This is a genomic window from Saccharibacillus sp. O23, from assembly GCF_002205895.1.
Lineage (GTDB): Bacteria > Bacillota > Bacilli > Paenibacillales > Paenibacillaceae > Saccharibacillus.
In genome coordinates this window covers 1-57369 of record NZ_NJDE01000021.1, presented here as the reverse complement: position 1 = coordinate 57369, position 57369 = coordinate 1, and the positions used below count along the sequence as shown (strand labels likewise).

At 56.6% G+C, this 57369-nt stretch carries 56 protein-coding genes and 1 riboswitch (1 of these 57 only partly in view); of the genes, 45 read left to right on the top strand and 11 right to left on the bottom strand.

Annotation, left to right across the window (positions count from 1 at the left end):
* Positions 1–145 carry the 3' end of a hypothetical protein gene (locus CDO73_RS21140; RefSeq protein ID WP_088490515.1) on the top strand. It extends 383 nt beyond the left edge of the window, so the window shows 145 of its 528 coding nt (coding positions 384–528); the start codon falls outside the window, past its left edge; its stop codon occupies positions 143–145.
* A gap of 124 nt (positions 146–269) precedes the next feature.
* Positions 270–1214 carry a lipoate--protein ligase family protein gene (locus CDO73_RS21135; RefSeq protein WP_256972796.1) on the top strand — a complete coding sequence of 315 codons (945 nt, stop codon included), beginning with the start codon at positions 270–272 and terminating at the stop codon, positions 1212–1214.
* Positions 1215–1353: 139 nt separating this feature from the next.
* Here CDO73_RS21135 and CDO73_RS21130 read toward each other — a convergent pair whose 3' ends face one another.
* Entirely contained in the window at positions 1354–2415 is a 1062-nt protein-coding gene (locus tag CDO73_RS21130) for an alpha/beta hydrolase (protein WP_088490514.1), read from the bottom strand.
* A gap of 392 nt (positions 2416–2807) precedes the next feature.
* Between CDO73_RS21130 and CDO73_RS21125 the strand changes: the two genes are divergently transcribed.
* Together CDO73_RS21125 and CDO73_RS21120 are read left to right on the top strand one after the other, a co-directional pair.
* A complete protein-coding gene (locus CDO73_RS21125) occupies positions 2808–3551 on the top strand; it encodes an IclR family transcriptional regulator (RefSeq protein ID WP_088490513.1) in 744 nt (247 codons plus the stop codon).
* Positions 3552–3603: 52 nt separating this feature from the next.
* On the top strand, positions 3604–4386 hold the full coding sequence (locus tag CDO73_RS21120; protein WP_088490512.1) for a hypothetical protein: 783 nt from the start codon (positions 3604–3606) through the stop codon (positions 4384–4386).
* 50 nt (positions 4387–4436) lie between these two features.
* On the opposite strand, the gene CDO73_RS21115 is transcribed toward CDO73_RS21120, so the two are convergent.
* Positions 4437–5333, bottom strand: a complete 897-nt coding sequence (locus tag CDO73_RS21115; RefSeq protein WP_088490511.1) for a LysR family transcriptional regulator — start codon at positions 5331–5333, stop codon at positions 4437–4439.
* 181 nt (positions 5334–5514) lie between these two features.
* Here CDO73_RS21115 and CDO73_RS21110 point away from each other — a divergent pair, with 181 nt between their 5' ends.
* The 5 genes from CDO73_RS21110 (at position 5515) to CDO73_RS21090 (ending at position 11245) form a co-directional block, all read left to right on the top strand.
* On the top strand, positions 5515–6642 hold the full coding sequence (locus CDO73_RS21110; RefSeq protein WP_088490510.1) for an extracellular solute-binding protein: 1128 nt from the start codon (positions 5515–5517) through the stop codon (positions 6640–6642).
* A 9-nt stretch (positions 6643–6651) separates the two neighbouring features.
* Positions 6652–8337: an ABC transporter permease gene (locus tag CDO73_RS21105; RefSeq protein WP_088490509.1), complete on the top strand. Its 1686-nt coding sequence runs from the start codon at positions 6652–6654 to the stop codon at positions 8335–8337.
* The gene (locus CDO73_RS21100) at positions 8334–9554 is read left to right on the top strand and encodes an ABC transporter ATP-binding protein (RefSeq protein ID WP_088490508.1); all 1221 of its coding nucleotides are present in this window, start codon (positions 8334–8336) and stop codon (positions 9552–9554) included. The genes CDO73_RS21105 and CDO73_RS21100 overlap by 4 nt, the downstream gene beginning before the upstream one ends.
* A 50-nt stretch (positions 9555–9604) precedes the next feature.
* On the top strand, positions 9605–10351 hold the full coding sequence (locus CDO73_RS21095) for a metallophosphoesterase (protein WP_088490507.1): 747 nt from the start codon (positions 9605–9607) through the stop codon (positions 10349–10351).
* A 381-nt stretch (positions 10352–10732) separates the two neighbouring features.
* The gene (locus tag CDO73_RS21090) at positions 10733–11245 is read left to right on the top strand and encodes a GNAT family N-acetyltransferase (protein WP_088490506.1); all 513 of its coding nucleotides are present in this window, start codon (positions 10733–10735) and stop codon (positions 11243–11245) included.
* Between the two features lie 237 nt (positions 11246–11482).
* Here CDO73_RS21090 and CDO73_RS21085 read toward each other — a convergent pair whose 3' ends face one another.
* Both CDO73_RS21085 and acnA read right to left on the bottom strand, forming a co-directional pair.
* Positions 11483–11935, bottom strand: a complete 453-nt coding sequence (locus tag CDO73_RS21085; protein ID WP_373446996.1) for a GNAT family N-acetyltransferase — start codon at positions 11933–11935, stop codon at positions 11483–11485.
* Between the two features lie 324 nt (positions 11936–12259).
* Positions 12260–14995, bottom strand: a complete 2736-nt coding sequence (acnA, locus tag CDO73_RS21075) for an aconitate hydratase AcnA (RefSeq protein ID WP_088490503.1) — start codon at positions 14993–14995, stop codon at positions 12260–12262.
* A 318-nt stretch (positions 14996–15313) separates the two neighbouring features.
* Between acnA and CDO73_RS21070 the strand changes: the two genes are divergently transcribed.
* The 6 genes from CDO73_RS21070 (at position 15314) to CDO73_RS21045 (ending at position 22986) form a co-directional block, all read left to right on the top strand.
* Complete coding sequence (locus tag CDO73_RS21070; RefSeq protein ID WP_088490502.1) at positions 15314–16402, top strand: D-alanine--D-alanine ligase; 1089 nt, start codon at positions 15314–15316, stop codon at positions 16400–16402.
* 44 nt (positions 16403–16446) lie between these two features.
* The gene (locus tag CDO73_RS21065; RefSeq protein WP_088490501.1) at positions 16447–16758 is read left to right on the top strand and encodes a hypothetical protein; all 312 of its coding nucleotides are present in this window, start codon (positions 16447–16449) and stop codon (positions 16756–16758) included.
* A gap of 144 nt (positions 16759–16902) precedes the next feature.
* The gene (locus tag CDO73_RS21060; RefSeq protein WP_088490500.1) at positions 16903–17763 is read left to right on the top strand and encodes an inositol monophosphatase family protein; all 861 of its coding nucleotides are present in this window, start codon (positions 16903–16905) and stop codon (positions 17761–17763) included.
* 55 nt (positions 17764–17818) lie between these two features.
* Positions 17819–18103, top strand: coding sequence for a hypothetical protein (locus CDO73_RS21055; RefSeq protein WP_088490499.1), 285 nt, complete (start codon positions 17819–17821; stop codon positions 18101–18103).
* A 131-nt stretch (positions 18104–18234) separates the two neighbouring features.
* Positions 18235–19470, top strand: a complete 1236-nt coding sequence (locus tag CDO73_RS21050) for a GDSL-type esterase/lipase family protein (protein WP_088490498.1) — start codon at positions 18235–18237, stop codon at positions 19468–19470.
* 225 nt (positions 19471–19695) lie between these two features.
* The gene (locus CDO73_RS21045) at positions 19696–22986 is read left to right on the top strand and encodes a PAS domain S-box protein (protein WP_088490497.1); all 3291 of its coding nucleotides are present in this window, start codon (positions 19696–19698) and stop codon (positions 22984–22986) included.
* Positions 22987–23038: 52 nt separating this feature from the next.
* Here the strand turns inward: CDO73_RS21045 and CDO73_RS21040 are convergent, their stop codons facing one another.
* The 4 genes from CDO73_RS21040 to CDO73_RS21025 all read right to left on the bottom strand — a co-directional run bounded on the left by CDO73_RS21040 (position 23039) and on the right by CDO73_RS21025 (position 27648).
* Positions 23039–23935, bottom strand: a complete 897-nt coding sequence (locus CDO73_RS21040) for a tetratricopeptide repeat protein (protein ID WP_088490496.1) — start codon at positions 23933–23935, stop codon at positions 23039–23041.
* Positions 23936–23994: 59 nt separating this feature from the next.
* Entirely contained in the window at positions 23995–24942 is a 948-nt protein-coding gene (locus CDO73_RS21035; RefSeq protein ID WP_088490495.1) for an ATP-binding protein, read from the bottom strand.
* Positions 24943–25078: 136 nt separating this feature from the next.
* On the bottom strand, positions 25079–26395 hold the full coding sequence (locus tag CDO73_RS21030) for a glutamate-1-semialdehyde 2,1-aminomutase (RefSeq protein ID WP_088490494.1): 1317 nt from the start codon (positions 26393–26395) through the stop codon (positions 25079–25081).
* A gap of 143 nt (positions 26396–26538) precedes the next feature.
* Positions 26539–27648, bottom strand: a complete 1110-nt coding sequence (locus CDO73_RS21025) for an LCP family protein (RefSeq protein ID WP_088490493.1) — start codon at positions 27646–27648, stop codon at positions 26539–26541.
* Positions 27649–27982: 334 nt separating this feature from the next.
* On the opposite strand from CDO73_RS21025, the gene CDO73_RS21020 reads away from it, so the two are divergent.
* The 5 genes from CDO73_RS21020 (at position 27983) to CDO73_RS21000 (ending at position 32182) form a co-directional block, all read left to right on the top strand.
* Positions 27983–29035: an ABC transporter ATP-binding protein gene (locus CDO73_RS21020; RefSeq protein WP_088490492.1), complete on the top strand. Its 1053-nt coding sequence runs from the start codon at positions 27983–27985 to the stop codon at positions 29033–29035.
* On the top strand, positions 29028–29822 hold the full coding sequence (locus CDO73_RS21015; protein ID WP_088490491.1) for an ABC transporter permease: 795 nt from the start codon (positions 29028–29030) through the stop codon (positions 29820–29822). Before CDO73_RS21020 ends, CDO73_RS21015 begins: the two co-directional genes overlap by 8 nt.
* Positions 29823–29826: 4 nt before the next feature.
* On the top strand, positions 29827–30612 hold the full coding sequence (locus CDO73_RS21010; RefSeq protein WP_088490490.1) for an ABC transporter permease: 786 nt from the start codon (positions 29827–29829) through the stop codon (positions 30610–30612).
* Between the two features lie 663 nt (positions 30613–31275).
* Positions 31276–31734 carry a thioredoxin-dependent thiol peroxidase gene (gene bcp / locus CDO73_RS21005; protein ID WP_088490489.1) on the top strand — a complete coding sequence of 153 codons (459 nt, stop codon included), beginning with the start codon at positions 31276–31278 and terminating at the stop codon, positions 31732–31734.
* A gap of 220 nt (positions 31735–31954) precedes the next feature.
* Positions 31955–32182 carry a hypothetical protein gene (locus tag CDO73_RS21000; RefSeq protein ID WP_088490488.1) on the top strand — a complete coding sequence of 76 codons (228 nt, stop codon included), beginning with the start codon at positions 31955–31957 and terminating at the stop codon, positions 32180–32182.
* A 104-nt stretch (positions 32183–32286) separates the two neighbouring features.
* On the opposite strand, the gene CDO73_RS20995 is transcribed toward CDO73_RS21000, so the two are convergent.
* The gene (locus CDO73_RS20995) at positions 32287–33327 is read right to left on the bottom strand and encodes an oxidoreductase (protein ID WP_088490487.1); all 1041 of its coding nucleotides are present in this window, start codon (positions 33325–33327) and stop codon (positions 32287–32289) included.
* 157 nt (positions 33328–33484) lie between these two features.
* Here CDO73_RS20995 and CDO73_RS20990 point away from each other — a divergent pair, with 157 nt between their 5' ends.
* On the top strand, positions 33485–33919 hold the full coding sequence (locus CDO73_RS20990; protein ID WP_088490486.1) for an Lrp/AsnC family transcriptional regulator: 435 nt from the start codon (positions 33485–33487) through the stop codon (positions 33917–33919).
* A gap of 102 nt (positions 33920–34021) precedes the next feature.
* On the opposite strand, the gene CDO73_RS20985 is transcribed toward CDO73_RS20990, so the two are convergent.
* Positions 34022–34819: a DedA family protein gene (locus CDO73_RS20985; RefSeq protein WP_088490485.1), complete on the bottom strand. Its 798-nt coding sequence runs from the start codon at positions 34817–34819 to the stop codon at positions 34022–34024.
* Positions 34820–35012: 193 nt separating this feature from the next.
* On the opposite strand from CDO73_RS20985, the gene guaA reads away from it, so the two are divergent.
* The 24 genes from guaA (at position 35013) to CDO73_RS20870 (ending at position 56973) form a co-directional block, all read left to right on the top strand.
* Entirely contained in the window at positions 35013–36551 is a 1539-nt protein-coding gene (guaA, locus tag CDO73_RS20980; protein WP_088490484.1) for a glutamine-hydrolyzing GMP synthase, read from the top strand.
* 88 nt (positions 36552–36639) lie between these two features.
* Positions 36640–37110: an SMI1/KNR4 family protein gene (locus CDO73_RS20975; RefSeq protein WP_088490483.1), complete on the top strand. Its 471-nt coding sequence runs from the start codon at positions 36640–36642 to the stop codon at positions 37108–37110.
* A 98-nt stretch (positions 37111–37208) separates the two neighbouring features.
* A complete protein-coding gene (locus tag CDO73_RS20970; RefSeq protein ID WP_088490482.1) occupies positions 37209–38420 on the top strand; it encodes a Bcr/CflA family multidrug efflux MFS transporter in 1212 nt (403 codons plus the stop codon).
* A 174-nt stretch (positions 38421–38594) separates the two neighbouring features.
* Positions 38595–39518, top strand: coding sequence for a polyprenyl synthetase family protein (locus CDO73_RS26545; protein ID WP_143536161.1), 924 nt, complete (start codon positions 38595–38597; stop codon positions 39516–39518).
* On the top strand, positions 39515–41524 hold the full coding sequence (locus tag CDO73_RS20960) for a sensor histidine kinase (RefSeq protein WP_179218777.1): 2010 nt from the start codon (positions 39515–39517) through the stop codon (positions 41522–41524). The genes CDO73_RS26545 and CDO73_RS20960 overlap by 4 nt, the downstream gene beginning before the upstream one ends.
* A gap of 4 nt (positions 41525–41528) precedes the next feature.
* Complete coding sequence (locus CDO73_RS20955; RefSeq protein WP_088490479.1) at positions 41529–42131, top strand: response regulator transcription factor; 603 nt, start codon at positions 41529–41531, stop codon at positions 42129–42131.
* 132 nt (positions 42132–42263) lie between these two features.
* Positions 42264–42443, top strand: coding sequence for a hypothetical protein (locus CDO73_RS20950; protein ID WP_088490478.1), 180 nt, complete (start codon positions 42264–42266; stop codon positions 42441–42443).
* 35 nt (positions 42444–42478) lie between these two features.
* Positions 42479–43390 (top strand): site-2 protease family protein, encoded by a 912-nt coding sequence (locus tag CDO73_RS20945; RefSeq protein ID WP_088490477.1) that lies wholly within the window; start codon positions 42479–42481, stop codon positions 43388–43390.
* A gap of 13 nt (positions 43391–43403) precedes the next feature.
* On the top strand, positions 43404–45596 hold the full coding sequence (locus tag CDO73_RS20940) for a hypothetical protein (RefSeq protein ID WP_088490476.1): 2193 nt from the start codon (positions 43404–43406) through the stop codon (positions 45594–45596).
* A complete protein-coding gene (locus CDO73_RS20935; RefSeq protein WP_088490475.1) occupies positions 45586–46281 on the top strand; it encodes a lantibiotic dehydratase C-terminal domain-containing protein in 696 nt (231 codons plus the stop codon). Before CDO73_RS20940 ends, CDO73_RS20935 begins: the two co-directional genes overlap by 11 nt.
* The gene (locus CDO73_RS20930; RefSeq protein WP_088490474.1) at positions 46253–47479 is read left to right on the top strand and encodes a YcaO-like family protein; all 1227 of its coding nucleotides are present in this window, start codon (positions 46253–46255) and stop codon (positions 47477–47479) included. The genes CDO73_RS20935 and CDO73_RS20930 overlap by 29 nt, the downstream gene beginning before the upstream one ends.
* Positions 47480–47508: 29 nt before the next feature.
* Entirely contained in the window at positions 47509–48087 is a 579-nt protein-coding gene (locus CDO73_RS20925) for a hypothetical protein (protein ID WP_088490473.1), read from the top strand.
* A 4-nt stretch (positions 48088–48091) separates the two neighbouring features.
* Positions 48092–49594, top strand: a complete 1503-nt coding sequence (locus tag CDO73_RS20920) for a nitroreductase family protein (RefSeq protein WP_088490472.1) — start codon at positions 48092–48094, stop codon at positions 49592–49594.
* Between the two features lie 2 nt (positions 49595–49596).
* Positions 49597–50229, top strand: coding sequence for a hypothetical protein (locus tag CDO73_RS20915; protein ID WP_088490471.1), 633 nt, complete (start codon positions 49597–49599; stop codon positions 50227–50229).
* Between the two features lie 13 nt (positions 50230–50242).
* Entirely contained in the window at positions 50243–50965 is a 723-nt protein-coding gene (locus CDO73_RS20910; RefSeq protein WP_088490470.1) for an ATP-binding cassette domain-containing protein, read from the top strand.
* A 1-nt stretch (position 50966) separates the two neighbouring features.
* On the top strand, positions 50967–51737 hold the full coding sequence (locus CDO73_RS20905; RefSeq protein WP_088490469.1) for an ABC transporter permease: 771 nt from the start codon (positions 50967–50969) through the stop codon (positions 51735–51737).
* A gap of 188 nt (positions 51738–51925) precedes the next feature.
* On the top strand, positions 51926–52105 hold the full coding sequence (locus CDO73_RS20900) for a thiocillin family RiPP (protein ID WP_088490468.1): 180 nt from the start codon (positions 51926–51928) through the stop codon (positions 52103–52105).
* Between the two features lie 71 nt (positions 52106–52176).
* Positions 52177–52356: a thiocillin family RiPP gene (locus CDO73_RS20895; protein ID WP_088490467.1), complete on the top strand. Its 180-nt coding sequence runs from the start codon at positions 52177–52179 to the stop codon at positions 52354–52356.
* A gap of 63 nt (positions 52357–52419) precedes the next feature.
* On the top strand, positions 52420–52611 hold the full coding sequence (locus tag CDO73_RS20890) for a thiocillin family RiPP (protein WP_088490466.1): 192 nt from the start codon (positions 52420–52422) through the stop codon (positions 52609–52611).
* Between the two features lie 43 nt (positions 52612–52654).
* Positions 52655–52831, top strand: a complete 177-nt coding sequence (locus tag CDO73_RS26855; protein ID WP_179218776.1) for a hypothetical protein — start codon at positions 52655–52657, stop codon at positions 52829–52831.
* 179 nt (positions 52832–53010) lie between these two features.
* Positions 53011–53622 carry a DUF1349 domain-containing protein gene (locus CDO73_RS20885; protein ID WP_088490465.1) on the top strand — a complete coding sequence of 204 codons (612 nt, stop codon included), beginning with the start codon at positions 53011–53013 and terminating at the stop codon, positions 53620–53622.
* Complete coding sequence (locus tag CDO73_RS20880; RefSeq protein ID WP_088490464.1) at positions 53622–54656, top strand: leucine-rich repeat domain-containing protein; 1035 nt, start codon at positions 53622–53624, stop codon at positions 54654–54656. Before CDO73_RS20885 ends, CDO73_RS20880 begins: the two co-directional genes overlap by 1 nt.
* 45 nt (positions 54657–54701) lie before the next feature.
* Positions 54702–55073 (top strand): MmcQ/YjbR family DNA-binding protein, encoded by a 372-nt coding sequence (locus CDO73_RS20875; RefSeq protein WP_088490463.1) that lies wholly within the window; start codon positions 54702–54704, stop codon positions 55071–55073.
* 269 nt (positions 55074–55342) lie between these two features.
* Positions 55343–55443: riboswitch (purine riboswitch) on the top strand.
* Between the two features lie 138 nt (positions 55444–55581).
* Positions 55582–56973, top strand: coding sequence for an NCS2 family permease (locus tag CDO73_RS20870; RefSeq protein ID WP_088490462.1), 1392 nt, complete (start codon positions 55582–55584; stop codon positions 56971–56973).
* Between the two features lie 207 nt (positions 56974–57180).
* Here CDO73_RS20870 and CDO73_RS26985 read toward each other — a convergent pair.
* The coding region (locus CDO73_RS26985) for a hypothetical protein (RefSeq protein ID WP_218821635.1) at positions 57181–57369 on the bottom strand (189 nt) is incomplete at its 5' end.

Sequence of the window (57369 nt, the reverse complement as noted above, 5' to 3'; positions counted from 1 at the left end):
CTCGATCAACGACGGGCGGATCGCGGACTTTTTCCAAGTGGAGCACGGGGGGAAGACTTACGTCGTCTCTTTCACTTATCTGGACAAAGCCAAAGCGCTGCCGCTGTTGATCGATATGGCGAAGAGTCTTCGCGCCGCGGAATGAAGCCGGAATTTCGACAGGATGAAACGATTTTTCGTCCTGTCTTTTTCGAATAAACAGTCGGGCGTTTCGCGTTCGGTCGAATGCGGAGCATAGGCTGCACAAATCGGCAAAGGGGCGGTAGCGAATGGCAAAGAACGGATCGGAGCGTCCGGGCACGGGCGAATCGGAACACCGGCATGACGACGGAGCGAACGGTGTCGGAGGACGAACGGCGGCCGATCGGCGGGAAGACCGGGATAACGCGCCGGGACGCGAAAAAGAAGCGCTATGGCCTTCCGGCATCCGCATCTGGGCGCCGCCGCTGGAGAGCATGCCGGAAGACGTGATGTTTCCGCTGGCTTGGGAAGAGATGATGTGCCGGCGGGTAGGCGAAGGAGAAGCGCCGATCATGCATATCTGGCGGCATCCTTACGCGCTGACGATCGGCATGAGAGACCGCAGGCTTCCGCGCGCTCCGCAGGCGATGGACAAGTTGAGGCGCGAAGGCTGTTCGGTCGCGGTGCGGGTATCGGGCGGGGCGGCCGTGCCGCTCGACGAAGGCGTGGTCAACGTCTCGATCATTCTGCCGAATCCGGACCGCAAGCTGGAGCTGCACGGAGACTTCGAACGCATGGTCTCGCTGATCGCCGGAGCGGCTTCGCCGTGGACGAGCGAAGCGAGAGCGGGCGAGATCGCCGGGGCTTTCTGTCCGGGCGATTACGACGTCAGCGTGAACGGCCGCAAGTTCTGCGGAATCGCGCAGCGGCGTCAGACCAAAGCGTATATCTTGACCGCTTTCGTGATCGCGGAAGGCAGCGGCGAAGAGCGGCGGCGCCTGGCGCGCGAATTCTACGACGAAGCCTCCGGCACGCTGCGGCCCGGCGAAGCCTACCCCGACGTGCGCGAAGGATCGATGGCGAGCTTGGACGAGCTGGCCGGCGTACCGTCGGCCGAAGCGTACATTTCTTCGCTGATGGATCGGATGATCGAACAAGCCGGAGCCGAAGTTCTGACGCAAGGCCCCGAGCTTCCGTTCGACGAGTTGGATCGTTTGTCCGATTCGCTCAAAGCCCGTTACGACCGGGATTAGCCGCAAGAGAAAAGCCGTTCCGAACTCCGCTCGAGCGGGTTTCGGAACGGCTTTTTCTGTTCGTGCGCAGAGAGCGCACCAAGAGCCGGATCAGAGAAACGGACCGCGAGGCGGATAGCCCCGCAGCCGTTCGGAACGCTTAAGGCGACGGCAGCGTGGCGCCTTCGCCCGATTCGCCTTGTTTGATCTCTTCTTGTTTCGCCAAACGGATATCGCCCAAGAAATTGGATACGCGGCGGAGATATTCGCGCGGGTGTTCGCGGAAGATCAGCTCGTGGTGCGAACCTTCGACGATCCAAGAGCGCGAGTTCGGATTGGTCTGATTGGCCGCCAACTGCTCGGCGATCTCGTACGGCGCTTTGGTATCCTCGGTGCCGTGGATAAAGAAGATCGGGATCGGGTAGTCTTCTTTTTCGACTTTCTGGTACGGAATCTGATTGAGGCTCGTTCCGTTCAGGATCGGGAACAGCATCTGGAGGATCTCCAGCGACGGATGGCGAGGCAGCGGGATGTTCTGCCGGATATTGTGGTACAGCGTGTCCGGTTGGAGCAGGAACGCGCTGTCCAAGATCATGGCATCGATGTCGTCGCTGACCAGCGCCGCTTGCAGCGCCGTGCCTCCGCCCATCGAGAAGCCCCAGACGACGACCTGCTCGGCGCCTTTTTGCTTGGCGTAATGGACGGCTCCCAGAAGCTGCTGCGTCTCTTTCTTGCCGCCCGTGGCGACTTCTTTGCTGCCGTGGGAAGCGAAGCCGTAATCGAACATGATCACGTTAAAGTTCAGCCGATGCGCGTAATTCGCGATATCGTACATCGGGATCCAGACCTCTTCGCGATTGGCTCCGTAGCCGTGACTGAGCACGATCGTTTTCTTCGAATCCGCATCTTCGGCCGGGATATACCAGCCCTGCATGGTGCGGCTTCCGTCAGCTGCGGGAAACGTGACGTCCTGATATTCCACGCCGATCGCCTGCTTCGGGTTCGAATACAGCGGCGCGACGGTAGGATTGGACAGTACCCAGGCGATATAAGCGTGCAGCGCGACAAAACAGAAAATCATAAAGAAAAGAATCGACAAAAACAAAGCCACGGCTATGTTACGCAACCGGCGACGGCCCGGCGAGATTTCCTTGACGTGGTCGTCCGCCTGCGGCGTTTCTTGCTGCCGGGACGGAGCGACGCTTTCGGAAACGGGATTCATCGCGGTCTCTCCTTGTTCTGTTATAGTCTAAACTCGAATTGTGTTGAAAAATGACGCTGTTTTATTTTATGGTATGCTCCCGAAGAAGCGAAGTCAAACCTGTTTCTTATATCGGCCGATCCGGTCGATCTGTGTACTTCGCGCGTGTTCGGCATGATGCGTTGTCCGTCCTGGACGGACTTTGCGTTTCGGTCGGCTTAAGCGAAGAAACTCTTTTTATTCACGGAAAGTTTCATAAAAATTATTTATGTTTCATTATATGAAACGTAAATATGCTATATTAGAAGCAGAAGAAACGATCCGCGAAGCGGCATCTCTTATATGTGTAACATGTCCGCTGCCGATTGAAACCCCAAAATGCCCATAGAGAACCGGAGAGAAGGTAGACGTGTATGGAAGACGGCAAATTAACGGTAAGGGCCGTCGAGCGTGCGCTCGATATATTGATGTGTTTTACCCGAAGCAACAGCTTGAGCCTGACGGAGATCGCGGGGCAGGTCGGCCTGCATAAGAGCACCGTGCACCGCTTGATGACGACGCTCGAAGAAAAAGGCTTCGTCAGTCGGGACGCGTCCACGGAGAAATACCGTCTCGGCATCAAAATCTGGGAGCTGTCCGCGCACTTGTCGAACACCGACGATCCGGCGCTGCTGCTGCTGCCGTCGATGGAGCGGCTGCGCGACGAGCTGGACGAGACGGTCAGCCTCTACGTGCGCGACGGGCGGGAACGCCTGCGGATTCAAGCCGTGCAGAGCACGCAGGCGATCCGCCGCGTCGCGCCGGTCGGCGCCCGGCTTCCGCTGTACGTCGGCGCTTCGAGCAAAGTGCTCGTCGCTTTCGCGAGCGAGCGGGAGCAGGAGTACATTCTGAGCGATCCGGTGTGGCCGGACACGTTCGGACGGACGGCGTTCCGCGATCAGCTGCGCGCCATCCGGGCCGCGGGTTACGCGATCAGCGTCGAAGAACGCGAGCAGGGCGCGACGTCCGTCGCGGCTCCCGTGTTCGATCGGCAGGGGAACTTGGCCGCGGCTCTGTCGGTGTCCGGCCCGCTCGCCCGACTGCCGGTGGAGAAGCTGGAGAGCTACGCGCCGCTGTTGATGGAACGGGCGCGGGAGATGAGTTTGATGATTCGGTAGATGCCTTATGTATGATTTTTGCTTAACAATGACGAATACAAAAGAGGCTGCGATGTTATTTTATTTGTTCAATGAGATTTACAACGGATTTTTAGCTTTGGAGGCTGTAGTAAAATTTTATATCTCTTTAGCTGTAGCTTTATTTTTCTTTCTTTATAAAACCTTCCTGAGTATGTATACAGAAGATGAAAAGCTTCGTCAAAATAATGATCTAAAATCCAAAGAAGTGGTATCCAAATTAGCCGCTGCAATGGCAGTGTACAAGTATAGTATTAAAGATACCGCTGCACAAGATAAAGTCGTCATGAGCATGGGAGATGCATTTCCTTATCTGGATTTTAAAATACGAGCAAAAATCCAAAAATATTACGTAAATAGAACCCCTTCTTCGCTGGACACGCTACAGAAGATTATTATGGTGGAAGCAGAAAAATTCGCGTCTCAAAATGAGAAACAAACAAGAATTGAACAGATTATGTATTTCGCTTCAAGAGTTATCAGGCCGCTTTTCGCAATAGTAATCGTGCTTGCAGTTCTGTCTGTAGTTGCAATTGGTGAAGAGGGTGTTCTAACTTCTAAAAACAAAGAGGAACTGAGCCTATTCTTCGTGAAATTTTTAAGTTGGTTGTTTTCCGGAATGATGTTAACTCTAAGTTTAGATTTTATATTTTCTGGGTTGCATGATCTTCGAGGAGATAAATTTATATTTTGGACTGGCATTTCTATAATGGTATTGGTGCCGTTATTATTTTTTATTCTACCTACTTCAATTTATTTACTTGTACCAATGGTTCAAGGAGGGATTATGGTCTTCTTGATTATAAGGAAAAAGTGACTCTAAAAATGACGGAATCTAATTGAGATTCCGTTTTTTTATTGAAATCGTTATTTATTTTCTTCTATCCCCCCTTGTAAATATTTTATAAACGCCCGCACCGGCGCGGAATAGATCGGCTCGTCCCGATAGGCGAGGCAGATCCGTCTGCGGTTGACGTAACCGGGCAGCGGACGGCGGACGAGTTCGCCCGCTTCGGTCTCGCGCAGCACGCTGCGCAGCGGCAGGACGGCAACGCTGTCGTTGCAGCGCAGCGTTTCTTTGATCGTCTCGATCGCGCCGAGTTCCATCGCCGAAGAGAAGGTCAGGCCGATCGCGTCGGCCCAGTCTTCGGTCAGGCGTCGGGATGTGGAGCCGGGTTCGTGCAGCAGGAAGGTCTCGCGGGCAAGACGTTCGGCGGACAGGTCGTTTTCGCGGACGAGCGGATGGCCGGGATTCATCACCAGCTGCAATTCGTCTTCGATCAGCGGCACGATCGTCAGGCCTTTCTCTTCGCCGTCCGGCAGCGAGACGACGGCCGCGTCGATCTCGTAGCCGCGCAGCATGGCGAGCGTGCCGCCCGCCTGCTTCACGGTAAGTTGAAGTTCGATATCGGGGTTCTGCCTGCGGAATTCGGCCAGATAAGGCGGCATGAAATACGTGGCCGGCGTGTAGCTGGCTCCCAGCCGCAGCCGCGCTTTCTCGAGGCCCGAGCGGGAACGCATCTGCCGCGAAGCTTCGTCCATCAGGGTCACGATGCGGCGGGCATACGGCAGCAGCTCTTCGGCCGCGCCCGTCGGGCGGAGCGTGCGCGCCTGTTTGCGGAACAATTCCACGCCCAGCTCCTCTTCCAGTTTATGCAGATGAAAGCTGACGGTGGGCTGCTTCAGCTCCAGCCGCTGCGCGGCCGCGCTTAACGTGCCGACCCGGCAGACCTCCAGAAATACTTTTAACTGCTGCACGTTCATGCCTGTCCCTCCCGCGTTCCGATTGACTGTCGAGCGTAGTATAGATTTTATCTTGGTCAAAAACAATATATATAGATAGATTTAATAAAACTCCCCGTTACCCTTTACGGCTTTCTTACAATGCGCTGATAAAGTGAAGTCAGAAACCAAACCAGACGGATACAGGGAGGCTCACTCATTCATGAAACTTTGGAAAACGAAATCGACGGCGGCGCTCGGGCTGCTGCTTCTGACGTTCACGACGGCCTGCGGAAACGGCAGCGGTCAACCGACGGCGCAGGCTTCGACGGACAGCGCGGCATCGAACAAAACGACTGCGACGGCGGCTTCGACGGAGACCGCTTCGACCGAAACGGCAGCCGACGCGAAACCTGCGGCAGGCGAAGAGATCACCGTCTACCTGAACGATTTCGACGCCGTCATCGGCGACATGTTCGAGAAAAAGACGGGCTACAAGCTGAACGTGGTCGTCGGCAACGGTGCGGAGATCATGTCGAGAGTGGAAGCGGAGAAAGGCAATCCGCAGTGGGACGTGCTGTGGATCGACTCGATGCCGTCCGTCAACGGTCTGGATCGCCAAGGCCAACTGCTGCAAGGCTGGACGCCGGACAACGCGGGCAAGCTCAAAGACCAATTCGAAGCGCAGGTGCCGGAAGACAAAGCGTATTATCCGACAGGCGCTCACGCGGCAGGGGTATTGGTCTACAACACCAAAGAAATCGCCGAAGCCGACGCCCCGAAATCGTGGGCGGACCTGACGAAAGACGTCTACAAAGACCGGATCGGCACGGCGGACCCGGCGATCGCCGCTCCGGCTTATCCGTTCGTTTCGTGGTTTTTCGAAAATAAAGGCATGGAAAGCGGCGAGCAGTATTTCGGCGATCTGATGAAAAACGGCATGCGCGTCTACCCGAAAAATCCGCAGGTCGCCCAAGCGCTGACTTCCGGCGAAGTGGACGTGGCGATGCTTCAGGAAACGAACGCCTACTCGCTGGTGAACGACGGCGAACCGGTGAAGATCGTCTGGCCGGCAGAAGGCGCGCCGGGTTCGGTGCGCGTGGCGGCGATTCAGAAAGACACGAAGCACGCGGCCGTCGCCAAAGAATTCGTCAATTTCCTGCTCGATCCGCAGGTGCAGCAGCAGTTGATCGACGAAGGGGACGAGAGCTACTTCGAACCTTCCGCGGAAGGCGCGAAAACGAAACCGGACCGCGAGCCGAACGCCAAACTCAACATCGCCGACGCCGCTTGGGCCAGCGAGCACGAAGCGGAGATCAAACAATGGTTCGCCGACCAGGCGATCCAGTAAGGGCAGCTTATGCTTCGACTGAATAGCAACCGGCTCGGCTGGGCGGTCACGATCGCTCTGGCCGTGCTGGTCCTGTTCCCGCTGGCGGCGGTCATCGTTCAGGTGCTGCTGCCCGGGATTTTCTTCGGCTCGTTGAATATCGGCGATCCCGGTCTGCTGCTGGATCTGTTCGAGCGTCCGCTGTGGCGCAAGTCTCTGGAAAATTCGCTGCTGCTCGGCGTCGGTACCGCCGTGCTGGGGACCCTGCTCGGCACGGTGCTGGCGATGGCGCGCATGCAGTGGAAGTTCCCCGGCGCAAGGCTGCTCGACGCCGCCGCTTGGGTACTGTTCATCATGCCGTCGTTCATTCTGGCGCAGGGCTGGATCATGTTCTCGACCGGCAGCGGCTTGGCGGCTTCGGTCTTGGGTTGGCATTGGGTATCGGGAGCGGTCTTTCAGCCGGCCGGCCTGATCGCGGTCATGACGCTGTGCAAATTTCCGCTGGCTTACCTGAGCGTCAAAGCGGCGATGGAATGGAAAGTCGAGATGCTGTCGGACGCGGCGAGATTATGCGGAGCGAGTCCGTTCAAAGTCTGGCGGACGGTGCAGGTCCCGCTGCTGCTGCCGGCGATCTTGTCGGGCATGGCGCTCGTCTTCATGGACGCGATCGGCGATTTCGGCCTGCCTTCGGCCGTCGCGGCCGTATACCGATTCCCGACGCTGCCGTATTCGATCTATTCCGCGATCTATACGTCGCCGATCCGTTTCGATATGGCCGGCGTGCTGTCGCTCTATCTGGTGCTGCTCATCGCGATCGCGATGCTGCTTCAGTTCTGGGTGCTGCGCCGCTCTCGTTACGACGTGCTGGGCGGCCGCGCGGTTCCGACCGAACCGAAGGCCGCCGGACGCCGCTTGACTTGGGCGCTTGGCGTCGGCAACGCGCTGCTGCTGCTGATCGTGATCGGCATTCCGATCGGATCGAGCGTCGTGATGTCGCTGCTCAAGCTTCAGACCGGAGGACTGACGGCTTCGAATCTGACGCTGGACAACTATGCGTCGCTGCTGTCCGAAAGCCATTCGCTGCTGCCGGGACTCGGCCGCTCGCTGCTGATCGCTTCTTGCGCCGCCGCGATCGGATTGATCGTGGGACTGGCCGCAAGCTTCGTGCTGTCGTATTCGCGTTTCCGGTTCAAAAGGGGAATCGAGACCGCTTCGCTGATCTCGTTCGCCGTTCCCGGCGTCGTGCTCGGCATCGGCTATATCTTCGTTTGGAATCAGCCGTGGTTGGAAAGTCTCGGCATCCGTTTGTACGGCAAACCCGGGATCCTCGTGTTGGCGGCGATCGCCGGCGCGATACCGGTCATCACCCGCGTAATGACCGGAGCGATGGCCAAAGTGCCGGAAAGCCTGCTCGACGCGGCCCAGATGCAGGGCGGATCGCTGATCAGCCGCATTCGGCATATTCTCGCGCCGCTGGTACGCGGAGCGCTGGTATCCGCCGGATTGGCCGCTTTCGGCGCATGCGTGTTCGATCTGGCCGTCAATTCGATCTTGTTTCCGCCGAATTTCGAGACGCTGCCGGTCGCGATCGACGACGCGTTCGAAGATCTGCGTTTCGGTTACGCGTCGGCCGCCACGGTGGCGGGCGGAGGTCTCGTCGTCGGCATCATGATGATCTTGGAACGGCTGTTCCGCAGAAAAGGAGCGAGCGTATGAGCGCGTTGAACGAACAATGGAACCGAAAAAACAAGCCGCGCGAAGAAAGCGGGCGGGCGGAAGGTCAACAGGAACAAGGGGCCGCGCCCAAACTGCTGGAGATTCAAGACGTGGTCAAGACCTACGGCAAGTTCCGGGCGCTCAAAGGCGTCTCGCTCGATCTGCGCGAAGGCGAAATCATCAGCGTGCTCGGTCCGTCGGGCTGCGGCAAATCGACGCTGCTCCAGCTCGTCGCCGGACTGGCCAAACCGGACGGCGGGCAGATTCTGCTGTCCGGGCGGAGCATCGCGTCCGCTTCGGGCATGGTGCCGCCGGAGAAACGCGGCGTCAACATGGTGTTCCAAGACTACGCGCTGTGGCCGCATATGAGCGTGTTCGACAATATCGCTTACGGCCTGAAGCAGAAGAAGATGGACAAACGCGCGATCCGCGCGAAAGTGGACGAAGCGCTGAATCTGCTGCGCCTCGGCGGGCTGGAAGACCGGCTGCCGCCTCAGCTGTCCGGCGGCCAGCAGCAGCGCGTGGCGATCGCCCGCGCGATCGTGACCGAACCGCGCCTGATGCTGCTCGACGAGCCGCTGTCCAATCTGGACATGCGGCTGCGGATCGAGATGCGCACGGAGATGGCCGTGCTGTTCCGGCGGCTGGGCATCAGCGTGTTCCACGTCACGCACGATCCCGAAGAAGCGTTCGCGATGGCCGATCGCCTGCTGATCATGCGCGAAGGCGCGGTGGATCAATTCGCGACGCCGGAAAAATGTTTCCGGCGTCCGGCCAGCCGCGAGGCGGCCTCGCTGCTCGGCGCGATCAATCGCCTCGAAGGGCACTTCGCGCGGGCGGCGGACGGCGGCCTTGCGCTGGTCACCGATGCCGGGACCGTGTCCGGCATCTACTGCGGCGAAGGCGAAGCGCCGCGCGAAGGCGAGCGCGGTGAGCTGCGCTTTCGCCCGGAGGAGCTGGTCGCGCAGGCCGGCGACGCCGCAGGCAGAAGCGGCGCCGGCATCGGCGGCGCGCGCGGCGGCTCCGGCGCGGCCGCCGCACGCGGAACGATGTCCTTCCGCGTCGTGCACGGCACGTTCGAAGGCACGCGCTGGCGTTCGCTCGCCGAGACGGCGGGCGGAGGCCGGGCGTACCTGCTGCATGCTTCGCCCGTAACGCCGGGCGAAGAGGTCGAACTGGCGCTGCCGCGCGAGGCGGCGCTGCTGTACCGGGCCTAGAGCGCAGGCCCGTCGCGCTGCAATCCAGACAAGAAAGGCGGTGGAGCGCCATGAAGCTTTCCGATCTGCCCGCGACTCCCGCCCGGCCGTTCGAACGGCTGCTGGCCGTGTCCGATATTCACGGGCACGGCGAAGGACTGGACCTCCTGCTGCGGGAGGCCGCATACGATCCGTCCCGGGATCAATTGATTCTGGGCGGCGATTATATCGACACCGATCCGGCCACTTGGAGCCTCCTCGGCCGGATCGCCGAATTGACGGCGGGAGGGGCGATCGCCCTGCCCGGCAATCACGATTTGAAGCTGCTGGCGCTGCCGCCCGCCGTGCGGCGTCCGGCCGAAGCTCGGCTCGGTTGGCTGCGGGAACTGCCGCACTGCGCGGAAGCCGGCGGCTTCCTGTTCGTGCACGCCGGCTTCCGTCCCGGCGTGCCGCTGGAGCGGCAGACGCTGCGCGACGTCACCGAGATCCGCGAAGAATTCTGGTACGCGGGCGAAGCGGACTTCGCCGGAACGGGAATCGGCGGCCGAACGATCGTGTTCGGCCATACGCCGACCTTCAAGCTGGGCGCCGCGCCCGGCTCGGTCTGGCACGGCGAACGTCGCCTCGCGATCGACACCGGTGCCAAACACGGTCTGCGTTTGACGCTGCTCGACCTGACGAACGGCATCGCGTATTCGTGCTCGACCGCTCCCGGCCGGCTGTACGGGGATTTGCGCCGCCGTAGGCTTGACGTGTCCGCAAGCGGCGAGCGGCAAGCAGGCACGGGAGCGGCGGAAACCGCGCTCTCGGAATCGTAAAGCGTCCTTACTCAAACCTCCGAAGGGGCGACTCGGCAAAGTCTTTTGCGTCGAATCGAGGTCGTCGGAGCGTAACGGAACACAGATCCGTTACAGCCGCGTTTCGCCTCTTGTCGTATCGCTAACGCAACCTCATTCCGTTAGCGATACAACAAAGGACAAAAACCTGATAAAATCGCTATTTTTATCGTCTAAGCGTTCGCTCGTTCCGTTAGATTTTCGATAAGGCCGAAAATCCGTTTTAAGCGTCTCCTCGTTCCGTTAGCGCCGGAGCAAGATAACCAAAGCGACCGCTTTTTGCTTTTTTCGGCTAAAGCTTCTATGATGAGAAATCATGGATGACAATCATCCCGATCCTAAGCGGAAAGGCGGACATCGAACATGGAATTAACGTTCCCGAAAGTGGAGACGCACGAAGACATCGCGGAGGTCGCCATGCTGGCGGCCGCGATCTGGGGAGAATATTATGTCGCTCTGATCGGCCGCGATCAGGTCGATTACATGGTGGAGAAATATCAATCGCTCCCGGCGATTACCGCCCAGATCGGGCATCAAGGTTATGAATATTATTTGCTGCGCCGAGGCAGCGAGACGGTCGGCTATATGGGCATCAAGCAGGAAGACGGCCGGCTGTTCCTGAGCAAGCTGTATATCGACAAGCGGCACCGTGGCAAAGGATACGCCAGCCATGCGAACGCGTTTCTGGAACGGCTGTGCGCCGACCGCGGTTTGGACCGGATCTGGTTGACGGTGAACCGCGACAATGCTTCGAGCATCGCCGTGTACGAGAAAAAAGGATTCCGCAAGGTGCGCGAACAAGTCGCCGATATCGGGAACGGATACGTGATGGACGATTTCGTGATGGAAAAAGAAATCCCGGTTCCGGCGGAGTAAGCTTCGGTTTGCCGAAAGAAGATCAGGGAATGCGATCGCGCGCTCATGCGACAGATCGCAAACGCGCGAAAAAGCGGCAGGATATCGAGGAAGGTTCCTCGCTCCTGCCGCTTTTTGACGTACGCAATCATCGTCGTTGCCGCACGCTTAGGCGGCTGACTTCGCAGAAGCCGACAGCGCGCGGCTGCGAGGTTCGGAGATCCGGAAGCCGCTCTCCGATCGTGATCCCCGGCCGCCTTACAGATCCATCGACAACCGGATCATGTCGCGGCAGCGGATGCCGTTCTCGTAGATCGGCTCGTCGTAATGCCGAACGAAGAAGTCCAAGTCCACGCCGACGATCCGGAAGCCGCATTTCTGGTACAGCGCCAGTTGGCCGACGCTGGAATTGCCCGTACCGACTTCGAGCGTGCGATAGCGGGCTTCGCGCGCCGATTCGACGGCGTGCAGCACCAGCTTTTTGCCGATGCCGCGGCCGTGGTAGTTCTCGTCTACGGCGACGTTCACCAGTTCCGCCGTTTCGGGTCGGGTCGGCAGCAGCACATAGACGCCGAGAATCTTCTTGTCCGACTCGGCGACGAAACAGCTTCCGCGGCGCGCGTAATCTTCCACGAGCGCGCGGGACGGATCGGCGAGCAGCAGCAGATCGATCGGCCGTTCTTCCGGATCGGAAAGGGGACGGATCTCCAAATGTTCATAGGACGGAGCAGCGGGCATGCGAAGTCCTCCTTATCGATGAATGTAGGTAAATCGACGCAAACGCAAACGCAAAGATCGAGCGGCAGGTCCTGCAAAACGCGTATAAAGCCTATTGTAGCGCAGAAAAACGGCAGAATCGAGCTTCGAGCTCCCGCGTTTCCGAGCACGCAAAAACGCTCCATCCGCCGAGAAGACGAGATGGAGCGTTTTTTATTCAACAAAGTCGATCAAACGAAGCCTCAGCCTTTCGAAGAAAGGCACTTCGAAAGCATAAGCCTCAGCCTTTCGAAGAAAGGCGCTTCGGAAGCCTAAAACTTAGCCTTGTTTCGGCTCGCTGCTTCCGGACTTCATCATCTGACGCAGTACCGTTTGCAGGATACCGCCGTTGTAGTAGTAGTCGATATCGACCATGCTGTCGAGACGGGCGATCGCGTTGAACTCGAACTTCGTTCCGTCTTCGCGCGTGACGGCAACGGTCAATTTCTGACCCGGTTTCACGTCGTTGCTCAGGCCGAGAATATCGAAAGTCTCGCGTCCGTCGAGGCCGAGGGATTTCCAACTCGAACCTTCCTCGAATTGCAGAGGCAGAACGCCCATGCCGACGAGGTTGCTGCGGTGAATCCGTTCGAAGCTTTCGGCGATGACGGCTTTGACGCCCAGCAGCATCGTGCCTTTGGCCGCCCAGTCGCGGGAGCTGCCCGTACCGTATTCTTTGCCGGCGATAACGACCAGGTTCTGGCCTTCGTCTTGATACTTCATCGAAGCATCGTAGATGGACATCACTTCGTCGGTCGGCAGATATTTGGTCACGCCGCCTTCCGTGCCCGGAGCCACTTGGTTGCGAATCCGGATATTGGCGAACGTGCCGCGCATCATGACTTCGTGGTTACCGCGGCGCGAGCCGTAGGAGTTGAAGTCTTTGCGTTCCACGCCGTGCTCGGCGAGATACAGTCCGGCCGGGCTCTTAGGCGCGATGTTGCCCGCAGGCGAGATGTGGTCGGTCGTAACCGAATCGCCCATGAGCGCCAGCGCGCGAGCTTGTTTGATATCCGCGAGGTCTTTGAGACCCTCGTTCAGATGACGGAAGAACGGAGGGTTCTGGATGTACGTGGAGTTCGAATCCCACTCGTACAGTTCGCCTTCCGGCACTTCGATCTGGTTCCAACGTTCGTTGGCGGTGAAGACGTTGGCGTATTTCAGGCGGAACATTTCCGGCGTGATCGCCATCGCGACCGCGTCGCGGATCTCCTGCGAAGTCGGCCAGATGTCTTTGAGGAAGACCGGCTCGCCTTGTTGGTCGTAACCGAGCGGTTCCGTCGCCATATCGATGTTCACCGTGCCGGCCAGCGCGTAAGCGACGACGAGCGGCGGCGAAGCCAGATAGTTCATTTTGACCTGCGCGTGCACGCGGCCTTCGAAGTTCCGGTTGCCGGACAGTACGCCCGCGACCGTCATATCGTTATCCGTGATGACTTGAGCGACTTCGTCCGGCAGCGGGCCGGAGTTGCCGATGCAGGTCGCGCAGCCGTAACCGGCCACGTAGAAGCCGAGCTTCTCGAGCGGTTCCATCAGGCCGGCTTTGTACAGATAGTCCGTAACGATCAGGGAACCCGGCGTCAAGCTGGTCTTGACGTATTCCGGACGGGTCAAGCCGCGTTCGACGGCTTTCTTCGCGAGCAGGCCCGCGCCCAGCATGACGCTCGGGTTGGACGTGTTCGTGCAGCTCGTGATCGCCGCGATCACGACGGCGCCGGCGCTCATCTCGCTGGTCTTGCCGTTCTTGTGGTTGACCGTGACTTTCTCCGCGATCTTCTCGTCGCTCAGGCCGTAACCGCCTTTGTCGACCGGCGTGCGCACGATGCCTTCGAAGTTGCTCTTCATGTTCGTCAGCTCGATACGGTCCTGCGGACGCTTAGGTCCCGCCAAGCTCGGCACGACCGAACCCAGATCCAGTTCGATGACGTCGCTGAAGTCCGGATCGGCCATATCGTCCGTACGGAACATGCCTTGCGCGCGGTAGTACTGCTCGACCAGCTCGATCTGCTCGTCGGCGCGTCCCGTGTTGCGCAGGTAAGTCAGCGTCTCGGAGTCGACCGGGAAGAAGCCCACCGTCGCGCCGTATTCCGGCGCCATGTTGGCGACCGTCGCGCGGTCGGCCAGACCGATGTTGCTCAGGCCCGGACCGTAGAACTCGACGAATTTGCCGACGACGCCTTTTTTGCGCAGCATTTCGGTAACGGTCAGCGCAAGGTCGGTCGCCGTCGCGCCTTCCGCGAGGCTGCCCGTCAGTTTGAAGCCGATGACGTCAGGCGTGACGAAGTAGAGCGGTTGGCCGAGCATGCCGGCTTCCGCTTCGATGCCGCCTACGCCCCAACCGACGACGCCAAGACCGTTGATCATGGTCGTATGGGAGTCCGTGCCCACGAGGGAATCCGGGAAGACGTAAGTTTCGCCGTCGATGACTTTGGTCGCCGCTACGGAAGCGAGGTACTCCAAGTTAACTTGGTGCACGATGCCCGTGGAAGGCGGAACGGCGCGGAAGTTATCGAATGCCGTTTGCGCCCAGCGCAGGAAACGGTAACGTTCTTCGTTGCGTTCGAATTCGAGATTGATATTGAAATCCAGCGCGTCTTCCGTGCCGAACGCGTCGACCATGACGGAGTGGTCGATGACGAGATCGACCGGAACGAGCGGATTGATTTGTTTCGGGTCGCCGCCGCTTTGCTTCACGGTATCGCGCATAGCCGCCAGATCGACGACGACCGGCACGCCGGTGAAGTCCTGAAGTACGATACGCGCCGGAATGAACGGAATTTCCTTATTGGCATCGCGATCGACGTTCCAACGAGCGATCTGGTTGACGTGTTCTTCGGTAATCGCGCGTCCGTCGAATTGGCGAACGGCCGCTTCGAGCAGAACGCGGATCGAGAACGGAAGCTTCGAGATGCTGCCGAGTCCTTGTTCTTCCAGTGCCTTCAGGCTGTAATAACGGTAAGACTTGCCGCCGGATTCGAGCGTGCGGGCGGCGGAGAATTGATCGGACAAAGCCATGAGTGTACCTCCTCGGAAATGGGATGAAGCAGTTGCGCGGCCGCGTTCGGATAACGGACGCGGCGACGCTGCGACGAACGAAAAAGCGTGATGCGTATTGGGTTGTTCTGAAGGTGTTTCATTTAGTGAAACCAAATTTCAAAAATTCTTAATTTAATTATAACGTTTACAATCCGGCGCGTAAAGTCCTTTTTCCCTTCGAACGGCCGCGGCATTTCTAATTTCGCGGGCGTGCGGTATGCGTGTTTTCTTTGCAGGCGGACCGTCCATCCACTATACTGATAGAAGGGATTTTAATGAATTGACGGAGGCCTGTACATGACAGCAAACAAAGTAACCGTAGGACTGGTATACGGCGGCAAATCGGGCGAACACGAGATTTCGCTGCAAACCGGTTTCGCGGTGATGAACGCATTCGATTACGCGAAATACACGATCATTCCTTTCTATATTACCCTTCAAGGCGAATGGCGAATGGGCTCCGTCCTTGACGAACCGATGAAATCGATCGACGACATGAAACTCGAATCGGCAGCCGGCGGAACGGCCGAAGCGGCCGGCGCGATGTTCGCTTCCTTGAGCGGCCGAGACAGCCGGATCGACGTCATGTTCCCGCTGCTGCACGGCACGTTCGGAGAAGACGGAACGATCCAAGGATTGTTCGAGATGGCCGGGCTGCCTTACGTGGGAGCGGGCGTGCTGTCCTCTTCGGCGGGCATGGACAAAGACGTCATGAAGAAACTGTTCGCGGCCGCCGGCCTCGAGCAGGGCGAATACATCGCCTTCATCGAACGGGATTGGCGGACCAACCGTCACGGGCTGCTCCAAGAAGCCGAGACCAAGCTCGGATATCCTTGCTTCGTCAAACCGGCTAACTTGGGTTCCAGCGTAGGCATCTCCAAAGCGAACGATCAGGAATCGCTGATCGCCGCCGTCGAGACGGCGCTGCGTTACGACCGCAAGGTGCTGATCGAGACCTTTATCGACGGCCGCGAGCTGGAAGTGGGCGTGCTCGGCAACGACGATCCGCAGGCTTCGATCCCGGGCGAGATCGTGTCTTCCGGCGATTACTACGACTATAACGCCAAATACATCGACGGCAAGTCCGAGATGTTGATCCCGGCCCCGGTCGACGCCGACCTTGCCGATTCGCTCCGCGAGCTGGCGGTTCGGGCGTTCAAAGCGGTCGAAGGCAGCGGCCTATGCCGCGCGGACTTCTTCGTTCGCCGTTCGGACAACAAGATTCTGATCAACGAAGTCAATACGATGCCGGGCTTCACGCCGTTCAGCATGTATCCGCTGCTGTGGAGAGAGACGGGCATGTCTTACGCGGCTTTGCTCGATCGCTTGATCGAATTGGCGCTCGAACGCCACTCGGCAAGAACGAGCCTTCAGTATAAAATGTAAGAAGCTTCTATCCATTCCGAGACGTTCGAAGGGAGCCGGTAACCATGGGATTCGAAACGGAGTTCAATTCGATCTGCAAGTTCAAGAACGAGCAAGAACTGTACGAGGTGCTGGAATACGGGCGCGGCAAGCTTCGCAAAGACGGGTTCCGCATTTTTCCGACCGGGCAGAAAGCGATCGCCTACACGCCGGACAACCGAGCGATCGCGATCGTGCTGATCACGGCCTCGATCGCGGAGATCAATTTTCAAGGCCAAGAGATCACGCAGGTCGAGCTGGATCTGGTCCGCAAGCTCACGGAAGAAGAAGTTCGCGTGCTGACGGCGCTCGGGCAAGAAATGTTTTTCGCGGAATAACGAAGTTTACGGGCAACTACTACTCTGTACCAGGTCAAATAGTGGGTTTACGTTTGGACAAAACGCGCATGGGTCTAGCGCGTTTTGGACGAGCGTAACCTTACCTTTACTTGGTACAGAGTACTACAGAAAGGCGGGTTAACTGTGGAATCGAACGAGAAAGTTCCTTATGTTCTCACCGGAAAGAGTCATACGGCGGTCGCGGTCAACGCGGCGGCCAAAGCGGGCGAGTGGATCAAAAGCAGACTAGGCGCTTACGGCCGGTTGTCTACCAAATCGTCCGAACAGGACCTCGTGACCGAGATCGACAAAGGGGCCGAGCAGATGATCCGGCGGCTGATCCTGACGCATTTTCCGGATCACGCGATTCTCGGCGAAGAAGGCGTGGAGCCCGGCGAAGACGCGCCGGAACGCGCGCTTCGCGAAGCCGAAGAAGAAGAGTATCTCTGGATTATCGACCCGATCGACGGAACGACCAACTTCGTGCACGGCTTCCCGTTCTATTCGGTCTCGATCGCTCTTGCCAAGAACGGCGAAGTGGTGCTCGGCGTCATCTACGATCCTTCGCGGGACGAGATGTTCGTGGCCGAGAAAAACAAAGGCGCGTACGTTCACGGCGCGCGCATGAATGTATCCGGCGAGCAGCGGTTGTCCGAAGGTTTGATCGCGGTAGGCTTCCCGGCCGATCCGGCGGTGAAACTGCCGATCAATCTGCGCGGCATCGAAGCGTTGGCGCCCAAAGCGCGCAGCCTGCGCGCCGGCGGTTCCGCGGCGCTGCATCTGGCCAACGTGGCCGCCGGCCGTCTGAGCGGGTACTGCGAAGTCGGGCTGAACGTCTGGGACGTCGCGGCGGGCGCGCTGCTCGTCGCCGAATCCGGCGGACAGGTGACCGATACGGCGGGTACGCCTTACCATCTGGGGGTTCGCCATATCGCGGCGACCAACGGCGCTTTGCATACGGAATTGTTGAACGTGCTTAAGGAAGCCGACGCGACCGGATTCTGATCGGCGCGCCGATGCAGTCTGTTCCATCATCTGACTTTTTCGAGGAGGAATCGGAATGAGCGACGCGCAAGGCCGCAAGCCGAGTCAAGAAGAGTTGGAAGAACAATTGACCGAACTGCTGACGGAAGGCGAGTTGAAAGACGAAGACCGCGAGCGCAAAGAGCGCGAGCAGATCTCTCCGCGTTACGAGATTCGGATTCAGACGACGTTGGACCCGATCGTCGAAGAGACCCGGTTGTACCGGACGATGGCGCAGGAACTCGACGGGCGCTACGACGATTATCTGGAGAAGACGCGTCCGCGTCCGCCTCGGGCGGCGGAAGAAGAACAACAGGAATAAAGAACGGCCAGCCCTATACGGAAATACTCGGCAGGCCGCCGCATCGGTCCTCCCGGCTGCGGCGGCCGCTTTTTGATGAAGGTCTTTCCCCCAACTTGCACAGGTCCCGACGGACCGGAAGGAGACAACGAATGAAGAACGCATGGAGAAAAAGTTGGATCGCGCTGGCTTGCACGACGCTCGCGCTCCCGGTATTCGGGCTGACCGGAGTCCGCGATACGTTCGCGGCGGGAGAGACCTACAAGATCGTATCGTTCGGCGATTCGATCACCGCGGGATACGAACCGGAGAAGGCTCCGGCCGATTATTACGGTTTCGTGCCTCGCTTGGCCGAACAGGCCCGTTTCCACGGACGTTCGGAAGTGAACAATTACGGCATCTCGGGCTTGAATTCCACGGGATTGGAGCATTATATCGAAGCGGTTCGCGCCGGAACGGCCACGACCGCCGACGCGGTACAAGCCGGGCTGCGCGATCCGAACGCGGCCGTATTCGCGGCCGACGTGGCGAAGGTGCGTTCCGATGTCGCGGACGCCGACGTCATCACGATCACGATCGGCGGCAACGACCTGCTGCCGTTGATCCGCGGCGGCGAAGTGCCGCAGGACCTCGCGGCCCAGGTCGAGACGCTCTTGAAGTCGTACGCTTCGAACCTCGGCAGCGCGCTGTCGGACCTGCGCGAGATCAATCCGGACGCCCGCATCGTCGTATCGGATCAGTATCAGCCGGTACCCGCGATCAAAGCGGGCACGCAGTACGCGACGTTAACCCAAGCCGCTGCCGCTTACACGTCGACGCTCAATCAGGTCATTGCCGCGCAGAACGCCGAAGGCGGCCATGTCGAAGCCGTCAACGTCGTGCCGCTGTTCGCGGGCCGCGAAACGCAGATGACGCATATCATGCGCGGAGACATCCACCCGAACCAAGTGGGCTACGAAGCGCTCGCTAAGACGTTCGCCGAGAAGATCTGGGGCGAATACCGCACGCTGAGCGCGCCGGTACCGGCTTCGACGGTAGCGGTCGTCGTGTCCGGCAAAGAATTGAACACCGCGTTCAAGCCGGTGCTCAAGAACAGCACGACCTTCGTCGTTCTTCGCGATATCACCGACGCGCTGGGAGCCGAACTCAAATGGGAGAATAAGACGTCCACGGCCAATATCGATTTCGGCGGCCGCAGCGTGAGCATCCCGATCGACAAGAAATCGATCACGGTAAACGGCAAAGCGATGGCGGTTCAAGTCCCGGCGTTTACCCAGAAAACGAACGGACAAGCGAAAACCTACGTTCCGTTGGCGGTATTGGCGGACGGTCTGGGCTTCGACGTGCAGTATACGTCCCGTCTGCGCACGGTATTCGTGAATCCGTAATATCCGGCTTTTTCGAACTTCAGATTGCTGTACCTTCCGATCCGAAAACGACGCGAGTCGTTTTCGGATTTTTTATACCGCCGCGTTCGGCGGACGAATCGGAGAGAGGACTCGTTTTTGACGGCATCCTGCGGGGTAATAACGACTAGCAAACGAGCAAACGAGCAAACGAGCAAACGGAACGTCGCAAGCTCGATATCTTTTTTATTAAGGGGACATCTGGATTTGGAGGACAAACGGACTGAACGACTGGAACAACTGCTGGCGGAAAGCGGGATTTACCGTTCTTTGTTGACGAATCATCCCGACGGCATGCTCATATTGGATTGCGCCGGCAGAGTCATGGATGCCAATCCGGCCGTCCTGCACATTACGGGCTACGAAGCTGCCGAGCTGTCCGAACTTGCGGCAGCCGAGGATACGGCATCTTCGTTCGATAGGCTCCGTCCCGCATTCGCGAAGGCGGCGAAAGGAGAAGCGTCGCATGTTCTTTTTCAGATGCCGAGCAAAGAAGGCGTGCCGCTTCAATTGGATATGGATTTCGTTCCGCTTCTTCACGAATCGGTGCAGCTCGGCGTCTATGTCCTGATGCGGGACAACCTGCCGATCCGCAAAAGCAGCCTCAGACCGCCGGAAACGTCGGAATGGTACAAACAGGCGGTGGAATTGGCTCGGATCGCTTTCTGGGATTGGGACTTGGAGACCGGAGAAGTGCAGTTCTCCGATCTGATCTACGATATTTACGGTTTCGAGAGCACGGGGGAAATTATTCGGCAGGAGGATCTGTTCAAGCGGATCGTGCCCGAAGATCGGGAGCGCTTGGCGAAGCTGGTCTCGAAACGGATGGAGGGCGAGGAGTACGATTTGACGTATCGGTTGGTGACGGACGGCGGCGAGCATCGTACGGTTCGTTCCAAAGGCAAAAAAGCGGGAGAACGGCATCTGATCGGCAGCATACAGGATATTACCGAACAGACGCTGCTCGAAGAACAGGTTCGCCGGCGGGAGTTGGAGTTCCGCCTGATCTACGAATATTCGCTCGATCTGTTCACCCGGCAATCCGCGGATTCGATATTCCTGTACCTGTCGCCGGCCTGCGAGCGAATTCTGGGTTATCGGCCGGAAGAACTGGTCGGCACCAGTTCGTTCGATATTTTCCATCCCGACGATGCCGCGAAGATACAAGAGTACTTGCGCATCGTACAGGGCGGAGATACCTCGCATACGGTAGAATTTCGGATACGGACCCGGAGCGGCGAATATGTCTGGCTGGAAACGGCGGCCAGCTTCACGTTCGATCCGCATACGGGCGAACCGCTGGAGATCATCGGGGTATCGCGAGACGTAACCGAGCGCAAGCTTGCCCAAAGGCAGATTCAGGAGAGCGAAGAGCGCTACAAGTCGCTGTTCGAATACAATCCTTCGGGCGTCTATTCGCTCAGCTTGGAAGGGGTCTATACGTCCTGCAACGAGAGCATGGCGGCGCTGCTCGCCTGCCGCAAAGAGGATCTGGTCGGCAACTCGTACCGCACCGTGATCCATGACGAGAATCTGGCGCGGACCAATCGCCATTTCGAAGCCGCCTGCCGGGGAATTCCGCAGAATTACGAAGCCAGCATCGTTAGAGTCAACGGAGAATCGGCCGATCTGAATATCATCAACGTGCCGATCTTCGTGGAAGGCGAAGTCGTGGGAGTCTACGGAATCGCCAGCGATATCACCGAACGCAAACAGTATATCCGGCGAATCGAGCAGTTGGGCTACGAATACACGCTGATCCTCAATTCGGTTTCCGAAGGCATCTTCGGCATCGGAACCGACGGGCGCACCGTTTTCGTCAATCCGGCGGCGCTGAGCCTGCTCGGCTACGAACAAGACGAATTTATCGGCCGGGATAATCATGTGCTGCTCGGCCATTCGAGCGGCGGAGGGATTCCTTATTCCGTCGACGAGTGCCCGATCTGCGCGACCGTGCGCGACGGAGCTCCGAGACCGATCGCCGAATGCGTGTTGTGGAAAAAAGACGGATCGAGCTGCTTGGTCGAATATACCGTCAACCCGATCGTCGACAAAGGCAAAACGCAGGGAACGGTCGTCGTGTTCCGCGACGTCACGAACGAACGCGAAGTGCTGCGGCAAAAAGAATTGGCGGAACAAGCCGCTTCGGCCAAGTCGGAGTTTCTCGCGATGATGAGCCACGAGATCCGCACGCCGATGAACGGCGTGCTCGGCATGACCGATCTGCTGCTCGACAGCGAACTGACCGAAGAACAGCGCGAATACGTCGAGATTATCAGCGGAAGCGGTCATTCGTTGATGCGGATCCTGAACGACGTGCTCGATTTCAGCAAGATCGACGCCGGCAGTCTGATGTTGGAACCGGAACGTTTTCCGCTTGCTTCGCTCATGAGCGATGCGGTGGAGCTGTTCGCGCCCCGAGCGGCCGAACGGGGAATCGAACTCAGCTGGAATCTGGCTCCCGGCGTGCCGGAAGAGATCACGACCGATCCGGTCAGGCTGCGTCAGATCCTGACCAATCTGATCGGCAACGCGATCAAGTTCACGGAACGCGGTTCCGTGACCGTTTCCGCCCGGAAGATCGAAGGTTCGGCCGCGGAAGAACCGGTGCTGGAGTTCCGCGTGCGGGATACCGGCGTAGGCATCGCGGAAAATAAAATCGGCCGCCTGTTCCAATCGTTCTCGCAGCTGCATCCGGAACTGAATCGCAAATACGGCGGCACGGGCTTAGGGTTATCGATCTGCCGCAGGCTGGTCGAATTGATGGGCGGCACGATTCGCGTCGACAGTCGGGAAAGCGAAGGTTCGACGTTCAGCTTCACGCTGCCCTGCCGGACGGCCCATTCGCTGACTCTGTCCGCGCCGGCAATCGACAATCGGCTGCGGATCGAAGCGGAGTCCGGCCGTTCGCCGGAAATCGAGGCGGCGGGGAACGACGAAACGAACGGCGCGTATCCGAAGCGGCTCTCGCGGCCGCGATCCGGTTCGGACGAATCCGAAACGGCTTACGCGTACGACGCGGCGGAAAGCGGAGACGACGAAGCCTTTTCGGCAGCGCCTTCCGCGCGGATCGGGGAAGAAGACGAATGGCTGCGCGATCTTCGCATCTTGGTTGCCGAAGATCATCCGGTCAATCGCCGTTTGCTGCAAGAGCTGTTGGCCAAATCGGGCTACTCGGCCGATATGGCGGAGAACGGCATCGAAGCGTTCGCGGCCGTTTCCCGCAAACGTTACGATCTCGTGTTCATGGATATTCAGATGCCCGAAATGGACGGGCTGACGGCCGCCCGTTTGATCCGCCAAGTGCTGCCGGCGGAATCCGTTCCTTATCTGGTCGCGGTCACGGCCTTCGTGCGGCCCGGCTTCGAACAGGAATGTTTGGACAGCGGCATGCAGGGCGTGCTGACCAAACCGATTTCCGAACTCGACGTCAAGCATATTCTGCGCGATCCCGACAGGCGTCTGAGAAGCTTTTTGCGCCGACGTCTCGAGACTTGAACGAGAGCCGCCGAAGTTCGCGATCGGCGTCGCACGGCAAAAGGCGGGAGAATCATTTCTCCCGCCTTTTCGGCGCGCGGCGCCAGCCGTACACTTGAACATGCACGAATATTTTGCTCAGGATAAAGCTGAACCCGTAGAGAATGACCAAAATAATGACCAGCGGGCGGAACAGGATGGAAGCCGCGACCCAGATCAGCAGAAGCTGCCATGCTTTGAAACGGTTGAAAAAGACGGGCAGCGTAAAGATCCGGTAAAACCAATAGTTTTTCTGCACGGCTTCCATATACTCGGTACGCGTCTGTTCGTCGTCGGGATCGAGCCGAATGGCCTGCTCCATCATCGTTTTGGCGGTCTTGACGTCGCCGCGACGGTCCGCCGCCCAACCCAGATACAGAAAAGTCTGCGAAGTTTCGACGTCTTTGCGCAGCGCGTTTTCGGCGGCTTCCCTAGAGTCTTCGTGCCGAAGCAGATTCGCCAGCACGTAGCTGTAGAGCGCGTAATACAGTCCGTTCTCCGTATCGATATCCAGCGCCCGTTCGATCGCCTGACGCGCTTGATCGAATCGGCCGAACTTGTTATGCATATTGGCGAGCAGGTAATGCAGATGCGCGCGATAAGGATTAAGGCGCAGTCCTTCTTCGGCGGCTTCCTGCATCTGCGTCCATTCGCGGGTCGAATAGTAGATGACGGCTCTCAGAAACCAAGCGTCTTCTTCGTTCGGATCGAGCCGGAGCATCTGCTCGGTACATTCCAGCGCCCGATCGTAATCGTGCAGGTTGATATAGGCCAGCGACAAAGCGCCGTACGGACCGACCGTTTCCGGTTCTTCGCGCAGCCATTCGCCGGCTTCGGTCAAAGCTTCTTTGTTGCGCCCGCGGCTCAGCAGCCATTCGAACCGCCGCGCGCGTACTTCGGCAGGTACGGGACCGTTGGTTTGTTCGCTCATGGATTCCCTCCAGACAAGATCGGACGACGGCCGTTTTCCGACAGGCTCCGTGCCGCGATTCAACGGATCTTATGTTTTTTGATGTACTCCAGCACTTGGGCATATTCGCCGTTGGTATCGCTGAAGGTGGCGTAATTGCGCGCGGTGGCGAACCAATCGAGCGTGGACGGACGGCGGGTCTTCAGCACGCGGCGAAAATCCGTGTCCGCGAGCGGTTGGATCTCGCCCGTCTCGAGCGCCCGTTCCAGCGCCGTTTCGGTCGCTTCGCGCACCAACTGCTCCAGATCGGCTCCCGAGAACAGAGCGGTACTCTCGGCAAGCTTGCGCACGTTGACGTCGCCGGAAGGCTTGCCCGCAAGTTTGAGATCCAGAATCAGATTGCGTTCTTCTTCCTCCGGCGGCGGAACGAACAGCAGATTATTGAAGCGGCCCGGACGGCGCAGCGCGGAATCGAGATACCACGGCGTATTGGTCGCTCCGATGATAAATACGTTTTCGTTAAAACTCGCCAGACCGTCCAATTCGATCAGCAGTTGGTTGACGAGCATCCGGTCATGGTGCTGCCGCATGCCGTGACGGCTGCCGCCCAGCGCGTCCAATTCGTCGATGAACAGGACGCATGGCGCTTCGGCGCGCGCTTTTTCAAAGATGTCGTGCAGATTGTGCTCGCTGCCGCCGACGTACATCGACAAGATCGCCTGAAGCTCCAGATGAAGAAAACTCGCGTCGATCTCGCCGGCGACGGCTCTCGCGAGAAACGTCTTGCCGCAGCCCGGAGGGCCGTACAGCAGCAGCGAACCTCCCGCTTCGCGGCCGTAAGCCGCGAACAACTCGGGCTGTTTGAGCGGAAGAATGAAATTCATGCGGATCTTTTTCTTGATCTCTTCGAGTCCGCCCACGTCGGCGAAGGTGACGTTCGGTTTTTCGCTTTCGATCAGATCCTCGGCGTTTTTGTCGAACTGGATCACTTTGAGATTTTTGCGGCGCTGTTCTTTGTCTTCGTCCATAACGTCTCCTTTCCGTGCTCTGTTTTTCTTTTATCTTAACCGATCAAGAGGGCTTTTCACCACAACGGAGAATCGGAAGGAATTTCGTTTGACGAGAAAAAGCCCCTTCTCTGCGAGAAGGGGCTTCGAGCCTGTCTTAGCGGGCCATTTCTCGAAGCGTCTCGTCCGCCGCCGTCAGCGTGCGGTCGATATCTTCGTCCGTATGGGCGGTGGTCAGGAACCACGCTTCGTACTTCGAAGGCGCGAGGCAGACGCCGCGGTTCAGCATGCCGCGGAAGAAAGCGGCGAACGCTTCGCCGTCGGTATCCTGCGCTTGGTCGTAGTTCGTGACCGGATGGTCGCAGAAATGCGTCGAGAACGAACCGCGGATCCGGTTGATCGTCATCGGGACGCCGTGGCGCTTCGCCGATTCGGCGATGCCGTCGGTCAGACGGATCGCGAGACGGTTCATCTCGTCGTAGACGCCGTCGCCTTGCAGCACTTCCAAGCAGGCGATGCCCGCCGAGACGGAGATCGGGTTGCCGGCCATCGTGCCCGCCTGATAAGCGGGACCGAGCGGAGCGACCTGCTCCATGATATGCTTGCGGCCGCCGTAAGCGCCGATCGGCAGTCCGCCGCCGAGGATCTTGCCCAGCGCCGTAAGATCCGGCACGATGGCGTCGTGATTCTCCAGCCCGGCATAGGTCTGCGCCGAGCCGTAATGGAAGCGGAAAGCGGTGATGACCTCGTCGTAGATCACGAGCGCGCCGTGGTCGTGGGCCAGTTTGCACAGGCCTTCGAGGAAGCCCGGCTCCGGCATGACCATGCCGAAGTTGCCGACGATCGGCTCGACCATGACGGCCGCGATCTGGCCTTCCCAACGGTTCAATGCTTGTTCGAGGCCGGCCAGATCGTTGAACGGCACGGTGATGACTTCCTGCGCGATGCTGGCCGGTACGCCGGCGCTGTCCGGCGTGCCCAGCGTGGACGGGCCGGAACCGGCGGCCACGAGCACGAGATCGGAATGGCCGTGGTAGCAGCCGGCGAACTTGATGATCTTCGACCGGTTGGTATACGCGCGCGCGACGCGGATCGTCGACATGACGGCTTCTGTGCCGGAGTTGACGAAACGGACTTTGTCGAGCGACGGAATCGCGCCTTTGAGCATCTTGGCAAGCTGGATCTCGAGCTCGGTCGGCGTGCCGTAGAGCGTGCCGTTTTGCGCGGCGCGCAGGATGGCTTCGGTGATATGCGGATGCGCATGGCCCGTGATGATCGGGCCGTACGCGGCCAGATAGTCGATGTATTCGTTGCCGTCGACGTCCCAGAAGTGCGCGCCTTGGCCTTTTTTCATAAAGACGGGAGCTCCGCCGCCTACCGCTTTGAACGAGCGGGACGGGCTGTTGACGCCGCCGACGATATGTTCGAGCGCTTCGGCGTACAATTTTTCGGAATTCGGACGATGCAAATTCATGATTCACGATCCTTTCGGTATAGGGCATACGGTCGCGATCGGCCGCTTAACGCGTAAGAGCGCCCGACGAAGGGCGCTCCTACAGCGTACCGAATTTCGCGCCCCGAGTACAGGGCGATTTGGTTAAGTTTTGTCCGGAAGGCTTATTGCCGGTCGTCCGCTTCGGCGCCGAGCGCTTCGGTCTTGGACGAAGGGACGACGGACATCGGGGCCGTGGAAGCGCCGGCGTCGGCCGGGCTTTCTTCGTCCGAGGCCGGAACGGAGCCGTCCGGAGCCGTCTCGTCTTCGGCGGAAGCGTTCAGCGTGTCTTGGATAAACTGCTTCAGTTTCTTCTCGCTGCTGACGGTCAGCACGGCCGCGCCGCCGATCGTTTCTTCGCGCAGCAGAGGGTTCGGCGGGATCTGTTCGCTGCCGCCCATCTTGCTGTCGTAAGCGACGCTTGCCAGTTTCCACATGTCGCCGACGCTGAGGTTCGTATCGATATAAGGGCTGACCTGCTCCAGAATGCCCGGCAGGTTCATGATCGAAGTGGTCGATTTCAACTTGTCGGCGATCGCCTGCAAGAATTCGCGTTGGCGTCCCGTCCGGCTGAAGTCGGAGAGCTGATCATGACGGAAACGCACGTATTGCAGCGCCTGCGTGCCGTCGAGATGCTGCTGGCCTTCTTTAAGATCGATATCGTACAGATGCTCGTCGGCCGCGCTCAGATATTTCATGTCTTTTTCCACGTAAAAATCGACTCCGCCGACGGCGTCCACCAGTTTGATGAAACCTTGGAAGTCGGTGTACACATAATATTGGATCGGAATGCCGAGCAGGTCGGAAACGGTCTGCATGGCGGAATTCGGTCCGTGCGTAATCGCGGTGTTGATCCGCTGACGGCCGTGATCCGGAATGTCCGTGTAGGTGTCGCGCATGATGGAGAACAAGTTGATCGTTTTTCGGGTCGGATCGATCGAGGCGACGATCATGGAGTCCGAACGAGGAATTTCGCCTTCTTTGACGCCGCGGGCGTCCACGCCCATAAGCAGGATGTTTACCGGTTCGCTGCCTTCCCATTTCGGCGGGTCCTGAACGGTCGTCTTGGTCGTCTCGGTTACGGGCAGGCTGCGGAACGGGGAGTTCTCGCCGACCTTTTGCAGACCCGAGACCTGATTGTACAGGCTCGTGAAGTAGTAAGCCGCATAACCGGCCGCGGATGCGAAAATGATGCAAAGCACCCAGACCAGGGTCCTCTTCTGCCGTTTCGTCATTCGTTTTCTTCCTTTCGCTTCTGTGGAGATTCCGTTTGTCTTGGATTGCCTTCGCGGTATCCCTACATTATAATTTTTTTCGGAGCAGCAGGCAATTCGCCGCTGTTTGAGCGATATCGAAGCATGCGGAAATCGCTGATCGCCCCCGAAAGAGAGGGCACCGGCGACGCGAGAGCGGTCCTGACGCGGACGGCAGAATCGAACGGCCGGATCCGCGAGCAGGTCTTACACGCAGAATACCCCCTTATTTTTGCGGTGAACCGCAGGATAAGGTCTATCGGACAAAATATGGGCATCCGCCGCTAACGGACGGACCCGCAAGAAAGGGACAACTATGAAAGCCATCGAAGTGGAGCATCTGAGCAAGACGTTCAATGTGCAGAAAAACCGGGACGGCCTCAAAGGAGCGCTGCAGGACTTGTTCTCCCGGCAGTATAACCAAGTCGCCGCCGTCAACGATATCTCGTTCTCGATTCCGGCCGGCGAGATCTGCGGCTATATCGGCGAGAACGGCGCGGGCAAATCGACGACGATCAAGATGCTGACCGGCATCCTCGTTCCGACGTCCGGCAAGCTGAACGTGGGCGGTTACGTGCCTCACGAGGAACGGGAGAAATTCGTCCGCAATATCGGCGTCGTATTCGGCCAGCGCAGCCAGCTCTGGTGGGACATCGGGGTCATCGAATCGTTCGGCCTGCTGCGCAAAGTCTACGGCGTGCCGGAGAACGATTACCGCAAACGGCTCGACGAGCTGGTGCAGCGCCTCGATCTCGGAGAACTGCTGAACCGCCCCGTGCGCAAACTCAGTCTCGGCCAGCGCATGCGCTGCGAATTGGTCGCCGCGCTGCTGCACAATCCGTCGATCGTCTTCTTGGACGAACCGACGATCGGACTCGATATCATCGTCAAGACCGAGATCCGAGAATTCCTGAAAGACATGAACCGCGAGCACGGAACGACCATCCTGCTCACCACGCACGACCTTCAAGACATCGAAGCGCTCTGTTCGCGGGTCATCATGCTCGACGAAGGACGCATCATCTACGACGGCGGACTCGATACGCTCAAATCGCGTTGGGGGCAAGGGACGCGGGTCACGTTCCAATTCGGCGCGGCCTGCCCGTTGGAGAGATTGCGGACGCTGACTTCGGATCTGCAGGTCGATTGGACGGCGGACAACGATCTGCATGCCGAAGTGCTGGTGCCTGCGCAGCTCAACGTGTCGGACGTGCTGGCGAAAGTCGTCGGACAGCCGAATATCGCCATTACCGACATCAAGATCACCGAGACGACGACCGACGAGATCGTGCGGCAGATTTATCGGACCGGTTCGGCGTCCAAGCCGAGCGGAGCGGATACGGAAGGCGGGCAGCCTCTTCATGTTTAGCGCATACACCGACTTTATCCGGATTCGTTTTCTGACGATGCTGGCGTACCGGGTGAATTATTATTCCGGCATCCTGATCTACATGCTGAATATCGGCGTCTACTATTTCACTTGGCAGGCGATCTACGGCGGCCAAGGCGAGATCGGCGGATTCACCGCGTCCCAGATGACCACGTATATCGCGGTATCTTGGATGGCGCGCGCGTTCTATTTCAACAACTTGGATTACGAGATCGCGAACGATATCCGGGACGGTTCGATCGCCATCCAGTTCATTCGTCCGTACAATTATCTGCTCGTCAAGATGATGCAGGGCTTCGGCGAAGGATTGTTCCGCTTCACGCTGTTCATGATTCCCGGCATGCTGATCGCGCTGCTGCTGTTCCCGGTGCGGCTGCCGAGCGACCCGATCGCGTGGATCGGTTTCCTGATCATGTTGTTCTTCAGCTTCCTGATCAACTCGCAGTTGAACTTGTTGACCGGACTGACCGCCTTTTTCGTGGAAAACAACCAAGGCATGATCCGCATGAAACGGGTCATCGTCGATCTGTTCTCCGGCCTCGTCATCCCGATCAGTTTGTTTCCGGGCTGGTTGAGTTCGGTCATGCAGTGGCTGCCGTTTCAGGCGATCACGTACCTGCCCGGCTCGGTATTCACGGGACGCACGCAGGGCACGGGCATTCTCGAAGTATTCGGCATTCAGTTGATCTGGTTCTTCGTTCTGCTGATTCCGATCTTCTTGATGTGGCGGGCGGCGCGCAAGCGGCTGTTCGTACAGGGAGGTTGAGAATATGTACTATATCGGTTTGGTTGTCGAATATCTCAAGAATTATATGAAAACAAGGCTGACTTACCGCGCGGACTTCTGGGTCGAGGTAATCTCGGATCTGCTGATGCAGGCGAGCAACCTGATCTTCATCTTCGTCGTGTTCGGCCATACGGATTCGCTGGGCGGTTGGAGCGAGTCGGAAGTGGTGTTCGTCTACGGTTTCTACATGGTGCCGTTCGGGCTGTTCAGCTGCTTCGTCAACCTGTGGAATTTCAGCGACCGTTACATCGTCAAAGGCGAGATGGACCGCATCCTGACCCGCCCGGCGTATAATCTGTTCCAGATTTTCTTGGAAAACATCGATCCGCCGGGACTGCTCGGCTCGCTGATCGGCGTGATCATCATGATCGTCAGCGGCAGCCAGCTCGGACTCGATTTCGCTTGGTGGTTTATCCCGGTCATGATCCTGTTCGCGATCTGCGCGGCTCTGATCTACACCGGCATCTATATTACGCTGACGTCGCTGTCGTTCTATTCCGACTCGCCGACCGGCATCATCCCGCTGATGTACAATATCCAGAACTACGGCCGCTACCCGGTGACGATCTATAACCGCGCGATCCAGTTCCTGCTGACGTGGATTTTGCCTTTCGCTTTCGTCGGCGTCTACCCCGCTTCGCTGTTCCTCGGTCGGGAAGAGATGGTGCATATGGCTTGGTTGACCCCGGTCATGGCGGCGATCTTCTTGACGATCGGGGTCGTGAGTTGGAATGTGGGGGTGAAGAGGTATCGCGGGGCAGGGTCGTAGAAAGGCGCTCCGGGGGAGGGGGGGCTTACGGATCGCTGTTTCGGTTGGATTTCTTCGATTATATTTTTATAGGGGTGAAATCCAACCTCAAAGGCGAGCACTTCGTTTCCTACAGCTCCCCCCTCCCCCTCCGCTCACGTCCTGCTCGGCGGTGGGTAGGGAGAAGGGGGAAAAGAGAAGGGCGGTAAAGGCGCTTTTCGAAGCTGCGCTTGCGATCGCGTTTCGTTTGAGAGCAGAAAGCCGGGTCTGGCTTTGACTCGGATGTCGGCGGTTCGAGGAACCGAACCTAGACATCAAGAGCTATAGAGTTCGGAACGAAGGACGCAAAAAGGATATTTAATCATCAAGGCGCATGCCGCGCCGAGAGGAGCCGACTGCTATAAGTCGGCTCCTTTCTCGCTTTCAGCGAGTTTTCTTTGTAAAATGTTCTTGTACACGCGCATCAGCGGAGGGGGAAGGGAGCTTGGAGAAACTAAAGCCTTTCCGAAGGAAAGGCACATCGGAAGCATAAGCTTAAGTCGCCTTTGAGATTCGATTTCCACCTTATAAAAGTATAATCAAAGAAGAAATCGAATCGAAACAGCGATCGTAAAGCCCCTTCCCCCGGAGCGTCTCCAGCGCGTACCCCCACATTTTCCAAACTGAAAAGGAGCGATTCATTTTATGGTAGAAGTCGGTCAACAAGTTCCCGAATTCAGCTTGCCCGCGGTCGGCGGGGAAGAGATCAAGCTCGGCGATTATCGAGGCAAGAAGCTCGTCATCTACTTCTATCCCAAAGACATGACGCCGGGCTGCACGCAGCAGGCTTGCGATTTCCGCGATTCCGAGAGTTATTTCACGACGAAGAACGCGGCGGTGATCGGCATCAGCGCGGACGACGTCGCTTCGCACGAGAAATTCGGGGCCAAATACGACCTGCCGTTCCTTCTGCTGTCCGACGTTGACCACCAAGTCAGCGAGCTGTTCGGCGTCTGGCAGCTCAAGAAAAACTTCGGCAAAGAGTACGAAGGCATCGTCCGCTCGACGTTCCTGATCGACGAAGAAGGCAAGCTGATCCGCGAATGGCGCAAAGTCAAAGTCGAAGGACACGTGGACGAAGTTCTTCAAGCCATCGAAAATTAATTTCGATTCCGGAAGCAGGAACGAAGTCCCAAAAAGTGAAAAAACAATTGAGAAAATTCAGAAAAACGTTTAGATTAATGTTAGGAAATGAGAAATTCATTAAAATTTTCAATGTCACAATGATGTCGTAACGCGGTAAAGGGGGGAATTAACGAATAAGGCGGACCAATGTCGGTCAGGGGGCTGTTTAAACGATTTTTTTGGGGGAGTGGAATTCGTAATGCAAATCATTCCAGCATGGGTGAAAGTGGATCACAATTCTTACAACGCGAAACTTCGGGGGATTTACAAAACGGTACGGGAGAACGATATCACCGCAGCCTGCGAGCAGGCCAAGCGTTTGTACACGGACCTGCTTATGGAGTTGGAAGTTCGCGGGATCGAAACCGTAAAATCGGACTCTGCTGCGTCGAAGCAAGAACGGGAAACCGTAGAAGTAGGAATCTGAACGGGGACATTCATGAATAAATCCCGGGTCGGCGGACCCGGGATTTTTTGCGTTCCGCCGTTTTTGAATGTTATGAGACCGAAGCCGTAACCGGAGAGCGAGGGTTATTCGCCGCCGGCCGTCGCGGCTTCGGCGTCGGGAAACCATAAGCCTGCATACGGCTCCGGTTCGCGTATGGACTCGCCGAGCTGCTGGGCAGCCGTTCGGACCCAGAACGGGTCGCGCAGCAGGGCACGGCCGACCGCGATCAAGTCGGCGCTTCCCGCTTGCAGAACGGCTTCGGCCTGCGGGCCGTCCGTGATCAAGCCGACGGCCGCGGTCGGCAGACCCGCCTCTCGCCGGATCGCTTCGGCGTAAGGGACCTGATAGCCGGGGAATACGGCCGGCGGACGCTCGGCATGAACTCCGCCGCTGCTGACGTCGATCAGGTCGACGTTCTGGCGCTTCATCATGCCGGCATAGCGGATCGCGTCTTCGATCCGGTTGCCGCAGGCCCCGTATTCGTCCGCCGACAGACGGACGAACAGCGGTCCGTTCCAGACCGCCCGTACGGCGTCGATGCTCTCGCCGAGCAGCCGATAGCGACCTTCCGGCGAACCGCCGTACCGATCTTCGCGGCGGTTGGCATACGCCGACAGAAAATCGTTCAGCAGGTATCCGTGAGCCGCATGCAGCTCGACGACATCGATGCCGGCCCGCTTCGCTCGAGCCGCGGCGGCGGCGAAAGCCTGCGCGGCTTCGCCGATTTCGTCGATCGCGAGCGCCCGGCTGGGCCGCCCCTGATACGGCAGACCCGAAGCCGACACGGCCCGCTCCTGCCGCTGCGTTTTGCGGCCGGCATGCCATAGCTGGATGCCGACTTTCGATCCTTGCGCCTGCAGCGCCGAGACCAGCCGCCGCATCGGAAGAATCTGTTCGTCGTCCCAGAGTCCGAGCGAGCCTTCGTCGGCGCCCGATTGCAGCACCGCCGTCACTTCGATCATGATCAATCCCACCTGCCCCAGCGCTCTTGCCCCGTAATGGAGCAGATGCCAATCCGTGACTTTGCCGTCTTTTTCGGCAGCCGTCGTGCCCATCGGCGACATCATGACGCGATTTTTCAATTCCAGCGTTCCGATTCGTGCAGGGTTCAATAATAGGCTCATCCCGGTTGCTCCTTTTTTATTCATTCGGTTGCATAGTCTTATTTTAAAAGACGATTTGGAGCGAATGAATGGATAGCATAAGGAGTTATACGATTTTGGATTTACTATATAACGCTTTTTTAATAAAATGCTTAATAAAACGAAAAAGGAGAACGAAATGGACGGAACAGATCAGGAAATCCTCCGGATCTTGCAGGAGCAAGGACGGATTTCGATGAAAGAGCTGGGAAAAACGGTTAGCTTATCGCAGCCGGCTGTAGCCGATCGCGTGCGCAAGCTGGAAGAGCGGGGCGTAGTGGAAGGGTACGGAGCGATCGTCTCGCCGCGGGCCGTCGGCAAGCCGATCGCCGCTTACTTGATGTTTCTGACCAAAAACTGCGAACCGTTCGTAGAGTTCTGCCGCGAATCCCCGGAGCTGATGGAATGCCATCGGATCAGCGGGCAGTATAATTTCATGCTCAAAGTCGTCACCGATTCGCTGCAATCGTTGGAGCGGTTTACGAACGCCTGCGGCAAATACGGCGATTGCGTAACGTTGGTCGTCATGTCGTCGCCGATCGAACACAAACCGCTGCTGCCGCCGAATGCGTGAGCGCGGCGAGCGCGAGGACCGGAAGAAGAGGCGTCGTATATAAAAAAGAAGCCGGGAGAACGGCTCTCCGGCTTCTTTTTCGCAAGCTGACCCGGCTCTTCTTCACGGCTTCGTTCGCGATTTGAGCACGATCTTCGCGGGAAAACGTCCCGGACGAATCCGCACGATGCGTGCGCGCTTGAACCGTTCCCGCGCGCTGGCGACGGAATAACGGACCGGACGTGTCGGGCGCTCGCGCCGCTCCGAACTTTCCGGCTTCCGCTGTTTGCGTTTTTTCAGATAACCCGGCATGGCCGCGAAGATCGAAGCGGTCCAAGCTCGATACCGATAGATGACGAACACGCAGACCAGCAGCACCAGCGCAGAGACGATCCAGACCGCGTAATGTTCGGCCAGCTTGAACGCGACGGACCACTGCGGACCGAAGATTTTGCCGAGGCCGAGAAATAACAGCGTCCAGAACAAGGCTCCGGAGAACGCGTAAGCGGCGAATTTGCGGAACGAGATGTTCATGATGCCCGCCAGATAGCCGGTGAAGTGGCGGACGCCCGGGATGAAGTAGCCGAAGAAGATCAGGCCGGGGCCGTATTTATCGAAGAACGATTGCGTTTTGAGCAGTTTGCTTTCTTTGAAGAACCAGCGGCCGAAACGTCGGAGAAAAGGCAGTCCCGCCCGTTGACCGATCCAGTAAGTGGCGGTCATGCCGGTCGTGGTACCGAGAAACGCGACGATCAGCAGCAGGTCGAATCGGAGCGTTCCGGTATACGAGAGATAGCCGGCGTACGCCATCGTCGTTTCTCCGGGAAACGGCAGCGCGATAAATTCCAGAAACAGTCCCAGGAACATGACCAGATATCCGTGCTGCTCGAACAACTGTTGAACCATTTTGAAGATTTCCATAAGTCTTCGAACTCCTTTTGACAATTGAGACTGCGGACGTTTTCCTTGATTTTACGATATTTGGACAGAGAAAATCCATCTTCGCTGCGCGGACGCCGCCCGTCTTCGAAATCGTCGCCTCCGAAGCCTTTTTTTCTTGCGGTATAGTGGGTGCATCGGTATAATTAGCGACAGTAATTAAGGGAGGCGTGACATGAATAAACCGAACGAACTCATCGTCGTACTCGACTTTGGGGGACAGTACAACCAACTGATTGCCAGACGGATTCGCGATTTGGGCGTATTCAGCGAGCTAATGCCGTACAATACCCCGGTGGAGCGCATCCGCGAACTGAATCCGGCCGGTATCGTATTCTCGGGCGGACCGCTTAGCGTATACGAAGAAGGAGCACCGCATGTCGATCCGGCGATCTACGAGCTGGGGCTGCCGATCTTCGGCATCTGCTACGGCATGCAGCTGATGGCGCAGCAGCTCGGCGGCAAAGTCGAACGCGCGGGCAAACGCGAATACGGCAAAGCGGACGTCGATTTCCTGCACAACAGCATCTTGACGAAAGGTCTCGACAGCAACCAGACGGTCTGGATGAGCCACGGCGACCATGTCGTGACGCTGCCGGACGGCTTCGTGCTGGAAGCGGGCACGGAATCCGCGCCGATCGCGGCCATGAGCCACCCGGAACGCAATCTGCACGCGGTGCAGTTCCACCCGGAAGTGCGCCACTCCGTATACGGCAACGAGATGATCAAGAACTTCCTTTACGAAGTCTGCAAATGCAGCGGCGACTGGACGATGGAATCGTTCATCGAAGAAGCCGTTCAAGATATCCGCAACAAAGTCGGCGACAAGAAAGTCCTGTGCGCGCTGAGCGGCGGCGTGGATTCGTCCGTCGTGGCGATGCTGATCCACAAAGCGATCGGCGACCAACTGACTTGCATGTTCATCGACCACGGACTCCTGCGCAAAGGCGAAGCGGAAAGCGTCATGGAGACGTTCGTCGGCAAGTTCGATATCCACGTGGTGAAGATCGACGCGCAGGAACGTTTCCTGAGCAAGCTCGCGGGCGTGGACGATCCTGAACAAAAACGCAAGATCATCGGCAACGAGTTCATCTACTGCTTCGACGAAGAATCGGCTAAGCTCGGCGATTTCGGATTCTTGGCGCAAGGTACGCTGTACACGGACATCGTGGAGAGCGGCACGGCGACGGCGCAGACGATCAAGTCTCACCACAACGTCGGCGGACTGCCGGAAGACATGAAGTTCCAACTGATCGAACCGCTGAACACGCTGTTCAAAGACGAAGTGCGCAAAGTCGGCGAAGAGCTGGGCCTGCCGCACGCGATCGTATGGCGTCAGCCTTTCCCGGGTCCGGGTCTCGCGATCCGCGTGCTCGGCGAAGTGACGGAAGAGAAGCTGACCATCGTTCGCGACTCCGACCTGATCCTGCGCGAAGAGATCGCCAAAGCCGGTCTCGAGAGCGAGATCTGGCAGTACTTCACGGCGCTGCCGAACATGAAGAGCGTCGGCGTCATGGGCGACGCGCGTACGTATTCGTACACCGTCGGCATCCGCGCGGTCACTTCGATCGACGGCATGACCGCCGACTGGGCGCGCATCCCTTGGGACGTGCTGGAGAAAATCTCGGTGCGTATCGTCAACGAAGTGGACAACGTCAACCGCGTCGTGTACGACGTGACGTCGAAACCGCCGGCAACGATCGAGTGGGAATAGAATAAATTCAAGCGCGAATTCCTTGATCGAAGGGATTCGCGCTTTTTGTTTGACCGGCGAGCAGCCAAACTTACAGGAGGCGAACAAGATGAACCTGCAAGAAATCGAATCTCTGCTGACCGAAGCGTATGCGGCAGGGCAGGGCGAAGGACATCAGCCGGAGCTCGAAGACCGAATTGCCGCGTTCGAACAAAGCCGCGGCATCCGCCTGCCCGGCGAATACCGGGAGCTGCTGGCAAGGTTCGGTCCGCTGCATTTTGCCGAGCCGACGATCCACGGTCTCAAAGAGCAGGAGTGGGCGTACCCGTCAGGCGCGGAGCTGATTGCCGAATACCGCAGTCAAGGCGCGATCGAGCCGGATCTCGACCTGCTGCCGATCGGAGGCTTCGGCGACGGAGATCTGCTGGTGCTTCGGCCGGGCGGCACCGTATATCGGCTCTATCACGACGGTTACGACGAATCGCCGCTGGAAGCGATCGCGGACGATCTCCCTACGCTGCTGGCCGAGCTGGCGGAATTCGTCTTGGAGACGCATCGCGCCATGCGGAGAAAAAAATAAAGTTTAAAATTAAAAATAAATAAGATTCACTTAGTAACCGGGCTCCTGTATAATCTGGAATCAGATTAGAAGCAGAGGGGCTGGAGAGTTACATTATCATGGATAAACATACAAGCAAAAATAGTCGATGGAGCGTGATCGGTCTCGCTTTATTGTTAGGCGTATTTTCGACGTTGGGGCCTTTTACGATCGATATGTATCTGCCCGCGTTTCCTCAGATCGCCAAAGATTTCGAAACGAACGCTTCTTTGGTGCAATTCAGTTTGACGGCATGCCTGCTCGGACTCGGCATCGGGCAGTTGGTCGTGGGACCGCTCAGCGACGCCTACGGCAGACGCAGACCTTTGCTGATCGGCATCATCGCTTACGTGGTCGTTTCGTTGGCCTGCGCGTATTCGCCCAACATCGGCATGTTGATCGTGTTCCGGTTCGCTCAAGGTTTCGCGGCTTCCGCAGGCATCGTCATCTCGCGAGCGATCGCTCGCGACCTGTACAGCGGTCATGAACTGACCAAATTCTTTTCGCTGCTGCTGCTGGTCGGCAACCTCGGACCGTTGGCCGCTCCGATTGCCGGAAGCGGAGTGCTCAAGTTCACGACATGGCCGGGCGTATTCGTTTCCTTGTCGATTCTCGGGGTGTTCTTGTACCTGATGACGCAATTTCGTTTGAAAGAAAGCCATCCCGCCGAGCGTCGCGTCTCGCCGAATTTCAAATCGCAGCTTCGCAACTACGGCTTGATGCTGCGCGATCGAAAGTTTGTGGGCTACATGCTGGCGCAGGGCATCCTGACCGGAGGCGTATTCGCGTACGTGGCCGCCACGCCTTTCGTGTATCAGAACATTTACGGCGTATCGCCGACCATGTTCTCCGTGCTGTTCGCGTCCAACGGAATCAGCTTGATGATCGGTTCTCAGATCGTCGGGCGCATCTCGCATCGGGTCTCCGAGCAGAAGCTGATGTTGGTCGGTTTGTGGATGGCTTTGGTATCGAGCCTCGTCGTGGTCGGAGTGACGATCGTCGAAGGACCGCTGTTCGCGTTGGTCATTCCTTTATTTTTCTTCGTGTGTTCGATCAGCATCACGTCTACGGCGGCTTTCCCGCTTGCCATGGAGAGCCAAGCGAAGAATGCCGGAAGCGCGGCGGCGCTGCTCGGTCTGGTACCGTTCGTGCTGGGCGGGCTTGTAGCGCCTCTGGTCGGCATCGCGGGCGAAGACACGGCCGTGCCGCTGGGGCTGACGTTGATGGGAACGAGCTTAATCGCGATTCTGACTTACTTCTTGCTGATCCGCAAGAACGAGAACGTTACGTAGGCGGTGGAAGGGACAGCTGCGCATAGGCGCTGCTGTCCTTTTTGACGTCTTATCCTTTACACGTCCGAAGCGGCAATCAAACAAGCTTGCTCGCTTTGCTCTCGGGCAGGAATATGGGTAAAATAAGGTAAAACAAAAAGAAAAGAGAATAAAAGAGAGGGGAATAGGCAAAAAGTGTCGGAAATTCATGCAGAGAATCCGTTTCTTGCACAGATCTATCTGGAAATCGCGCGAAGGCCGCTGTTCGAAAAATACGCTTTTTGCTCGTCGGAACCGATCTTACATATCCTGAAGCTGGAAGAAGAGATTCGACGCTTCAGTTGGGGGAACTTGTATATTCAAATCCATAAGCTCGGCCGTGCCGAAGAAACGCTTCCTTCTATAGAAATCGCCGCGGATCTGGAATTGGTCGGACTCGCTTCGCGGATGCTCGATAATCTGGTGGACGAAGACGATCCTCATATCGAGCAGCGAATCGGACGCGCCAACACGCTGCTTCTGTTCACCGAGATCTTGGTCGAATCGTTCGGGCGATTGCAGCGCCTAATCCCGAACGCAAGCGAAGAGATCCAACAGCATTTGATGAGCGCTTTGAGCGGAGAATGGGCGGATATCAACCGTACCGCGCTGGACGGAATCGGAGAGCAGGAGTATATGCGGCGGATTTTGCCCAAGACTTCGAGCATATTCAAGTTGGCCGCGCTCTGCGGCGATCCGGACCGTATGGGGTTCTGGAGAGAGTTTATGGATTATGCCAGTCTGGCGCTTCAGCTTGCCAACGATATGGCCGCTCTCTACGCCGAAGCGAAAAGCGACCTGAGCAAGCTTCGGCCCACGCTGCCGATCTTAAAAACCGTAGACGTCGAAGACGCGCGCGTCAAAGAGGAAAGAAGCCGAATCCTGAGGGCTTACGCGGCAGGGCAAGAAGAATCGGAAAAGGTTCGCGCCGCGATCGAGGAATCCGGCTCTTTGGAATACTGCTACCTCGTTCGCGAACTGCACAAAGAGAAATGCCGGGAAATGTTGAGCGAAGAGTTTACGGACCGTTTGGTGCAGACCGAGGCTTTGTTCAGGCTTCTGCAATTGGAGGCTTTATGATCGTCGCCAAACGCATCGGATTTATTCCGCTCAATGCCTTGTTGATGCTTGTCGTCGTTTTGTATTTCTACCCCATGAAAGTCGAATCCGAAAACTTTATTTCCGACGTGTGCTTTGCGGCAACGCTGACTTTGATCGGGACGGTTATTTATCTGTGCACGACCAAGATGATGTCCAGCTTGCTCTTTCTGCTGCTCATGTATCTGTCGGCTTGGGTCATGATCTTGATCAATGCACCGTTCCAGTTATACGTCGGAATCGGACGCGTCTTGATGAGCGTGGCGCCCAACTTGCTGTTTATCTTTTTCGTTTATTTCACGGAGCTTCCCCGCAAGCAGCCGTATCGCCGGTGGAACTTTTGGCTGCTGAATTCGTCGGTGGCCACTTTGGTCGCGCTGCTGAGTTTCCAACCTCTGCTGGGGTATATGTTTTTCTTTCATGTTTTGTTCGGAATTTTGGCTTGTTTTCGAATCTCCACGCATTATCGCAGTCGGCAGCGGCGCGTATTGAATCATGAACGCCTGCTGTTGAATGTAGCGGTAGCGGCTTCTTTCGGACCTTTCATTTTCGGATCGTTGTTGTTCAGCAGCGTACTGCCGCCGCAAGCGCGATACTTTTCGATCTATATGATGATCGCGCTGCCGATCGCGGTCGGTTATATCCTGATGAAGCGCAGCGGGCTGCAAGCGCGTTACAACTATCTGTTTATTCTTCGTCTGGCCTCGATCGCTCTTGCGGGCGTAGGCATCTTCTTGGGGTTTGCTTACTATGTGATCGAATTGACGCTGTTGAACTCGCTGCTTCTGCTGCTTGTGGCTTTATTGACCTTCTATCTCTATTGGACCATGCAGCAGGCCATATCGAAACGCCAACTGCAAACGGTAAGCCGAGCCAAAGAAGACATGGAAAAAGAACGTCTCGATATCCTGCAAAAAGTGACGTACGACCATTACCTGACCTCGCTTGGCGGACTGATCGAACAATTGATCGACAAGACGCTTCCGCTCGACGGAACCATGATCGTATGGAAAGAAGAGAATCGAAATTACATTTTGCAGCAGAACGGCATTTTTGAAAATTTCTCGCTCGATCCATTGACTCAGGAGCAGCTGCGCGAATATAGCGATAATGTAACCATAGGCGGCGAAAATTATTTCGTTTTCCCTCTGGTATACAGAAAAACGCTGAACGGTTGGATGATCGTAGGCCATAAATCTTCCGGCGCAAAGTTTACGGTTCAGGAAGTGGAGACCTTGTCGCTATTGGCGGACACGATCTGCGAAATCTTCACCACCACGGAGATTTTGCAAGAAAACCAAAGGCGTTACGTGTATTTGCCGAGTCTTCGCTACGAAGATTACCAGAACGTACACGTGACCCGCAGCACGGAAAAGATTCGCAAAGAAATGGCGCTGTATTTGCACGACGATATCCTCCAATCGATTCTGGCGGTTCGGCATATGTGCGAAGCGGTCAGCGGCGTCGATCCGGAAATTCGAGCGCTGATCGTGGATACGCTGGACGAATTGAATGTCTCTATTCGGGAGAAGATGTTCGACGTTTATCCGACGACGCTTCAAGATCTGGGCCTATATCAGAGCCTGAGCATCTTGTGCCGCAAGCTTCAAGAAGAAACCGTCGGACAGCCGAACCTCAAGATCCGATTGGATGCGGAGATCGGGCTCGAGGTCGAAGAAGAACTGGAATATACCGTATTCCGTACGGTGAAAGAACTGCTGCAAAATGCCGTCAAACATGCGGAAGCAAGCGAGATTATCGTTTCGCTGGAAGTGTCGGAAGAAGGCGTGCTGCTCGGCGACGTGATCGACGACGGCAAAGGCTTCGATATCGAACGCCAGTTGAGCGCGCCCGCGCAAGGCAATCATTTGGGACTGCTTTCCGTCAAACAAGAAATGAACGCGCTGGGCGGGGAATTGACGATTCGCCATAACGCCGATGCCGGCATGCATATTCACTTCAAAATTCCGTTGGGGAGGATGGGATAGTCGTATGCATATTATTCTGGTCGACGATCATAAACTGTTTGCCAAAAGTTTGGAGATTTCGCTGAAAGACCGCGTGGAACAGTTTCAGGTGTTGACTTCGCCCGAAGAATTATCGAAGCTGCTCGCGCAAAAGATGCCCGACGTGCTGATGCTCGATATCCATATGGGCGACCATAACGGGCTCGAAGTGGCGCAGGAGGTGCTTCAACGATATCCGGATCTGAAGATCGTGTTCTTGTCGGGTTACGACCTGCTGGAATACCATAACCGCGCGATCGAGATCGGAGCGAAAGGGTTCATCAACAAAAACATCTCGATTCACGATTTGATCGATCAAGTAGAGCGCGTGGTACGGGGAGGCATGATCTTCCCGCGCAGCGCGTCCGATTCGGAAGTCGTGCCGTTGACCTCGAGAGAAAAAGAAGTGCTGCAATTGATGGCCGAAGGACTGCGGCAGCAGGACGTGGCGGATCGGCTTTTTATCAGCAGGCGCACGGTAAACAACCATATCCAGATGATCAACGAGAAGTTTCAGGTGAACTCGACCGTATCGGCGATCGTCAAAGGCATCGAACTGGGAATCATCAGCGTCAATTTCCGTACATAATGCGATTTTGGAAAGCCCGTTTTCGAAACGGGCTTTTTTATTATTCGATTTTATTCAAATTTGCACAAAATACTCGTTTTCGAATTCGAACCCTATCGTACACTAGGTTCAACAAAGCACAGGAGGTCACACATGAACAACGAACTTTGGACATACATACAAGAACTGAAAAAGGGAAGTATTCAATTGGCCGACTTGAAAAATAAGGTTTCGATTCCGATGGGAAACGCGTTCGAGACCGCATTCGCCGGTTTGCCTTCCGAGCGTCCGATGAAGCAAAAAGCTCAAGCGATGGACGTGAGCTGGCCGTAAACCGTAAAGTCAATCCCAACCAAGGAGCCCTTCTTATGAAAATAAACGAAAATTTCGTCGTGGAGACGATGGGGGATAACCGTTACTTCTTCTCGAATCGGGAAAACGGCAAAGGCTACTACATCACCGGCCGGCTGGAGTTGGACGAAGCGGTTCTGCTCCAGAAAATGCCTCCCTCATTGGTGAAGATCGGCTATCTGGTCCCGACCGATCACGAGGTACGCAAAAGGAACGTCGTGAACGACATCTTGAACTTCAAACAAGAAACGCATGCCGGGAAGCTGCTCGGATGGATGATCTTCGGCATTATAATATCTTTTTTCAGTATGATAACGCTCGCATTCGATCACAAAGAGATATTCGCGATCGAGTTGAATACGGTATCCGGCATTCAAGGCGCGATCCTCTTCTTCGTCGGCATTCTGTTCGTGCATGAAGTGTTCCATATCATCGCGGCGAGGATGCAGCAGATCGAAGTCGTCAAAGTCGGGTTCCGATTGAAATATTACTTCTTCCCGATCGCTTACGTGCGAATCTTGGCGACCGGCAACAATCTGAAACGGGCGAACGTGGCGCTGGCGGGCAATCTGGCCGACGTGCTGCTGGCGAATATCTACCTGCTGCTGTTCCTGAACTTCCAAGAACCGATCTACGCGATCGCGTTCAGCTTGCAGCTTACGATGCTGTTCTTCAATTACAATCTGCTGCTGCCGACGGACTTCACGATCTTCCTGCTCTCGCTGATCCGCAAACCGGACTTCCGGGCCAACGCGATCGCGTACACCAAGTTCAAGCTGAGAGTCGGCAAGAAGGTCAAAGAAAGCCTACTGACGGCCGGACGCGGCGTCCGATTCGCTTATCTGGCTTACGGCCTCGCGTTTTACGGATTCCTTGCGACTCTGATGGTCACGTTCGCGATCAATATGTATCGAATACTGCTGGGATAAGGAGGGAACGGTCATGCAAGCGGACATTTTGTTCAAAAGAGAATCGTTGTTTCCGTTCGGGAAGATCGAGCTGCTGAAGAGCGAGAAGTTGAGCGGTCTGCGATCCGTCGTCCGTACGGAGAACGAGCTGAACGAGCTGCGAAGGCGGATCGAAGAACAGATCAAATCGGCCAAGCAATCGCTGTACGAGGAAGGTCGGCAGACGGAGCTGAAGCTGCTGATGCGCTTGAAAGGAGCCAAGCTGCTCGTTAGCGAGGAGAAGCGTAACGAAATCAGGCGACATGCCGCTTTGCTGGAGATATCCCTTCTGCTCGACGAATACGCGGCGAAGTCCGAAGCGTTGGATCGGCTGCGCCTCGAGATCGAAGACGAATTCAGACAGCCCGATCCGATGGACGTCTTTTTCGAGAATGAGCAGTTCCGGGAAGCGCTCAAGTATACGAATGCGGACTTCTACGAACAAGGGCTGGGCAAGAAAAGCAAAAGCGGAGGCGGCGAACGCACCAAACGCTCGCGCCTCGAGACTCGCTACAATTACGTGCAGCGGGCCACGGTCAAGACCAGTCCGCTCAGCCATTTCGGCGTAACCACGTACCGGGACGAACGGCCTGCGGAGATCGCGAAATACGGACTCAACACGCTGATCCAGACGCTGCTGCTTCAAGCCGTTTCGATGGACGAAGACAAGCGCCGCCGTTTGGTCTACACCTTTTCTCCGACCGTACGCGGCGAGAACGAACGAATCTTGGGCCTCTATTTCGAGAAACAGATGCTGCACCGCGATTTCGGTTGGCTTTTGAAGCAGGAAGACATTTTGCATCAGAAAGTCTATGTGGCGCTGAGCGAAAAAAGACGGGATTCCGAAGAGAAGCTGACTTATGCGGAATTGGAACAGCTTGTTCGGAGCGAAGAACGGATCGATATCGACAGTCTGATCGCTAACAATATCGCGGTTCCGGATTACGGAATCTATCTGAAAGATCCCGCCGTTTTCCTTGATCTGGTCGAAGAACTGTTCGGAAACGCTTGGCGCGAACGATTCGAAGCCGCGGCTTCCGGGAAATTGCAGCGCAACGATCCCGGCGGCGAGCTGATCGGCTATATCGCGGATAAGCTCGAAAGCAAATATCCGGTCGATCTTCCCGCCATGCTGGCGAAGATGCCTCTGTTCTACCATAACGTGATCCGGCGCGAAGCGTTCGATTTCCCCGCGATCCCGGCAGAGCGTCAGAAACAGCTGCTGTCGGAGTTCGTTTCGGAGAACGAGCGGGGAAGATGCATCCGCAATTATATCCGAAGCCGTCACGAACGGTTCGCGGGCAGCAGCCTGCTCGAGATCATCTGCATGACGAAGCAGGCGATGCTGGAACGGAACTTCGATTACGCGGCGTACGATCGACCGTCGGTCCCGGATCAGAAGAAGAACATGCTGCTGTTTTTCCAGATCGACGAAGCCTCGAATCTGGTGCTGAACAATATCGCTTCCGGATCGGGACACTTGATCGCCCGGGATGCCGACGCTTTCTCCCCGGAGCTTGCGGAGCAGTACCGCAATCACTGCCGGCGCATCTTCACCCGTCCTTACCCGGTGTACGAAGTGGTGATCGACGAAGAGATCTCCAACAAGATCGACGTAGGCAAAAGCGATCTGCCGAAGGTCAGATGGCCGGCCGATTTCGCCCGAATCCGGACCGCCCTGACCGAAGAAGGCGAGCTGTGCTTCGAGTATCGGGGAGAACGCATCAACCTGACGTATCAAGGAACCGTGCCGTTCCACTTGTTCCAAGGCGCCAAACGCATCCTGATGGACCTGATCCATCCGTGGAAAGTCGAATACGCCAAGATCAAAACGTATAACGCGCCGTTCCGGCAGGAATACGAGTTGAAGCCCGAGCAGCTCGATTCGGGGCAAGAACGTATGAGCGACGCCGCTTTCGCCGAAAAGCTGACAAGGCTGTTCGAGCAGAATGAGTATCCGTTCGACTTTTTCGTCAAAGAAAAAAAAGAAGGATACGCGCTGCCGGGCAAACCGGTCTGGATGTCGCTGCATTCGCCGGTGTCGATCAAGCTGCTGCGCAAGATGCTGGAAGAAGGCCGAACGTTGAGCGTGACGGGCGTGTTCCCGAACGCGCAAGCTTACGGACAAGACGGCCGCTGCGTCGAATACGGGCAATTTATCGTTGAAGGTGATGAACATGTGGTATAGCTTTCACATTTACGGGATCAGTCCCGAACAATTTTTGAATACATTGAACCGCAACCGTCTCGATCGCAAGTACTTTTTTATCAACTATATCGATTATAACGGCTTCCATGTGCGGCTTCGCTTGTTCCTGAGCGATGCGGAAGAGAAAAGAGCATATCTCAAGCATCTGAAGGAACTGTTCGAGGGCTGCAAAGTCGTCGAGAAAATCTACGATCCGGAGTACAACGTGTACGGCGATTCGCTGGATCTGTACGAAGAGTATTCCGCGGCGCTGTCGGCTTATCTGGTGGAACACGGACGGGTCGACCGGCTGACGATGCTGCTGACGGTTCGCGAACTGCTGCACGCTTTCGATCGCATGGACGTCCGCTATCTGAAATTTCATGTCGCCTGGTGGGAAAAAGGGACCGGAGGACATCTGATCAGCCGGATTCAGGCTTCGCCGAACAAAGGCGCGGCGCAGCGCAAGCTCGAAGACGGGCTCGAACGTTTGATCGACGAGTTCGTCGTACCGGGAATTCCCGCCATGCCCGACGAAGCCAAAGACCGCCTGTGCTTCCAATTCATCCATATGACGCTGAACAAAATGAACTGCACGATTGCCGAAGAAGCGGCGATCATCAAATGGTTTCTGAAAATGAAGGAGGAGAGTCCCCATGAAGTCTCTGGATCATTATTTCTTTAAGACCTACGAGTGTTTCCCGGCGAAAGGCATACAGAATACCCGGATCTATATTTCGCGCATAGGGCGCAATTCCTCCGTCGCTTCCGAGCGGGAGCTGTACGGAGCGGGAACCGGAGACACGGTCGAAGAAGCGAGCTTCTTGTCCAAGATGGAAGCGATCGAACGGCTGTGCAACAGCCAGACCGTCGCGCCGAGCTTGATCGGCAGTCTGGAAGACCTTCAAGATCAAGCGATCGATCTCGCGCTGTTCCCGCAGCTTAGCGACTCCGAGAACAGCTTCAACAAAAATTACCGCCCGAAAGGCGTCATGCGTTGGGTCAAATCGTTTAATCTGACGCAGCGCAAGCCGGTCTATATTCCCGAAGAGCATGTCACGCTGTTCACCAAAAAGAAATACGACGGCGAAGGCACGACCAACCCGATCTCGACCGGATGCGCCATCCACAGCAATTTCTCGGACGCGATCCTGAACGGCATCTACGAAGTCGTCGAACGGGACGCGATCGCGCTCACTTGGCTGCTGAAGCTTCCGCTCAAAGAGATCGACGCGGCAGCGAACGGACTCGACGTCGACGTGTTCGACAGCGAGTTTCTCGGTTCGGTCCGGCTGTACGACGCCAGCACCGTGGAAGGCGTCAAGACGTTCTGCCTGCGGGCGACGACCCGGCACAGCCGCGAGATCAAGAACGTGCTGATGTTCTCGACGCATATCGATTCGAAGAAAGCGATCGCCAAGCTCAAAAAAGAACTGTTGTCCGTCATCTTCAGTCTCTCCGAGAGCGTGGAACGCAACCGCAACATCATCGAAGAAGACGTGCAGGAATTTTACCGGGTCGATCAAGGCGCGCTCTACATGGCGCACGAAGACCATGCCGACCATTTCGATTTCTTGGACGATAACGGCCAAGCGCCGCTCGATCCAGGAACCGTCGGATTGAGCAAGCAGGAAGAATTGGAGTTCCTGATCGAAGCGCTGCGAACGGTCGGCCACGAGATTTACGTGACGGACATGACCAACCGGGAATGTTACGAGAACGATCTGCGCGCGGTCAAAGTGACCGTTCCGACGCTTCAACCGATCTCGTTCGTGCATCGTTCCCGTTATCTGGACAGCCGGCGGATCCAAGGTTATGCCGAGCGTCAATACGGAAGTTTCGATTTCTCGATGATCAACGACAAGCCTCTGGCTTTTTCCTAATCCCTGCTTGAGCCGAAAGGAGAATTCTTATGCCAAAAATCGCCGTGACCGGCATCGGGAACGCCCGCAGGAAGATTGCCGAAACGTTGAGCGGACAAGGCGCTTTCCCGGTCGATTATCCGCTGCGCGAACGTCCCGACGCCGAGCTGCTGCTGGTCGTCTACGACGGTCTGTACGTCGATCACTTTCTGGAGCAGAACTTCGATTTCGCCGGAGAGATCGTGCCGATCTTTTTCGATACCGACAAAGTGCTTGTATTCGGCTCCTATAAACCTACATACGAGCCCGGAGAAGTCTGCACGTCCTGCATGATCCAGCGCCACAAAGAAATGCAGGGGTACAACGAGATGTACGACGCCGTATACGGCTACTGCGGGTTCGAGAAGATCGATTCCGTTCTCGACGAAGAGATCGAGATCTTCGCCGTCAAGCTGCTGGACAATCTGCGCGCCGGCAAGTTCCGCAATCAAGAAACGGTCTATCTGCTGAACGATTCGTTCTTCGTCCATAAACAGCGCGCCGGCTATACAGGCTGCCCGAAATGCGATTTCAAATTGTACGAATCCGACGAGTTGGAACAACTGCTCAGCGTGAAAGGAGGGGCATGAGGCCATGATGTTCAACGATCCTATGGTGAAATTTCCGAAATACCCGTTCCTGCTGCCGGGGCTGAAGTTTATCCGCGGCAACGGCTTTACCGTATACGGTTCGCCGGGCGGCGTGTTCAAGCTCAACGGAAGCGCGGTCGGCGATCTGCTGCAGAAGCTGTATCCGCTGCTGTCGAGCCGCAAGCAAACGTTCGAAGAATTGGTCGAACGAAGCGGACTCGAAGCCGGCCGCGTCATGCGGGTGCTGGAGATCCTGTTCGCCAAAGGCTGCCTGATCGATTACGTCGATTACGAGCCCCTCAGCCGCTTGGAGAAATATTTCGTCAAAAACATGTCCAAAAACAAAAACTATAACAGCGTGGAAGACCTGCATCGCCTGCTCGGCGAAAAGCGCGTCTGCGTGCTGCCCTCCGGCGAATCGCCGTTGGCCGAAGAAGTTCGCCGCCGATTAACGGACCACGGAATCCGGCCGATCGAGCAGCAGGAACTGAGAGCCGGCGACCTGGTCGCTTACCTCACGGAAAACGATTGGGAACCGGAGCTTGACGAGATCCTGCCGAGCAACGACGTACTGCTGTTCGCCCATTCGCGGCAGGCGCTTCAGATCGGCCCGCTGCTCGGACGCAAAGCCGTGCATAAAAAGCGTTATCTGACGGAAAAATTGAAGAATCCGCCGGTTCAAGCCCGCGAAGCCGGATACGACGAAGCCTTCGGGCGGATCGCGTTCCTGCATATTCTGAAAGAATACTTTAAATTCGGCGAACGTCTGCTGCTCAAGAATTATATCGAAGTCAGCGCCGACTTGTCCGAATCGAACGTGGTGCCGATCCGCTACGGCCATTATCTCGGCGAAGACTCGCTGATCGGCGCTTACGAAGACCGCGTCGCGTTCCCGGCCACCAAATACCTGAACCGAACGTCGCATCTGGCGCATTACAAAGCGTCCAACGCGAAGCTCATTATCGGAGACGGCCGTTCCTTCCTCTGGAAGAAGATCGACGGAACGAAGCTGGACCCGAAACTCGCGGAACTGGCGAACTATCTGGTCGGCTATAAGAAGAACGGCAGCCCGATGCCCAAGAAGATGTGTCCGACCGGCGGGAATATCAACTCCAACCTGCTGTATCTCGTCAATCTGAATCCCGAGAATCTGGACGGCGAAGGGTTGTACTTCTACTCCAATCTGGACGGTAGTTTCTACATGATCGATCGGCTCGACCGGGAGCGGCTGCAAGCGGCGTTCGGCGGAGAGATCCCGACGAACGGCTCGGGCATGCTGGTCGTGCCGGCCAGCGACGCGGACATGATCGGCAGCAAATACAACGACTTTTCGTTCAAAGTGGCAAACCTGAATCTCGGCGTGCTGCTGTCGCAGTTCGCGACCGCCGCCCAAGTCACCGGCATCCGCTACAACGTCGTCACCCGATTCGACGAGAAGAAGCTGCTGGAACTGTTCGGAGTCAAAACGACGAACGAACTCATCAATTACGTAATCGAGGTGGTGTAACCATGCTGAGCAGAATCATCGACGAGACAAGCAATGTGCTCCGAGCGGACGGCTATCTGCCCGGACTGCGCCTGAACGATCTGCCCGAGGTGCTGTTTCCGTTCCGGGAAGAAGATATCGCGGCGCGCGAATCGTTCCGTTACTTCAATCGCGACGCGGCGCATCTGACGCTGGAAGACCTGCACGAATTCGCTTCTTATTTCGACAAGCTGCGCGCCGGCATGGACATCTCGGAAGAAGCGCTGTCTCTGCACGTGATCGATAACGTCGGTCTGGTCGATCCGTCTTCCGGCGCGCCGACCGCTTACCGTTACGGCGGCGGAACGTTCCGGGCCAGAACGCTGAACGAACCGATCGGCCGCGAATCGCTGTACATCCAAGAAGAAATGCATGATGCCGGAGCCGTCCTGTTCTTCGTCTGGAAACTGAGCTTTTTCGAAGGCAAAGAAATGCGCGACCGTTATTACCGGGACCTGATGATCCTCAGCGGATTTTTCGGCCATCAATGTTCGCTGCTGGCGTCCAACCGGGGCATCAAAGGAACGGTATTCGCGGGCCTGTCGCCGATCGAATTCTATTCCGTGTTCCAGAACAGCGAAGACGAGATTCCGATTTTCGCGTTTGCGATCGAATAAGGAGGCGAAAGAAATGGAACTGAACGTCACGAAGCTGAGCAAGCGGTACGGAGAGAAGAACGTGCTGCAAGACGTATCGTTGAATTTCAAAAGCGGAAATACTTATCTGATTCTCGGGAAAAACGGCGCGGGCAAAAGTACCTTCATCAATATTCTGGCGGGCAATATCAAAAGCGACGAAGGCGCGATCGTGCTGCTGGACGACGGCGAGAAACGGGATCTTCAGCCGAACGCGATCTTCCAGTATCAGAGCTTCAACAGCTTCCGCTTTTTGAAAGTCAAAGAAGTGCTGTCGTTCTTCGCCATGACGACCGCGAACGCGCAGGAAGATGCCAAGCTGTACGAGCTGCTGTCGCTGGACCGCATCAAGAACCAGTTGATCGAGAACCTGTCGGGCGGGGAACGCAAAGCGGTATCGCTGTATCTGACCTTCCTGCTCAACAAATCGGTCGTGGTGCTGGACGAACCGTTCGCGGAGCTGGATATCGAGAAGAAATTCCTGCTCGAACGCCATCTCAAAGAAAAGATCGCCGCGCAGAATCTGCTCGCGATCATCATCAGCCACGAGATCTCGGGTTATCAGGAATTGTTCACGGACGTGGTCATTCTGGACGAAGGCAAAGTGCTTGAAGTCGGCGAGACCGCTTATCTGCTGGACAAATACAAAAATTCCCCGTTCCAAGGCTTGGAAGGCGTCTTCTACAGCCTGACGGGAAAATACATCGAGGTGAGCTGACATGGTAATGAATATCGCGAGATTCTATCTGCTGGAACAGTGGCGCAACAAGTGGACGGTAATCGGCAATATCATGGCTCCCATGATCTTCCTGGTCTTCGCGCTAGTGCTTCGCAACACCATCGAAAACAAAGAAACGGCCGATCTGATCATCAAATCGCAGTTCATGCCTTTCTCGATCCTGATCTTGATCTTCAGTCTGGCGCTGTCGCTGAACGTCCTGCTGCTCTCCGAAAAGAAAGAAGACGGCACGTTCCTGCTGCTCAAACGGACCGATCTGAAGCTGAATAATTACTTCATGGGCGTCGCCGTAGGGATTTTCATCATCTTCAACATCTTTCTGGTGTTCTTCATGGCCTGTTACCAGCTGTTGATCGGCGTCGATCTGAACTCGCTCGTGATGATCTGGGCATTCTCCAACGTCACGCTGCTCTGCTTGTATCCGGCAAGTTACGTGCTGGCTTCGTTCTTCAAAAAAAGCAAAAAGGTCGTCGCGTTCCTGACGCCGATCACGCTGCTGCTCATGTTCAGCATCACGATGCCGTCGATGCTCGCCATGACGCAGGGGCAAAACCCGCAGATGTATTACAAGTTCTTGTTCTGGAACCCCATGATGATCATGAACGATATCACGCTGTTCGAGCTCGATATGATCGGAAACACTTGGCTGCCGACGTACCAATATCTGTTGATCCTGATCGGTCTGTGCGCGGTACTGTGGTTCGCCGCTTTGAAGACGTTCAAGATCGCCGATGCGAACGAACGCGTTTAACCGACGCTCGTACGGCGGAAGCGTTCGAGCCGCACCCGCCGCGCATCGGCGTTCGGCGAGGCCGCCTTAGCGGAGAGGAGCAAGAGCTTAGAGGATTCTCCGCTAAGGTCGGCATCAACCGCGTAACAACTTGATTTTGATCTGCGATATTCGATTCACACCAAATTCGGGAAAGAAGGTATCTAATTATGGAAAAGACGATGTTGGAGCAAGTCGAGTTTCTGGAAGCCGTTGACGAAGTATTCGTGGAAGAGCAAATGGAAATGAACGAAGTGGCCGGTTCGTTGGGAACTTTATCTTCGACCTCTTCGGGTTCCTGCCCGGGATCGTCGGTAGGCACGCTGACCACCGCTTCCAGCTTCGGTTAAACCGGGATCTTCATCCGATCACCTTATTGAACAACCCATTAAAATAACTAAATTATTAGGAGGAATTACACATGGAAAAGCAAGAACTGAACTTGATCGCGGACGGAGACGACATCTTCGTCGAGGAGCAAGTGGAAATGAACGAAGTCGCGGGTACATGGGGTTCCGCAGGCTGCTTCGGCAGCGCGTCCACGATCGGATCCTGCGCGTCTTCCAGCTCGTCGGCCAGCTCCGCTTCGTCTTTCGGTTAAACGCCTTGAAGTTTGCAAGTTAAAAGATGGTACTTTAAACTATATAAAGGGAGCGATTTGACTATGAACAAGCACTTCGAAGCGGAACTCACACATAACGATTTGGACTTTTACATCGAAGAACAAGCGGACTTGAACGAAATGGCAGGCTTCACGACCGCTTCCAGCGCGTCCACCAGCGCCTCTTTCGCTACCGCGGGTTCCTGTGCTTCTTCCGTATCGTCGGCAGCCTCCTTCTCCTCCGCGGGAGATTAAATCGGGAACGGCTTTTCCAAATCTTTTCGAAGGAGTGGTACTTATGCAACCTTGTTCTAACTGTGGCGGAACCGAATTCAAGGAAGCCATTCAGCACATGAAAGTCAAAGACGCCGAAAAAACCAAAATGGCGCTCACCGGTTCGGAAGTCCTGCTGACCTTCTGCACGAACTGCGGAACGGTCTCGAATATTCGTTTGACGAATCCGAGCCTGAAGTAAATTCGCGACGGCACGACAAAAACGGCTTTCTTCGCATCGATGCGGGGAAAGCCGTTTTGTTTGTCGTCCGCACACCCGAATCCGATCCCCGCAGATGGAAGCGCAGGAAACAAATCGGATATAATGAAGAAGTTCGCAAGATCGTTTTTCTATTCCGTATATCGAGAGGAGAGAATCGTATGCAATACATACCGCACGCGATCGACAAACTTCGGATCATGACGCAGCCGGAGAAGCTGGAAACGACGGAGGAAGGCTTGAAGCTGCACAGCCTGCCTGATACCGACTTCTGGCTCAAAACGCATTACGGATTCGAGCGCTATAACGGGCATGTGCTGTACGACGAGATCGTCGGAGACTTTACCGCCGTGACCGAATTGAGCATGGACCCTCGTTACACGTTCGATCAATCCGGTCTGTTCGTGGAAGTCGATCGCGACAATTGGTTGAAGACGTCGGTCGAATACATCCCCGACGGTCCTTCGCATCTGGGCGCGGTCGTCACCCGGGACGGGTATTCCGATTGGTCGACGCGCAACGCGGATACTCGGATCTTCGACGGAACTTTGCAGTTCAAAGTCACGCGCGAAGGAAACGACTTCTTCGTCCATGCGCGCGTATCCGGCGGAGAATGGGAGCAGCTCCGGATCGCGCATCTGCGCTGCCCGGAAGGCGCGGCGCTCAAAGTCGGCCTATATTCGGCCAGCCCCGGCACGGAAGGCGGTTTCGAGACGCTGTTCCGCAGCTTCGAGATCGAGAGCAGCGGTTCGGCCGGATCGGAAAGTAAATAATGGGGGCGGTCGGACCGAGCGGACGCGTCCAGATCGAGCCGGATTGGACGGAAGCCGACGTCGATGCTTTGGCGGCGGAGCCGTCGCTCGAAGTCTTGCAGTACAGCGAATATAACGTGCCGAGCCGGGAGCTGCTGAAGCTGCTGAACGATCGGGTCTTCGCGCTGCGTCCGGACGTGCTTTTTCGAATCTACGGTTTTCATCTGAAGGAAGCCGATCTGTCCGCGCTGACGTTTATGACCGACATAGAACGTCTGGCGGTGGACTGCTGTTCTCGCGTTTCGGGTCTTTCGCCTCTGGGCGGCCTGTCGAAGCTTCGCGAATTGGAATTGGACGTGTTCGAGCTGGATTCGTTCGAAGCGCTGCACGAAGTGAGGAGCGATCTGGTCTCTCTTCGATTAGGCAAAACGCGTTCGAAAAAGCCGGATCTGTCCGTATTGAAACGGTTTGCCGCGCTGGAAAGATTGGCGCTGAACGGACAGAAGAAAAACATCGAAGTCGTACAGGAGCTGAAAAGCCTGAGAACGGTATACGTTCAAGGCATTCCTCTGGGCGATCTCGGTTTCCTCGGTTCGCTTCCCCGGTTGGAAAAGCTCGATCTCGGGTTCGGAGGCGCGGAGAAGTTGGAGTGGTTGGCCGGACTGTCCGCGCTGGAAGAATTGAGGCTGCTGCGCGTCAAAGGGTTGAACGACCTGTCTGCCGTATCCGCGCTGAGTCGGCTTCGCCGGCTTAAAATCGTCGACCAACCGCTGATCGAGACGCTGCCTGCTCTGGATAGCCTGCCTTTGCTGAAACGAGTCGTCTGCGACAACGTCGGACTGAAAAAATGGGATTGGGCGCTGACCGCTCCCGCGCTGGACGAATTGGTTTTTCTGGAGATGCAGACGTTGACGCCGGAAGACTTCAGACAGCTGATCGCCGAACGTCGGCCGAACCGTTTGACCGTCTCCATGAAAAAGACTTCGGCGAACAAAGAAATTCAAGCCGTTCTGGAGCAAGAAGGGCTGGCCGACAAACGCGGTTGGTGGTTGTGACGAAGATGGAAATAAGCGCGGGCGACGAAAGGGGAAGAACCGTAGATGCTGACGGACGAATGGATTCGCGAGACCTGCTTGGCGCTGCCGGGCACGGAAGAGTTTTTCAAAGAAGAATGGGGCAGCACCCTGTACCGGGTCGGAGGCAAATACTTCGGCATGCGGGGGACCGACAATGAAGGCAGACAGATTTTGACCCTGAAATGCGACCCGGCCTTGGCCGAAGAATACCGCGAGCGCTACGAACAGATCGTGCCCGGTTATTATTCGAACAAATCCCATTGGAACAGCCTGATCTTGGAACAAGGCGGCTTGGAAAAAGAATTCGTCGCCGGCATGATCCGCCACTCGTACGAGTTGGTTCGTCGAGGGTTGACCAAAAAAGTTCGCGACGAACTGCCGCCGTTCGAGAATTGACTCGATAAAAGCGAACGTTTTCATGCAAGCCGGAACGAAGAAAAGAAACGTCCTGCCGCGCTTTCGACTCCCGTGCCTTATAGACGGGAGGAAGAGCGTTAGCAGGACGTTTTTGTCATGTACGAGTTTTGGATAATTAACGAACATTAGAATAAAACCCTGCTCCTATTATTCGCTTTTTATGTTGACAAGCTATCGGAGCTGCCCTAGAATGTAACCTGTGAAGCCGACCTGCCGGAACGAAAGATTTGGCGGCGGCGGATAAGGTAATCGACAACAGAAGCAGTGTTCGTATAATTCCGGGAATCGGCCCGGAAGTCTCTACGTGATCACCTCAAATGATCGCTCTACGAAACGGGAAAATGCGGCTATAAGCGCGGACGTTCTATCGTTCGGCGCCGAGCGCCGCCGTTTCCCAGTTTTCAGAGAGCGCCGGGGCGAAGCATTCGTACCCGCGCTCTTTTGTCGTTCCCCCACTTTTACATTCCCGAGGAGGAAAGTCAGTATCATGGAAAAGTTCTTTAAACTCAAAGAACACGGCACCACGGTCAGAACGGAAGTTATCGCCGGTCTGACAACCTTCATCACGATGGCCTACATCCTTATCGTGAATATTTCGTTCCTCGGTCCGAGCGGCGCGGGCATCCCGGCTTCGGGCGTATTCTTCGCAACGGCGGTAGGCGCGGGCATCGTGACGATCCTGATGGGTCTGATCGCCAATCTTCCGGTGGCGCTGGCGCCCGGCATGGGCCTTAACGCTTACTTTATGACCGTCGTACTCAGTTCGAACGGCATGATCAGCTGGCAAGCGGCGCTCGGCGCGGTCTTCATCTCCGGTCTGATCTTTATCATCTTGACCGTGACGAAGATTCGCCAGATGTTGATCGTGGCGGTTCCGTCGTCGATCAAAGCGGCCATTACCGTCGGCATCGGCTTGTTCGTTACGATTATCGGCATGAAGCTCGGCAATATCGTAACCGTCTCCGCGACGGTTACCGGCGTAACGGACGTGGCGCAGCTTCAAGGTCCGGTAACGGTACTCGGTTCGAACTTCCAACTGGCGCTCGGCAACTTCATGCACCAGAAAGATACGCTGCTTGCGCTGATCGGGATCTTCATCATCGGCGTTCTGATGGTCATGCGGGTTCGCGGCGCGCTGTTGATCGGAATCGTGCTGATCACGCTGATCGGCATTCCGATGGGCGTCACCAATCTGAGCGGCCTGTCCACGGGCAGCTGGCTGCCTTCGTTCAGCGATCTGGCCGTCGGCCAACTGGACATCATGGGCGCACTGAAGCTGGGATTGTTCGAGATCGTCTTCGTCTTCACGTTCGTTGAATTGTTCGACACGTTCGGCACGCTGGTCGGTACGGCGGAACGCGCGGGCCTGATGAAGAACAAAGAAGAAGGCGAGAAGAAACTGGGCAAAGCGATGCTGGTCGACGCGGTCGGCGTCAGCACAGGCGCGGTACTCGGCACGAGCACGATTACTTCTTATGTAGAAAGTACGGCAGGCATCGCGGAAGGCGGACGTACCGGTCTGACCGCGGTCACTACGGGTGTACTGTTCCTGCTCGCGATGTTCATCTCCCCGCTGGCGCTGGTCGTGCCTTCGGCGGCAACGGCTCCGGCGTTGATCATGGTCGGCGTTCTGATGATCTCTCAAGTTCGCAGCATCGAATGGGACGACATGATGCATGCGATTCCGGCATTCCTGACGATCATCTTTATGCCGTTCACGAACGGGATCGCGAACGGCATCTCGATCGGCATCCTGTCCTACGTCGTATTGGGCGGACTGAGCAGCCTGTTCACCAGCCGCAAAGTGAAGATTCACTGGCTGATGTGGGTACTGGCGATTCTCGTTCTGGCCCGTTACATCTTCTTGGGCAGCGAGTAAGCCAAACTTAAATAGATAAATATAGAGAGAAACCATCAAAAGGGACCCCGTGCGGAGCAAGCGGAAACCGGAATTCGTCGAATAGACGGATTCCGGTTTCTTTGCGTTTATAGAGCCTAAAGGTACGGAACGCGATAAACGGGATTGATCGACCGGATAAAAGTTTTGAATAAAAGGGTTGCAACGCTCCTGCTCGCATGCTATAGTCTAGGAACGGCCTTGAGAGAGCGCCGGTGCGGTTCGAAAAAGCGAGCGAGTCGAAAAAGGAAATCGGATGAACGGTTCGAAAGAGCCTGAAAAAAAGATTTCAAAAAAGACTTGCAAAACGAAAACGAACATGCTAATATATAAGAGTTGCTGCTGCGAGAAACACTGAGCGGCGGAAACAAGAGAAAC

Coding starts and splice junctions, on each gene's coding strand:
- CDO73_RS21105 (WP_088490509.1), top strand. CDS start 6,652: ATGCTTCGACTGAATAGCAACCGGCTCGGCTGGGCGGTCACGATCGCT.
- CDO73_RS21065 (WP_088490501.1), top strand. CDS start 16,447: ATGGGATTCGAAACGGAGTTCAATTCGATCTGCAAGTTCAAGAACGAG.
- CDO73_RS21110 (WP_088490510.1), top strand. CDS start 5,515: ATGAAACTTTGGAAAACGAAATCGACGGCGGCGCTCGGGCTGCTGCTT.
- CDO73_RS20970 (WP_088490482.1), top strand. CDS start 37,209: ATGGATAAACATACAAGCAAAAATAGTCGATGGAGCGTGATCGGTCTC.
- bcp (WP_088490489.1), top strand. CDS start 31,276: ATGGTAGAAGTCGGTCAACAAGTTCCCGAATTCAGCTTGCCCGCGGTC.
- CDO73_RS21020 (WP_088490492.1), top strand. CDS start 27,983: ATGAAAGCCATCGAAGTGGAGCATCTGAGCAAGACGTTCAATGTGCAG.
- CDO73_RS20880 (WP_088490464.1), top strand. CDS start 53,622: ATGGGGGCGGTCGGACCGAGCGGACGCGTCCAGATCGAGCCGGATTGG.
- CDO73_RS21050 (WP_088490498.1), top strand. CDS start 18,235: ATGAAGAACGCATGGAGAAAAAGTTGGATCGCGCTGGCTTGCACGACG.
- CDO73_RS21035 (WP_088490495.1), bottom strand. CDS start 24,942: ATGGACGAAGACAAAGAACAGCGCCGCAAAAATCTCAAAGTGATCCAG.
- CDO73_RS21135 (WP_256972796.1), top strand. CDS start 270: ATGGCAAAGAACGGATCGGAGCGTCCGGGCACGGGCGAATCGGAACAC.
- CDO73_RS21070 (WP_088490502.1), top strand. CDS start 15,314: ATGACAGCAAACAAAGTAACCGTAGGACTGGTATACGGCGGCAAATCG.
- CDO73_RS20920 (WP_088490472.1), top strand. CDS start 48,092: ATGATGTTCAACGATCCTATGGTGAAATTTCCGAAATACCCGTTCCTG.
- CDO73_RS20960 (WP_179218777.1), top strand. CDS start 39,515: ATGATCGTCGCCAAACGCATCGGATTTATTCCGCTCAATGCCTTGTTG.
- CDO73_RS20995 (WP_088490487.1), bottom strand. CDS start 33,327: ATGAGCCTATTATTGAACCCTGCACGAATCGGAACGCTGGAATTGAAA.
- CDO73_RS21120 (WP_088490512.1), top strand. CDS start 3,604: ATGTTATTTTATTTGTTCAATGAGATTTACAACGGATTTTTAGCTTTG.
- CDO73_RS20900 (WP_088490468.1), top strand. CDS start 51,926: ATGGAAAAGACGATGTTGGAGCAAGTCGAGTTTCTGGAAGCCGTTGAC.
- CDO73_RS20925 (WP_088490473.1), top strand. CDS start 47,509: ATGCCAAAAATCGCCGTGACCGGCATCGGGAACGCCCGCAGGAAGATT.
- CDO73_RS20930 (WP_088490474.1), top strand. CDS start 46,253: ATGAAGTCTCTGGATCATTATTTCTTTAAGACCTACGAGTGTTTCCCG.
- CDO73_RS21025 (WP_088490493.1), bottom strand. CDS start 27,648: ATGACGAAACGGCAGAAGAGGACCCTGGTCTGGGTGCTTTGCATCATT.
- CDO73_RS20915 (WP_088490471.1), top strand. CDS start 49,597: ATGCTGAGCAGAATCATCGACGAGACAAGCAATGTGCTCCGAGCGGAC.
- CDO73_RS21095 (WP_088490507.1), top strand. CDS start 9,605: ATGAAGCTTTCCGATCTGCCCGCGACTCCCGCCCGGCCGTTCGAACGG.
- CDO73_RS20955 (WP_088490479.1), top strand. CDS start 41,529: ATGCATATTATTCTGGTCGACGATCATAAACTGTTTGCCAAAAGTTTG.
- CDO73_RS21055 (WP_088490499.1), top strand. CDS start 17,819: ATGAGCGACGCGCAAGGCCGCAAGCCGAGTCAAGAAGAGTTGGAAGAA.
- CDO73_RS21040 (WP_088490496.1), bottom strand. CDS start 23,935: ATGAGCGAACAAACCAACGGTCCCGTACCTGCCGAAGTACGCGCGCGG.
- CDO73_RS21030 (WP_088490494.1), bottom strand. CDS start 26,395: ATGAATTTGCATCGTCCGAATTCCGAAAAATTGTACGCCGAAGCGCTC.
- CDO73_RS21090 (WP_088490506.1), top strand. CDS start 10,733: ATGGAATTAACGTTCCCGAAAGTGGAGACGCACGAAGACATCGCGGAG.
- CDO73_RS21015 (WP_088490491.1), top strand. CDS start 29,028: ATGTTTAGCGCATACACCGACTTTATCCGGATTCGTTTTCTGACGATG.
- CDO73_RS21000 (WP_088490488.1), top strand. CDS start 31,955: ATGCAAATCATTCCAGCATGGGTGAAAGTGGATCACAATTCTTACAAC.
- CDO73_RS20895 (WP_088490467.1), top strand. CDS start 52,177: ATGGAAAAGCAAGAACTGAACTTGATCGCGGACGGAGACGACATCTTC.
- CDO73_RS26855 (WP_179218776.1), top strand. CDS start 52,655: ATGCAACCTTGTTCTAACTGTGGCGGAACCGAATTCAAGGAAGCCATT.
- guaA (WP_088490484.1), top strand. CDS start 35,013: ATGAATAAACCGAACGAACTCATCGTCGTACTCGACTTTGGGGGACAG.
- CDO73_RS20910 (WP_088490470.1), top strand. CDS start 50,243: ATGGAACTGAACGTCACGAAGCTGAGCAAGCGGTACGGAGAGAAGAAC.
- CDO73_RS20985 (WP_088490485.1), bottom strand. CDS start 34,819: ATGGAAATCTTCAAAATGGTTCAACAGTTGTTCGAGCAGCACGGATAT.
- acnA (WP_088490503.1), bottom strand. CDS start 14,995: ATGGCTTTGTCCGATCAATTCTCCGCCGCCCGCACGCTCGAATCCGGC.
- CDO73_RS20950 (WP_088490478.1), top strand. CDS start 42,264: ATGAACAACGAACTTTGGACATACATACAAGAACTGAAAAAGGGAAGT.
- CDO73_RS20885 (WP_088490465.1), top strand. CDS start 53,011: ATGCAATACATACCGCACGCGATCGACAAACTTCGGATCATGACGCAG.
- CDO73_RS21010 (WP_088490490.1), top strand. CDS start 29,827: ATGTACTATATCGGTTTGGTTGTCGAATATCTCAAGAATTATATGAAA.
- CDO73_RS21125 (WP_088490513.1), top strand. CDS start 2,808: ATGGAAGACGGCAAATTAACGGTAAGGGCCGTCGAGCGTGCGCTCGAT.
- CDO73_RS20990 (WP_088490486.1), top strand. CDS start 33,485: ATGGACGGAACAGATCAGGAAATCCTCCGGATCTTGCAGGAGCAAGGA.
- CDO73_RS20975 (WP_088490483.1), top strand. CDS start 36,640: ATGAACCTGCAAGAAATCGAATCTCTGCTGACCGAAGCGTATGCGGCA.
- CDO73_RS20890 (WP_088490466.1), top strand. CDS start 52,420: ATGAACAAGCACTTCGAAGCGGAACTCACACATAACGATTTGGACTTT.
- CDO73_RS20935 (WP_088490475.1), top strand. CDS start 45,586: ATGTGGTATAGCTTTCACATTTACGGGATCAGTCCCGAACAATTTTTG.
- CDO73_RS20940 (WP_088490476.1), top strand. CDS start 43,404: ATGCAAGCGGACATTTTGTTCAAAAGAGAATCGTTGTTTCCGTTCGGG.
- CDO73_RS21115 (WP_088490511.1), bottom strand. CDS start 5,333: ATGAACGTGCAGCAGTTAAAAGTATTTCTGGAGGTCTGCCGGGTCGGC.
- CDO73_RS20905 (WP_088490469.1), top strand. CDS start 50,967: ATGGTAATGAATATCGCGAGATTCTATCTGCTGGAACAGTGGCGCAAC.
- CDO73_RS20945 (WP_088490477.1), top strand. CDS start 42,479: ATGAAAATAAACGAAAATTTCGTCGTGGAGACGATGGGGGATAACCGT.
- CDO73_RS20870 (WP_088490462.1), top strand. CDS start 55,582: ATGGAAAAGTTCTTTAAACTCAAAGAACACGGCACCACGGTCAGAACG.
- CDO73_RS20875 (WP_088490463.1), top strand. CDS start 54,702: ATGCTGACGGACGAATGGATTCGCGAGACCTGCTTGGCGCTGCCGGGC.
- CDO73_RS21130 (WP_088490514.1), bottom strand. CDS start 2,415: ATGAATCCCGTTTCCGAAAGCGTCGCTCCGTCCCGGCAGCAAGAAACG.
- CDO73_RS21100 (WP_088490508.1), top strand. CDS start 8,334: ATGAGCGCGTTGAACGAACAATGGAACCGAAAAAACAAGCCGCGCGAA.